Annotated in this window: 53 protein-coding genes, 1 tRNA gene and 1 other annotated feature (1 of these 55 running past the window's edge); of the genes, 19 read left to right on the forward strand and 35 right to left on the reverse strand. The window is 44.5% G+C overall.

Going from position 1 to position 57,671, the window contains the following annotated elements:
* Positions 1-150: 150 nt before the first annotated feature.
* A complete protein-coding gene (locus FFM74_RS08115) occupies positions 151-1,092 on the reverse strand; it encodes a C40 family peptidase (protein WP_223877197.1) in 942 nt (313 codons plus the stop codon).
* A 304-nt stretch (positions 1,093-1,396) separates the two neighbouring features.
* The gene (locus FFM74_RS08120; protein ID WP_137626131.1) at positions 1,397-1,729 is read right to left on the reverse strand and encodes a hypothetical protein; all 333 of its coding nucleotides are present in this window, start codon (positions 1,727-1,729) and stop codon (positions 1,397-1,399) included.
* 115 nt (positions 1,730-1,844) lie between these two features.
* Between FFM74_RS08120 and FFM74_RS08125 the strand changes: the two genes are divergently transcribed.
* The 5 genes from FFM74_RS08125 to FFM74_RS08145 all read left to right on the forward strand — a co-directional run bounded on the left by FFM74_RS08125 (position 1,845) and on the right by FFM74_RS08145 (position 4,368).
* Complete coding sequence (locus tag FFM74_RS08125) at positions 1,845-2,216, forward strand: hypothetical protein (protein ID WP_137626132.1); 372 nt, start codon at positions 1,845-1,847, stop codon at positions 2,214-2,216.
* A 49-nt stretch (positions 2,217-2,265) separates the two neighbouring features.
* A tRNA-Ala gene (locus FFM74_RS08130) sits at positions 2,266-2,338 on the forward strand.
* A 127-nt stretch (positions 2,339-2,465) separates the two neighbouring features.
* Positions 2,466-2,819 carry a bacteriocin immunity family protein gene (locus FFM74_RS08135; RefSeq protein ID WP_171000688.1) on the forward strand — a complete coding sequence of 118 codons (354 nt, stop codon included), beginning with the start codon at positions 2,466-2,468 and terminating at the stop codon, positions 2,817-2,819.
* Between the two features lie 135 nt (positions 2,820-2,954).
* Positions 2,955-3,677 carry a demethylmenaquinone methyltransferase gene (locus FFM74_RS08140; protein WP_137626134.1) on the forward strand — a complete coding sequence of 241 codons (723 nt, stop codon included), beginning with the start codon at positions 2,955-2,957 and terminating at the stop codon, positions 3,675-3,677.
* Positions 3,670-4,368: an ElyC/SanA/YdcF family protein gene (locus FFM74_RS08145; protein WP_137626135.1), complete on the forward strand. Its 699-nt coding sequence runs from the start codon at positions 3,670-3,672 to the stop codon at positions 4,366-4,368. Before FFM74_RS08140 ends, FFM74_RS08145 begins: the two co-directional genes overlap by 8 nt.
* A gap of 63 nt (positions 4,369-4,431) precedes the next feature.
* Here FFM74_RS08145 and FFM74_RS08150 read toward each other — a convergent pair whose 3' ends face one another.
* Positions 4,432-5,397, reverse strand: a complete 966-nt coding sequence (locus tag FFM74_RS08150; RefSeq protein WP_137626136.1) for an SGNH/GDSL hydrolase family protein — start codon at positions 5,395-5,397, stop codon at positions 4,432-4,434.
* 112 nt (positions 5,398-5,509) lie between these two features.
* Between FFM74_RS08150 and FFM74_RS08155 the strand changes: the two genes are divergently transcribed.
* Complete coding sequence (locus FFM74_RS08155) at positions 5,510-7,423, forward strand: heavy metal translocating P-type ATPase (protein WP_137626137.1); 1,914 nt, start codon at positions 5,510-5,512, stop codon at positions 7,421-7,423.
* Between the two features lie 53 nt (positions 7,424-7,476).
* Here the strand turns inward: FFM74_RS08155 and FFM74_RS08160 are convergent, their stop codons facing one another.
* The gene (locus FFM74_RS08160) at positions 7,477-7,785 is read right to left on the reverse strand and encodes a helix-turn-helix domain-containing protein (protein WP_137626138.1); all 309 of its coding nucleotides are present in this window, start codon (positions 7,783-7,785) and stop codon (positions 7,477-7,479) included.
* 265 nt (positions 7,786-8,050) lie between these two features.
* Here FFM74_RS08160 and FFM74_RS08165 point away from each other — a divergent pair, with 265 nt between their 5' ends.
* From FFM74_RS08165 to FFM74_RS08175, 3 genes are all read left to right on the forward strand, one after another.
* Positions 8,051-8,371 carry a thioredoxin family protein gene (locus FFM74_RS08165; RefSeq protein ID WP_137626139.1) on the forward strand — a complete coding sequence of 107 codons (321 nt, stop codon included), beginning with the start codon at positions 8,051-8,053 and terminating at the stop codon, positions 8,369-8,371.
* A 1-nt stretch (position 8,372) separates the two neighbouring features.
* The gene (locus FFM74_RS08170) at positions 8,373-8,645 is read left to right on the forward strand and encodes a metal-sensitive transcriptional regulator (protein ID WP_137626140.1); all 273 of its coding nucleotides are present in this window, start codon (positions 8,373-8,375) and stop codon (positions 8,643-8,645) included.
* A gap of 299 nt (positions 8,646-8,944) precedes the next feature.
* The gene (locus FFM74_RS08175) at positions 8,945-9,367 is read left to right on the forward strand and encodes a hypothetical protein (protein ID WP_137626141.1); all 423 of its coding nucleotides are present in this window, start codon (positions 8,945-8,947) and stop codon (positions 9,365-9,367) included.
* A 122-nt stretch (positions 9,368-9,489) separates the two neighbouring features.
* Here the strand turns inward: FFM74_RS08175 and FFM74_RS08180 are convergent, their stop codons facing one another.
* The 4 genes from FFM74_RS08180 to FFM74_RS08195 form a co-directional block, all read right to left on the reverse strand.
* On the reverse strand, positions 9,490-9,693 hold the full coding sequence (locus tag FFM74_RS08180) for a hypothetical protein (RefSeq protein ID WP_137626142.1): 204 nt from the start codon (positions 9,691-9,693) through the stop codon (positions 9,490-9,492).
* Between the two features lie 141 nt (positions 9,694-9,834).
* Complete coding sequence (locus FFM74_RS08185; RefSeq protein ID WP_137626143.1) at positions 9,835-10,389, reverse strand: Dps family protein; 555 nt, start codon at positions 10,387-10,389, stop codon at positions 9,835-9,837.
* Positions 10,390-10,401: 12 nt separating this feature from the next.
* On the reverse strand, positions 10,402-10,623 hold the full coding sequence (locus FFM74_RS08190; protein ID WP_171000689.1) for a heavy-metal-associated domain-containing protein: 222 nt from the start codon (positions 10,621-10,623) through the stop codon (positions 10,402-10,404).
* Positions 10,624-10,703: 80 nt separating this feature from the next.
* Positions 10,704-10,946, reverse strand: a complete 243-nt coding sequence (locus FFM74_RS08195) for a heavy-metal-associated domain-containing protein (RefSeq protein WP_137626145.1) — start codon at positions 10,944-10,946, stop codon at positions 10,704-10,706.
* A 515-nt stretch (positions 10,947-11,461) separates the two neighbouring features.
* Here FFM74_RS08195 and FFM74_RS08200 point away from each other — a divergent pair.
* From FFM74_RS08200 to FFM74_RS08215, 4 genes are all read left to right on the forward strand, one after another.
* On the forward strand, positions 11,462-12,136 hold the full coding sequence (locus tag FFM74_RS08200) for a Crp/Fnr family transcriptional regulator (protein ID WP_137626146.1): 675 nt from the start codon (positions 11,462-11,464) through the stop codon (positions 12,134-12,136).
* A 104-nt stretch (positions 12,137-12,240) separates the two neighbouring features.
* Positions 12,241-14,157: a M13 family metallopeptidase gene (locus FFM74_RS08205; protein WP_137626147.1), complete on the forward strand. Its 1,917-nt coding sequence runs from the start codon at positions 12,241-12,243 to the stop codon at positions 14,155-14,157.
* Between the two features lie 75 nt (positions 14,158-14,232).
* Positions 14,233-14,712 carry a GNAT family N-acetyltransferase gene (locus tag FFM74_RS08210; protein ID WP_137626148.1) on the forward strand — a complete coding sequence of 160 codons (480 nt, stop codon included), beginning with the start codon at positions 14,233-14,235 and terminating at the stop codon, positions 14,710-14,712.
* Positions 14,713-15,026: 314 nt separating this feature from the next.
* Entirely contained in the window at positions 15,027-16,379 is a 1,353-nt protein-coding gene (locus FFM74_RS08215) for an FAD-dependent oxidoreductase (RefSeq protein WP_137626149.1), read from the forward strand.
* A 376-nt stretch (positions 16,380-16,755) separates the two neighbouring features.
* Here FFM74_RS08215 and FFM74_RS08220 read toward each other — a convergent pair whose 3' ends face one another.
* The 5 genes from FFM74_RS08220 to FFM74_RS08240 form a co-directional block, all read right to left on the reverse strand.
* Entirely contained in the window at positions 16,756-18,903 is a 2,148-nt protein-coding gene (locus FFM74_RS08220) for a WxL domain-containing protein (protein WP_223877198.1), read from the reverse strand.
* A 19-nt stretch (positions 18,904-18,922) separates the two neighbouring features.
* Positions 18,923-19,948: a WxLIP family cell surface protein gene (locus FFM74_RS08225; protein WP_137626150.1), complete on the reverse strand. Its 1,026-nt coding sequence runs from the start codon at positions 19,946-19,948 to the stop codon at positions 18,923-18,925.
* A gap of 166 nt (positions 19,949-20,114) precedes the next feature.
* Positions 20,115-20,798 (reverse strand): WxL domain-containing protein, encoded by a 684-nt coding sequence (locus FFM74_RS08230; protein ID WP_137626151.1) that lies wholly within the window; start codon positions 20,796-20,798, stop codon positions 20,115-20,117.
* Positions 20,799-20,841: 43 nt separating this feature from the next.
* Positions 20,842-21,432: a WxL domain-containing protein gene (locus FFM74_RS08235; protein ID WP_137626152.1), complete on the reverse strand. Its 591-nt coding sequence runs from the start codon at positions 21,430-21,432 to the stop codon at positions 20,842-20,844.
* Entirely contained in the window at positions 21,432-21,713 is a 282-nt protein-coding gene (locus FFM74_RS08240) for a cell surface protein (protein ID WP_223877199.1), read from the reverse strand. The genes FFM74_RS08235 and FFM74_RS08240 overlap by 1 nt, the downstream gene beginning before the upstream one ends.
* Before the next feature lie 670 nt (positions 21,714-22,383).
* Between FFM74_RS08240 and FFM74_RS08245 the strand changes: the two genes are divergently transcribed.
* Positions 22,384-22,968 carry a TetR/AcrR family transcriptional regulator gene (locus tag FFM74_RS08245; RefSeq protein WP_137626153.1) on the forward strand — a complete coding sequence of 195 codons (585 nt, stop codon included), beginning with the start codon at positions 22,384-22,386 and terminating at the stop codon, positions 22,966-22,968.
* Between the two features lie 68 nt (positions 22,969-23,036).
* Here the strand turns inward: FFM74_RS08245 and FFM74_RS08250 are convergent, their stop codons facing one another.
* From FFM74_RS08250 to FFM74_RS08270, 5 genes are read right to left on the reverse strand one after another with little or no spacing between them, the layout of a single operon-like run.
* Positions 23,037-23,336: a hypothetical protein gene (locus FFM74_RS08250; protein ID WP_137626154.1), complete on the reverse strand. Its 300-nt coding sequence runs from the start codon at positions 23,334-23,336 to the stop codon at positions 23,037-23,039.
* The gene (locus FFM74_RS08255) at positions 23,329-24,672 is read right to left on the reverse strand and encodes a vWA domain-containing protein (protein WP_137626155.1); all 1,344 of its coding nucleotides are present in this window, start codon (positions 24,670-24,672) and stop codon (positions 23,329-23,331) included. Before FFM74_RS08255 ends, FFM74_RS08250 begins: the two co-directional genes overlap by 8 nt.
* Before the next feature lie 15 nt (positions 24,673-24,687).
* Positions 24,688-25,881, reverse strand: coding sequence for an ATP-binding protein (locus tag FFM74_RS08260; protein WP_137626156.1), 1,194 nt, complete (start codon positions 25,879-25,881; stop codon positions 24,688-24,690).
* 40 nt (positions 25,882-25,921) lie between these two features.
* Positions 25,922-29,056, reverse strand: a complete 3,135-nt coding sequence (locus FFM74_RS08265) for an AAA family ATPase (RefSeq protein ID WP_137626157.1) — start codon at positions 29,054-29,056, stop codon at positions 25,922-25,924.
* 5 nt (positions 29,057-29,061) lie between these two features.
* Positions 29,062-30,180, reverse strand: coding sequence for an exonuclease SbcCD subunit D (locus tag FFM74_RS08270; protein ID WP_137626158.1), 1,119 nt, complete (start codon positions 30,178-30,180; stop codon positions 29,062-29,064).
* Between the two features lie 395 nt (positions 30,181-30,575).
* Between FFM74_RS08270 and FFM74_RS08275 the strand changes: the two genes are divergently transcribed.
* Positions 30,576-31,226: an MIP/aquaporin family protein gene (locus FFM74_RS08275; RefSeq protein WP_137626159.1), complete on the forward strand. Its 651-nt coding sequence runs from the start codon at positions 30,576-30,578 to the stop codon at positions 31,224-31,226.
* A 69-nt stretch (positions 31,227-31,295) separates the two neighbouring features.
* Here the strand turns inward: FFM74_RS08275 and FFM74_RS08280 are convergent, their stop codons facing one another.
* A complete protein-coding gene (locus FFM74_RS08280) occupies positions 31,296-33,026 on the reverse strand; it encodes an ABC1 kinase family protein (protein ID WP_137626160.1) in 1,731 nt (576 codons plus the stop codon).
* Between the two features lie 143 nt (positions 33,027-33,169).
* Positions 33,170-33,427 (forward strand) — a binding site (T-box leader).
* 66 nt (positions 33,428-33,493) lie between these two features.
* Between FFM74_RS08280 and brnQ the strand changes: the two genes are divergently transcribed.
* Entirely contained in the window at positions 33,494-34,879 is a 1,386-nt protein-coding gene (gene brnQ / locus FFM74_RS08285; RefSeq protein WP_137626161.1) for a branched-chain amino acid transport system II carrier protein, read from the forward strand.
* A 93-nt stretch (positions 34,880-34,972) separates the two neighbouring features.
* Here brnQ and FFM74_RS08290 read toward each other — a convergent pair whose 3' ends face one another.
* The 5 genes from FFM74_RS08290 to FFM74_RS08310 form a co-directional block, all read right to left on the reverse strand.
* Positions 34,973-35,968: a LacI family DNA-binding transcriptional regulator gene (locus FFM74_RS08290; protein WP_137626162.1), complete on the reverse strand. Its 996-nt coding sequence runs from the start codon at positions 35,966-35,968 to the stop codon at positions 34,973-34,975.
* Between the two features lie 69 nt (positions 35,969-36,037).
* On the reverse strand, positions 36,038-37,504 hold the full coding sequence (locus FFM74_RS08295; protein WP_137626163.1) for a UDP-glucose--hexose-1-phosphate uridylyltransferase: 1,467 nt from the start codon (positions 37,502-37,504) through the stop codon (positions 36,038-36,040).
* Positions 37,504-38,508, reverse strand: coding sequence for a UDP-glucose 4-epimerase GalE (gene galE / locus FFM74_RS08300; protein ID WP_137626164.1), 1,005 nt, complete (start codon positions 38,506-38,508; stop codon positions 37,504-37,506). The genes FFM74_RS08295 and galE overlap by 1 nt, the downstream gene beginning before the upstream one ends.
* 25 nt (positions 38,509-38,533) lie before the next feature.
* On the reverse strand, positions 38,534-39,712 hold the full coding sequence (locus FFM74_RS08305; RefSeq protein WP_137626165.1) for a galactokinase: 1,179 nt from the start codon (positions 39,710-39,712) through the stop codon (positions 38,534-38,536).
* Between the two features lie 217 nt (positions 39,713-39,929).
* Positions 39,930-40,961 carry an aldose epimerase family protein gene (locus FFM74_RS08310; RefSeq protein WP_223877200.1) on the reverse strand — a complete coding sequence of 344 codons (1,032 nt, stop codon included), beginning with the start codon at positions 40,959-40,961 and terminating at the stop codon, positions 39,930-39,932.
* 201 nt (positions 40,962-41,162) lie between these two features.
* On the opposite strand from FFM74_RS08310, the gene FFM74_RS08315 reads away from it, so the two are divergent.
* On the forward strand, positions 41,163-41,384 hold the full coding sequence (locus FFM74_RS08315; protein WP_137626166.1) for a hypothetical protein: 222 nt from the start codon (positions 41,163-41,165) through the stop codon (positions 41,382-41,384).
* A 196-nt stretch (positions 41,385-41,580) separates the two neighbouring features.
* Here the strand turns inward: FFM74_RS08315 and FFM74_RS08320 are convergent, their stop codons facing one another.
* From FFM74_RS08320 to FFM74_RS08340, 5 genes are read right to left on the reverse strand one after another with little or no spacing between them, the layout of a single operon-like run.
* Positions 41,581-43,839: an FAD-dependent oxidoreductase gene (locus FFM74_RS08320; RefSeq protein ID WP_137626191.1), complete on the reverse strand. Its 2,259-nt coding sequence runs from the start codon at positions 43,837-43,839 to the stop codon at positions 41,581-41,583.
* A gap of 25 nt (positions 43,840-43,864) precedes the next feature.
* Positions 43,865-44,815: an FAD:protein FMN transferase gene (locus FFM74_RS08325; protein WP_137626167.1), complete on the reverse strand. Its 951-nt coding sequence runs from the start codon at positions 44,813-44,815 to the stop codon at positions 43,865-43,867.
* Between the two features lie 25 nt (positions 44,816-44,840).
* Positions 44,841-45,599 carry a type I 3-dehydroquinate dehydratase gene (gene aroD, locus FFM74_RS08330; protein ID WP_137626168.1) on the reverse strand — a complete coding sequence of 253 codons (759 nt, stop codon included), beginning with the start codon at positions 45,597-45,599 and terminating at the stop codon, positions 44,841-44,843.
* Positions 45,583-46,806 (reverse strand): MFS transporter, encoded by a 1,224-nt coding sequence (locus tag FFM74_RS08335; protein ID WP_137626169.1) that lies wholly within the window; start codon positions 46,804-46,806, stop codon positions 45,583-45,585. Before FFM74_RS08335 ends, aroD begins: the two co-directional genes overlap by 17 nt.
* Positions 46,807-46,832: 26 nt before the next feature.
* Positions 46,833-47,714 carry a shikimate dehydrogenase gene (locus tag FFM74_RS08340; RefSeq protein ID WP_137626170.1) on the reverse strand — a complete coding sequence of 294 codons (882 nt, stop codon included), beginning with the start codon at positions 47,712-47,714 and terminating at the stop codon, positions 46,833-46,835.
* A gap of 145 nt (positions 47,715-47,859) precedes the next feature.
* Here FFM74_RS08340 and FFM74_RS08345 point away from each other — a divergent pair, with 145 nt between their 5' ends.
* Positions 47,860-48,789 (forward strand): LysR family transcriptional regulator, encoded by a 930-nt coding sequence (locus FFM74_RS08345; protein ID WP_137626171.1) that lies wholly within the window; start codon positions 47,860-47,862, stop codon positions 48,787-48,789.
* Positions 48,790-48,863: 74 nt separating this feature from the next.
* On the opposite strand, the gene FFM74_RS08350 is transcribed toward FFM74_RS08345, so the two are convergent.
* The 6 genes from FFM74_RS08350 to FFM74_RS08375 all read right to left on the reverse strand — a co-directional run bounded on the left by FFM74_RS08350 (position 48,864) and on the right by FFM74_RS08375 (position 57,351).
* The gene (locus FFM74_RS08350; RefSeq protein ID WP_137626172.1) at positions 48,864-50,087 is read right to left on the reverse strand and encodes an MFS transporter; all 1,224 of its coding nucleotides are present in this window, start codon (positions 50,085-50,087) and stop codon (positions 48,864-48,866) included.
* 165 nt (positions 50,088-50,252) lie between these two features.
* Positions 50,253-51,740 carry a glycoside hydrolase family 1 protein gene (locus tag FFM74_RS08355; protein ID WP_137626173.1) on the reverse strand — a complete coding sequence of 496 codons (1,488 nt, stop codon included), beginning with the start codon at positions 51,738-51,740 and terminating at the stop codon, positions 50,253-50,255.
* Between the two features lie 152 nt (positions 51,741-51,892).
* Positions 51,893-52,696 carry a MurR/RpiR family transcriptional regulator gene (locus FFM74_RS08360; protein WP_137626174.1) on the reverse strand — a complete coding sequence of 268 codons (804 nt, stop codon included), beginning with the start codon at positions 52,694-52,696 and terminating at the stop codon, positions 51,893-51,895.
* A 3-nt stretch (positions 52,697-52,699) separates the two neighbouring features.
* A complete protein-coding gene (locus tag FFM74_RS08365) occupies positions 52,700-55,327 on the reverse strand; it encodes a glycoside hydrolase family 38 N-terminal domain-containing protein (RefSeq protein WP_137626175.1) in 2,628 nt (875 codons plus the stop codon).
* A 60-nt stretch (positions 55,328-55,387) separates the two neighbouring features.
* Positions 55,388-55,834, reverse strand: coding sequence for a PTS sugar transporter subunit IIA (locus FFM74_RS08370; RefSeq protein WP_137626176.1), 447 nt, complete (start codon positions 55,832-55,834; stop codon positions 55,388-55,390).
* 14 nt (positions 55,835-55,848) lie between these two features.
* Entirely contained in the window at positions 55,849-57,351 is a 1,503-nt protein-coding gene (locus tag FFM74_RS08375) for a PTS fructose transporter subunit IIC (RefSeq protein ID WP_137626177.1), read from the reverse strand.
* Positions 57,352-57,607: 256 nt separating this feature from the next.
* Between FFM74_RS08375 and FFM74_RS08380 the strand changes: the two genes are divergently transcribed.
* Positions 57,608-57,671 carry the beginning of an HAD family hydrolase gene (locus tag FFM74_RS08380; RefSeq protein WP_137626178.1) on the forward strand. 563 nt of this gene lie beyond the right edge of the window, so the window shows 64 of its 627 coding nt (coding positions 1-64); it begins with the start codon at positions 57,608-57,610; the stop codon falls past the right edge of the window.

Genomic DNA, 57,671 nt, shown 5'->3' on the forward strand with positions numbered 1-57,671 from the left:
ACAGAAAGCGCCCAGCCACGGGGCGGCTGGGCGCTAATGATAGCTGATTACCAACAACAGTTGACAAAGAGCCTTTTTTTATTTGACGAAAAAAAGCCGACCATCAAAAGATGGTCGACTTTGTCCAACGTCAATGACGTTAGTTTTTGATTACATATGGATAGCAAAGCTAGGAGTGTAGTATGCAGTACTCTTAACAGATGCTGGGTCACCATAGGTGTGGGCACCAATATATTGGCCACCGCCTAAGTAAATTGCAACGTGATAAGGTGCACTATCAGAACCCCAGAATACTAAATCGCCAGCTTGTGCTTGGCTAAATGAAACATGGGCGCCAAGCGTCGTTTGTGCGTATGTGGTCCGACCGATTTGACGACCAGCCATCGCAAAGGCTTTTTGTGTAAATGCTGAACAATCTAAGACTTCGTAAGGTGTCCCTACTAAAGTATAAGCAGCTGAGATTGCTGAGCTAGCACTAACGTTAGTTGTTGCAACCCGTGCACTACGAGTATAAGTCGTGTTTGTGGTTGAAGCTTGACTTGCTGAGCTAGTTGAAGCTGGTGAAGTCGAAGCAACAGAGCTTTGGCTAGCTTGGCTAACAACGTTTGAACCTTGTGAAACAGAAGCAGCGCTTGAAGCTACGCTACTGCTTGCACTAGCAGTTGACGTGCTTGATTGAACTGCGGCACTTGATGAGACGACACTGCTTGAAGCTGCTTCGCTCATGCTACTTGCACTAGTAACAGATGAGCTGGTAGCAACTGCACTGGTTGCTTGGCTACTTGTTGAAGTAGCAGCACTCGTTGACTTAACACTGCTTGCACTAGCAGGAGTTGTCGTCTTTGAGTTGTCAGAAGTCTTAACACCAGGGATGTTAATCTTTTGGCCAGCGACGATTAAATCGGCGCTACCTAATTTATTTTCTTTAACAATTTGATCGATTGAAACGTGATACTTTTGTGAATATGCCCAAACCGTGTCCCCAGATTTGATAGTCATTGAATCTGCGTTCGCAACTGCTTGGCTGGTTACCATTAAACCGGCTAATGCAGCAGTACCTAACATAACTTGCTTAATATTTACTTTTTTCATTTTAATGATGATCACTCCAAGAAGAATGTCACGCATATGTACTTCAAGCCAATACCTATGATACTCAATAAGTGTTACATGCAAGTACCAACAAAATAACAATATGTTACGAAAGTTACAGAACCTTAACAATATACCACAAACGTAACATTGATTTTTTTAAATCCCGGTTTGACGGCATTTTAAAGCCATCAATAATTCAGCACTTTCGCTATTCTTTCGAAACTTTTTTAAAAAAAGTTTAAAAATACGTATATAAAATAAAAGGAAGCGCTTGATTGAATCTTGCACCTCCCTAATTTGGTTATATTTCTCGATGACGATGATGGGTTCGGGGCAATCCTAGTAACCAGCGGATATCATTACCCGTAAAGTTTAATTTCAAAAATTCAGTCTGACTTGCTTGCGCATACATCGTTGCGAGCACTTCATTATCAAGTGCGACAACGCGTTTGGCAATCTCTTCATCAAATAAATACATTAGGGTCGCTTCCGAAATTTTACTAACCGTAAAAATCTCATTGGCATTTTCAAATAAGGCTTCTTTTGAACGCTGTAACTGAACTTGCTTAAAATTATCGTAGGCCCGATTGAGCACCTGTTCTGCTTCAGTCATCAATACAGTTGTTTCGGCCATAATGGCACCCCCTTGAATAACCTCATTCTAACGGGTAACGTGTCAGATAGCCACAGCTTACCGTCGATTTGTTCAAAAATTTGTTATACTGGTCACAGTTATGGAGGAAATTAACTTGACGAATTCTGATGAACGCTACTACCAACCAAATGATATTAAAGATGCCCTTCAAACCATCCAAAAATTGTTCAATTCATACACGAGTGCCCCACTGACACCTGAGCTGTTGGCTTACCACCAGAAATTAGTTCACCAATTAGAAACGAACCTGCTCCCGCTCGCGCAGCAAGCCCAAGACAAACTGCGTTGTGACCAAATCGACAGCATGATTGCTGTCATGCAAGATTGGACCAAGTTACGCCTAAGCGGTCAGATTTTTAATGGTAAGATGCAACACTTCAAGTTTGTCAGCAAAAATCAGCCGCAATTTAAACGCCGCGTCCATAAAATTCGTGGTGGGCAGAATCATCGTGCGAGTCGACATTAGGTTAAGGCTTGCAAGCGCTCAATTTTGCGGTATACTAATTATTGTACTTGGGCCTTTAGCTCAGTTGGGAGAGCGCCTGCTTCGCATGTAGGAGGTCGTCGGTTCAAATCCGGTAAGGTCCATTAATTATCCAAATGATTGTCAGCTGACGAACTCGTCAGCTTTTTTTGTATCTTCGCTACTTGTTGTCCCCAGACCTATATAGGCTTATAATTTGTGTATTCAAAAGGGTTAGACAGGGGAATTATGATGACTAAAGAAACTAACGACGAACTCGTTAAAACATTAACGGATCAGCTCAGTGCCGCTTATTCTGCCGCCAAAGCCGCAGATGACGTCGCCATGCAAAAGTTGCTATTAGCGAATGCGACGGATTTAAATAACGAGAAGCCTTACTTGGATGTTATTACCAATTTGACACACGACATCTCAACCTATTACGTCCACAATCACCAAGTACCAGAACCGGTCATGGCAATTTATCGGGAACTACAAGCCGATGTTAAAGCCGGTAAGATCGACGCCGACGAAATGCGCAAGCGTAATATAGCGGCCGGCTTGATCTTCGCACCAATTATGTTTGGTAACATTGGCGGTCATTAAATCGCTTTCATTTTCAACATAAAAGACACACTGGTCACGATGATTAAAGCCACCGTGACCATTTTAGATTGTCGCCAACTTTAGTGGTACTATTTTGATAAAGCAGCGTAATTAAACTGACGAGGAGACAAAATTATGGCAAACCGCTATTTACATAACGTCCAGGGATTATTTGACACGATTGCCCCCAACTATGATCGCATGAACAATATTATTAGTTTGGGTACCCATCGGCACTGGCGAAAACAAACGATGGCTCAGATTCAGCTCGCACCGAACGCCCAGGCGCTTGATCTATGTTGTGGCACTGGCGATTGGACAATTGCAATTGCACAAGAACTTGATCACACGGGGGAAGTCATTGGTTTCGATTTTTCTGCACCAATGCTAAAAATCGCACAACAGAAAGTTAGTCAGGCAAAACTGGCTGATCGCGTTTGGCTCAGACGGGGCAACGCCATGCACTTGCCTTTCAAAGATAACAGTTTTGATCTGGTCACGATTGGCTTCGGCTTACGTAATTTACCGGATAAGCCACGAGCTTTGGCTGAAATTTATCGCGTCTTAAAACCTGGTGCCCAACTGGTTTGTTTAGAGACGTCACAACCCGACCAACCACTAATTAAGCCAGTTTGGCAATGGTATTTCACTAAAGTGGTGCCACTATTCGGCCGACTTTTCGCTCATCAATATCAAGAGTATTCCTATTTGCAAGAAACCACGCGCCACTTTGTCAGCTATCGTCAACTAGTTGGGTTATTTGAACAAGCTGGCTTTAAAAGCGTTCACTATACACGCTTCAATTTTGGTGCAGCCGCGGCCCATTTTGGCACGAAACCGGATGCCGCCAATGACTAAACTAGCTGATCTGAATACTTGCTTAGCCTGGTTAACCCAACCAGCTGCACCGTTATCACCTGTCGATGGCCTAGTCTTATGTGGCAACAGCCTGCCGCTGACCGCACAACTGGCGGCGCGACTAGCTAACGAACAAGCACTTGCAACAATCATCATTGCTGGCGGCATTGGTCACGCAACCAAGTATTTGCGTGAAAATATGGGCATCATTAGCACGCTCAGTGAAGCAGAATTAATGACCGACTTAGTACGACAAGCTGGCTATCAAGGCGAAATTCTGCAAGACCAGACTTCCACCAACACTGGCGAAAATGCTGCCAATGCTTTAGCGTTAGCACCAACTAGCTGGCATCACGTGATGATTGTTCAAGACCCGCTATTGGCATTACGTAGCCAGCTAACCTTTGAAAAAGTATGGGGCGCCGCATATCAATTCACACGCATACTACCGCCTGCATTTCAATTGACGCAACTTGATCCGGTCGAATTCGGGTTGAACCGGGCTTTCCACAACGCTTGGTCAACCACCTATTTTACTGAATTATTACTCGGTGAAGTTCAACGATTACAAGATAACGTCCAAGGCTATGGTCCACATGGCACTGGCTTTATCCGTCATGTAACTATTCCTGCACCGGTACTGACTGCCTATCAACACTTATTGGCACAAGGCTTAACCCGTAAACGTTAACTTAAATAAAGAAGGAATCATAACAGCAATTTAGCCTGGTTATGATTCCTTCTTTATTAGTCCTTAAAATATTTCTGGATATAATTTTTCAAGCACTTCCGCCAATTGCCGCCCCGCTACTTGTGAGCCAGCCAAATCCAAATGAACGCCATCCGTCGTACTTGGTTCCCAATCGGCCGTCTCAATTAATTGAACGGTCATAAATTCTGGCACGACTGTCCGAATAACACGATCAAATCGTTGATTAAACGGCACCATCACTGCAATGCGACTGTTCGGGTACAAGCGCTGAACTTGATTAATGAACTGTTTTAACAACGCCGTGAAACTGGTTGCGGATTCCAAGCCATCATTCGTCCCAACATTAAGTACCACAACATCCGTGGCCGCTGGTTGCCAGGCAGTTTGGCGATCAATCGCCGTGAGCACATTGGGTAACGGTGGTACCCCACCTCGGCCCGGCTTATTAATGCCCACCGCACTGTAAGCGATGCGAACATTTCGGGCATTCAATAACTCACTGGCAATCGCCGCATAATTAGCTTCGCCACGATAATCTCTGGCGGGACTTTTACCAGCCACCCAGCAACCAGCTGTAATCGAGTCACCAATAAAAGTCAGGCTGTGTTTTCCTGGCTTAACGGCTTGTAAGCTGCCATCCGTTTGAAGCGCCTCGACTGCAAAACCACTGGTCCCATCCCAAACCGGATCTAAATCCGTGTTGCCACTCATGACCACTCGAATCACATGTGGTCGCCCATCTAAGGTTAACCGAAATGGCATTGTCTTGACTGGCACACGCTGATACGGTAAACCATCAATTTGAATCGCGACCCAGGCACTTGCCGTCGCGGCCAAATCTAACAAGCTGATCATGACATAGCTTGCCTGTTTAACTTGAAACCAAAATTCAGCGCCTAAATTGGTACTAAACATGACAGGGGTATTTTTAAGCGTTTTTTGCGCCCAACGCCCCTGAAAATAAGCCGGCATAATCGCATTATTTGCCGCTGTTACTTGATAGTTCATTCAATCACTCCATTAAATTTCAATCTAATGCCATAAACTTGATACCGATCAATTTCTAATCAAGGACTAGCCTATATACTAAACTCATCAAATCAAATAAGGAGTCCTTAAAATGAAATTGCAACAATTCTTAACAAAACATACGAACCAAATTACCTTAATCACTGGTATTCTCATTGCACTCGGTTTTCTCAGCAAATACGCGCTTGATTATACCCTCGGCTATCAAGTTATCCTAGCTGTGGCTTCCATCATCGCGGTCGTGCCAATTGCCGTCCGTGCTTGGAGCGCGCTGATCAACAAAGTTTTCAGTATTGAACTCTTAGTTAGCATCGCAGTCATCGGTGCTTTCATTATTGGTGAATTCAACGAATCTGCCATCGTCACTTTCCTATTCTTGTTCGGCTCATACCTCGAAAGCAAAACGTTACAAAAGACTCGGAATGCGATCAAAGGGTTAACGGACTTATCCCCAACCACTGCGACCTTGGTCACTGATAGTGGCACAGAAGAAGTCGACGTCGATGATGTTGACGAAGGCGATGTGGTCTTAGTCAAAACGGGTAGCCAAGTCCCTGTCGATGGGACGGTTGTTGAAGGTAATGGCTACATTAACGAAGCGTCCATCACTGGGGAATCCCGTCAAATCAACAAGAATCTCGATGACCAAGTTTTCTCAGGTACCATCGTTGAAAACGGCTATTTGAAAATTAAAGCGACTCAAGTTGGTGACGACACCACTTTTGCCAAAATTATCGAACTAGTTGAAGAAGCCCAAGACACGAAGTCGAAGGCTGAAAAATTCATTGATCGTTTCGCGCAATATTATACGCCTGCAGTCCTCGTTTTAGCAGCTTTAGTGTTCGTCTTCTCCCGTGACTTCCGATTAGCCATCACCGTCCTAGTGCTTGGTTGCCCTGGTGCTTTGGTAATCGGCGCGCCAGTATCAAACGTGGCCGGTATTGGGAATGGTGCCAAGCGCGGCATTCTCATCAAAGGTGGCGAAGTGATTGATACCTTTGCCAAAGTCGATACCTTAGTTTTCGATAAGACTGGGACTTTAACAGAAGGTAACACGGCCGTCTCCAGTTTCAAAGCCTACACTGACAATCAAGATCAACTATTGAATTTAGCTGCCACCGTGGAAGGTGTTTCAGACCATCCACTCGGTAAAGCCATCATCGACTACGCTGGTAGCCACGCTAAAGCCAGCGCAACGCTTAATTTGGACAATACCGAAACCGTTAAGGGCCAAGGCATCTGTGCTGAAGTCAACCAATCTCAGATCGTCATTGGTAACCAAAAAATGTTGACGGCTCATGATATTAGCCTCTCAACAGACCAAACGCATGATTTAAATGACATGCAACAAGCTGGTAAATCAACCGTTATCATGGCAATCGACGGCGTTGTTCAACTCATTTTCGGTATCTCTGACACGGTTCGTCCAAATGTCAAAGACTCACTTGCTGCGCTAAAAGCCCAAGGAATCAAGCGACTAGTCATGTTAACTGGTGATAACGAATTGACTGCGGACGCCGTTGCCCGTGAACTCAACATTGATGAAGTTCACGCCAACCTGTTGCCAGAAGAAAAGGTCGATTACGTTAAACAGCTCAAAGCTGACGGCAATACGGTTGCCTTCATCGGCGATGGTATCAACGATAGTCCCTCAATCGCCAACGCCGACATTGGGATTGCCATGGGCAGCGGCACTGACGTTGCCATCGACACCTCCGATGTGGTCTTGATGCAATCTAGTTTCCCAGCTCTAGTTCACGCCCACGGCTTGGCTAAGAAGACTGTTTTGAACACACGTGAAAACATCTTCATCGCCATTGCGACCGTTGCTTTCTTACTGATTGGCTTAATCTTCGGTTACATCTACATGGCCAGCGGTATGTTCGTCCATGAAGCTAGCATCTTAGTTGTCATCTTCAACGCGATGCGCTTAATCAACTTCCGGACTAAATTTGATAAGACCCGTCAAGAACCCGTTCAACATACTGCCACCACAACTGCTTAACTTAATCAGTCATACGAAATGGCCGCCCTCAAAATTGAGAGCGGTCATTTTGGTTATGCTTTTATCAATTCAATCACTCGTGGATCCTTTTCAATCATTTCCAACAACCGACTCGCACTACGATTGGGACTTGCCTTACCACTTTCCCAAGCCTCTACGGTTCGAAAAGAAATTGATAAGTAGCTTGCCAGAACCCGCTGCGTCATATGATTAGTCTCGCGAATTCTTTTAATATCGACGGCATTAAATCTGGGCGCAGGCTTAACAGTTACAGTATGTGAGGTAACCATTGACTCATCACCATCAAGGTACGCCTTAGCCTGCGCGATACTTTGTGCCAATTCATTTGTTTCTCTTTCCATGATGATCACTTTTCCTTTCAAATGCTAAGATCAAAGCCTTGATCAATCCTTTTTCCCGATTAGAAAGTGTTGCTCGCTTATTTTTGGGATAAACCTTTCACGGCCTAAATTTATACGATTAGACCGTAGTTGTCAATTAATAAAGTTTCAACTTATTGACGCTAATAAACTCACTCGCATTGTCGGCACGAACAAAATAGTTGCTTCTATATACCTAGGGGGGTATATTAATAACAGTTAATCAAGCTAACTTGGAGGGAATATTATGATTAAAGAAATTCATGATCAAGATTTTGCTAAGGAAACGGATACTGGAATTGCAGTTGTCGACTTTCGTGCCGACTGGTGTCCGCCATGTAAGATGATGGACCCTATTTTACAATCACTGTCAGAGGACCCTGCCTACAAGGATAAAGTTAACTTTGTTTCATTAAATGTCGACAATGACCAAGAAGTTGCGAGTCAGTTCCAAGTTCAAGGGATTCCAACCTTTTTGATCAAGAAGGACGGTCAAGTGATCAGTCATATGGTTGGTGCTCGGCCAAAGTCTAACTTCGAAATTGAACTTAAGAAAGCTGTGGACTAAGATGGCTGCCGGTGAACCGCACTACGTCACCAGTAAACAAATTACCACGCGTCTCAAGCGTTCGGCTGGTCAATTAGATGGGGTCTTACGGATGATGGACGAAGATCGTCCATGTAACGACGTCCTCGTTCAGTTATCCGCTGTCAAATCGAGTATCGACAAGGCCATGAAACTAGTTATCGCTCGCAATATTAGTAATTGTGTCGATAACATGGCGGACGTAGATGTCGAAAACTTAGAACAGTCGTTAGATTTATTGTTAAAAACGAAATAAATACAAAATCGACTGTAACATCAGTCGCTAAATTATCGCTGGCTATGGAAATTCGTTTCCATGGCCAGCTTTTGAGTTAACAATGACTAATTCTAACTATTTTTGCACGATAATATATCTACCTAACTTAGTCTGACCAAATTTCAACTAATTGACTGGCTGTCCACGCTTTAAAATTGAATCCGCTTTCTAAACTAGTTATAATTCGGCCAACAAGATTAGAGGTGAGTCTCATGTAAAAGGGCAGATTACTCGGAGATTATTTAACGTGCCTGCCATTTTATTTGATTGTCTTTTACATGACAACCGCAGCCCCGTCTGGCGTATTTCACTTAAAATGGCACTTTTTCAATATATTACTGACCGTTTCTTATTTAGTTTACCCATTAACCTTGCAACTATTACCAATACTACGAAAGCCTTTCCTCCTGATGACTTCTTTATCGACTCGTGCAACCCAAAAATCTCAGTTAAAAAGTTGGTCGTTTAATAATTGGCAAAACAATTGGGATCGGGACAGCTTTATTAAACAAAATGCTGAATTTCACGCTGCCCAACGAGATAATATTATGAATGTCTTTTTGCTCGGTATCGAAAGTGGACTCATCATGCTATTTTCCATTCCGATTATTCTCATCGCTAGTATTATTTTAAAATTAAGAAAACATAAAAGTGATGCTAATCAGCAGCGGTGGTCATCACTTCGATTGATAAGCATCTAATTTTTTACACTAAAATAGCCGACGTGTGACCATCAAAAAAATGGTCACACATCGGCTGTTTTGCATAAAACAACATTTTAAAAATTAAATAGTCTTACTCAGCACGATACGAAAAGCCAAGCTTATTTATCGTCCCAATTACCTTTTTTCCAATCATCATGGGCCCAACTGTCCTGATCCCAATCATCTTCTTTAGATTTGGTTTTAGGCGTCTCAGTCGGATGCTGCTTTGCTCGGCGTAGCAAAACTGCCGTTGAAATTATGGTAACAAACCCCGTTGCCAGGATGAAGACGACCGTCCAAATAATGATATCGCTAATTGACATTGTTGTTTTCCCCCAGTTTTGTTAGCGCTAGTATAGCGCAACTCGTTTGCAAAACCAACTTTTGTCCAGTAATCATCAAAAAGCGACCTGAGATTAGCTCACTGGCCGCTCTCAAGTCGCTGATTTTAAAACTAGTCATGATTAATCTTCATCGTCATCGTCTTCTTCATCCAAGCCAGTCCGAGCCTCATTGCCCAAGAAAGCTTGTAAGTGTCGAATATTACGATTATTGCTGCCCTGGTAGCCCACTAACCAGGCAGCCAATGCTGGGCGTTCTTCTTTTTCGGCCAACTTGATGGCGCGATCAACGAATAAGTTTTCCGTATCGAAATCCTTGATTGTCGCTGTAACCATTGTGTCGGCATCGTTGTACTTGAAAGCACCGTTCTCTTCCAACATTGAATACTTCGTTAATTCGGCCGTCGTCGAAGAGGGTTTCTGGGCCTCATCCAACAATAGGTCTGCTAAATCGGCAAAATTCCGCGTATTCAAAGTAATTAACCGATCGTATTCGGTCCGTAACCCAAACGAATTGGCACCTTTAACGTACCATTTAGCTTGATTCAATTTGACGTATTCAACCATCAAGTTTGATAAAATATGGTTCGTCATTGCCCCGGCAGTTGGGGTGTGATGGTCGATATCACTTTGCTTTAATTCTGCTGCATATTGATCTTCAATTGTTAATTCACTCATTAGGGTCCTCCTCTATTTGACCTTGACGCTTTGAACGTCGTAGCCCAAACCAGTCACAACAGCCGTTAATTTATCCGCGTCGGTGACGCCTTCGTCAAAATTCGTCTTAACTTTGCTAGCGTTAAATAAGACTTTGACGTTTTCCACGCCGCTCTGATTCTCCAACGCTTTTTCAATTTTCGTCATACATGATGGGCAGGTTAAGGTTCCTAATTGCATTGTTGCTTTTGCCATAATAATTACCTCCGCTTAATTTAAATCTGATTGATTGACACTAGTTTACTTGGAAAAACCTGACTTGAACTTGACCGCCATCAAGAAATGGCAACTTTTTCAGCTTTAACTTTAATTTGTTTAACTGCATAGCCTAATTCGGTTACGACCCCAGCTAACGTCTCGGCAGTGGTCGCCGCATCATCAAAATCAACTTTAACCTTGCTAGCATTGAACAAAACTTTAACCGTCTGCACACCAGGCTGCTTTTCCAATGCTTTTTGAATCTTAGTCATGCATGATGGGCAAGTCAACGTATCTAATTGCATAATCGCTTTAGTCATTTTAATTACCTCCGTTAGTCGATTACTTATTTGATGGGTCTATCATAACGGGAATTTATTGATAAGAACTTGATCGCCGTCAAGAAATAAAAGCTTTTTTCGTTATATGATAATGATGTTCAAAAGAGTTAGTGTATTGCCGCCTTCCGGGTGGGCCAGATGATGCTGGAACGCGGCGGGCACGTTTGTGAGCCAAAATGCGGTCTCACAAGCGGCCTTTGACTAGGTCGCCGAAAAACCACCGCCGACCAAGTCAAATTTCGCCACTGAGCATCATCTGGCCCGCCCTCACGGCTATATAGTGCATTTATTTTTCCTATATACGGTTTGATTGTCCAGTAATGTGTCACGAATCAGCACTCATGCTAACTTTGCTGAATTTAAGCTGATCACTGGCAGTCCGACTATCGTGTCAGTGACCACAATTAAAATAGCAGTCATATAGGTAAGCATTTAAACCCAACTAACTCAAAATTCTGATATAGTTATGTTGAAATATAAGGGAGGTTATTGCCATGGCAACACATGCGACTCATGAATGCGTTCAGCTAGTACCCATTTTTCAAGAACTCGCCGCTGATCAACTTGATACCATCGAATCCATTGTGCAACATCATCACTATCAACCGGGGGAAACGTTGTTTAACGCGGATGATCCACTGGATACGTTAATGATTGTTTCAGGCGGACAAGCAAAAGTTTATCAATTAGCAGCTAATGGTCGGGAGCAATTATTATATTTATTACAAACTGGGGATATTGATGGCGAAGCGGCTCTCTTTGAAAACAAGCGACGGACGTCCTATGGGGAAGCACTCGTACCGACGGATGTTTGCAGCATTCGTCGCGAAGATTTTCAAAAATTAATGCAAAAATATCCAAGTATTAGCATTAATGTGCTCAACGTCTTCGGGAAACGACTGACACAGTTGGAACGGCAGACAACTAGCACTGCAACCGAATCCGTTGAAGCCCGCTTAGCTAATTACCTCACCGAAACGGCGGCATCACTCAACGTTACCGCTTTTAAATTACCTTTAAAGAAAAAAGACCTCGCTACCTTTTTAGGCACGACGCCAGAAACGATTAGTCGCAAATTGACCCGTTTTGAACAGGCCGGGTTGATTACACAAAAAGCTGGTAAGGTTATTCAAATCAACGACGCTGATCAACTCTTACTCGTCGAATGATTTTCATGTTGGCCGGGCGAAACCTCGGCCTTTTTTTGCGCGCTCAATTTTAATCTACGTTATAATTAAGACTGTATTAGAAAATTAATCGAGGAGTGGATTTAATGGCAACAATCAATCAAGCAGCAGTTAAAAAAGATCTCTATGACGCCGTCAACGGTGACTGGCTCAAGACCGCCGAAATCCCTGACGATCATGCATCAACCGGTGGCTTTATGGACTTAGTTGATGCGATTGAAAAAACGTTAATGCACGATTTTGATGCCATGGCTGCGGGAGAAACCGAACCAAGCGACCCACAGCTAGCCGAATTCATTAAATTTTACCAACTAACCAAAGATTTTAAGCAACGCGATGCCGCCGGTGCCAAACCGATTTTGCCTTGTTTGAAACAAATTGACAGCCTGAGTGACTTTGCTGATTTGCAGCAACGGATGCCCGACTGGATCTACGATGGCTTACCACTGCCATTCAGCTTAGACGTTGACGCCGACATGAAGAATACTAAAGTCAACGCCCTTTTTGCTCAGGCACCCGGAACCATTTTGCCGGACAAAACGTACTATGACGAAGGCAACGAAGCTGGGCCAAAGCTCTTAGCGGTCTACGGTCAAATGATGACGCAATTGTTGCAAAAAACTGGTTATAGCGAAGCTGAGGCGCAACAAATTGTTGATGATACACTGAAATTTGACCGCTTGATTGTGCCTTGGGTCAAGAGTGCCGAAGAAGCGGCCGATTACAGTAAAATGTATAATCCACGCGACTTCAAGGACTTTGCCAATGACAGCAAGTACCTCGATTTAGCTGCCATTACTTACTCCGTTATCAATGGCAATCCAGAAATTGTTATTTTACCAGAACCAGCTTTCTTTGATCACTTCAATGAAGTCATTAATCCCGAAAACTTTGACATGATGAAAAATTGGATGAAGGCTAAACTCGTTCAACGGTTGAGTGGCTATTTGAGTGATGACATGCGCACCCTTGGCACCACCTATTCACGGACGTTATCTGGGCAAAAAGAACCGCGCAATCAAGCTAAAAGTGCTTACTATTTAGCCAGCGGCACCTTTGATCAAGTTGTTGGTCTTTATTACGGCCACAAGTATTTTGGTGAAGCAGCTAAGGCCGATGTTCATCAAATGGTCGAAAAGATGATTGGCGTTTATAAGCGTCGTCTGGAAGCTAACACTTGGCTTAGCGCGGATACTCGTGCCAAAGCGATCACCAAATTGAATAACCTTGGCATCCAAGTCGGTTACCCTGACAAGTTGGAAGCCGTTTACACGAAGTTCCATACCCTATCCGCTGCCGATGGCGGGAGTGTTTTGAGCAACGCACTGGCCTTTGGGCGCATTGCGCGTAAAGACATGTTTGCTAAGTGGGATCAGCCAACCGACCGGACCCGTTGGGAAATGAGCGCTGACACGGTCAATGCTTATTACCACCCATTTATGAATATCATCGTATTCCCGGCCGCCATTTTACAAGCACCATTTTATAGTTTGGAACAGTCTTCCAGCGCGAACTACGGTGGGATTGGCGCAGTTATTGCGCATGAAATCTCGCACGCGTTCGATAACAATGGGGCCTTGTTTGATGAATTTGGGAACTTGCATAACTGGTGGACCGAAGCCGATTCTGCCCACTTCAAGGAACTCGCCAAATCAATGATTACTGAATTTGACGGACTTGACTTTGCTGGCGCCAAAGTTAACGGGACCTTAACCGTCTCTGAAAACATTGCCGACGCTGGTGGCTTAAGCTGTGCTGAAGAAGCGGCCAAAAGTGAACCTGATGTTGATTTGAGTGCGTTCTTCACCAACTGGGCCATGGTTTGGCGGATGAAAGCCACGAAACAATACATGCAGTTGCTCCTCTCAATTGACGTTCATGCACCAGCCAAGTTACGTGCCAACGTTCAACCAAAGAATTTAGATGATTTCTATACTACCTTTGACATTACCGCGGCAGATCCAATGTATCTCGCACCGGATCAACGCGTTAAAATCTGGTAGTTAAAAACTGATTACCGAGGCGTCTGGTATTTGCCAGACGTTTTTTAGTTGAAACAGGAAAAAGGAAGGAGAAGCATGCCAAAACTAGAAAAGTATCATCCAATCCTGACACCACATTACACGTTTGACTGGCTAACAAAATCACGGGTTAAAGACGTTTTTACGTTGACGGAACAAACCCAGCCGACCGCGCAACCAACAATCTTAAGTACCGCCGACGAAATCAACCAAACCATGCGCGACATTTTCCACGATAAAAAATTGATCTGGGGTATCACTGACCGCAAAACCGATCAGTTGATTGGTCGCGCTGGCTTTGAACTGCTCGACTTTGTCAATCACACGGCAACCCTAACTGTGACGCTCCTGCCAGCACAGCTGCAACTTACCATCTTAACTGAAATCTATGAACGCTTAGTCGCTTTTGGGCGCCATGAATTGGCACTCACGACTTTAACGGTCGCTTTACCACAGGCTTATCCGCAACTGACCGACCTGTTAACAACGCTAAAGTTCACCAAAGTGACCACGACCACATTCACATTAAACGCCTGATTTCGTTTCAATTAGACTCACTTTCACAAGGAAGTGAGCCTTTTTTTGTTAATGATTGCGCTTTCAGCGAGCAACCTTTATAATGAATCTATGACATGCCATCAACTATTTTTATAAGAAAACATCAAAATAGTTAACCGTAGCTATTGCTGGTAAATCAGCGTTTAGTTATCAAATGATTAATGAATGAAATCACTTTTAATGTTTTTTTGGTTGCGTTTTCTTTTTAATTTAGTACAATTAAGTTGTTATCAAATTCATTTCAAACAATCTCATTTGTGAAAAACCGTACATTAATTAAGGAGTGTTTTAAGATGAAAGTTATCGTTATTGGATGTACCCATGCCGGCACCGCTGCGGTGAATCAAATTTTTGCGTCAAACCCTGACACTGAGGTCACAATCTACGAAAGAAATGACAATGTTTCCTTTCTTTCCTGTGGGATTGCACTCTATTTAGGCGGGCAAGTTGCCGATCCTCAAGGCCTTTTCTACTCAAGTCCAGAAAAATTGGCTGAACTAGGCGCCACGGTTCAGATGGAACATGATGTCACTAATATTGATACCGACCAACATACCGTTACCGTTAAAGATTTAGCTAGTGGCGAAGTTAAAACCGATCATTACGATAAATTAATTATGACGACCGGTTCATGGCCAGTGATTCCACCAATTGACGGTATCGACAATCCTAACGTTTACCTTTGCAAAAATTGGGGCCATGCTCAAAAATTATGGACCGACGCTAAGGATGCGAAACGAGTTATCGTCATCGGCGGTGGTTATATCGGGACTGAATTAGTGGAAGCCTACCAACGTCAAGGCAAGGAAGTCACTTTAATTGATGGCTTACCACGCATTTTAAACAAATATTTAGATCAAAATTACACCGATCGAATCGAAAAAGATTTTACTAGCCATGGCATTAAAATGGCCCTTGGTCAGATGGTCAAAGGCTTCAGCGGCGATGGTGATGAAGTCACTGTCACTACCGACAAAGGCAGCTATACTGCAGATATGGCGATTCTATGCGTTGGCTTCCGTCCTAACACTGGCTTGCTAAAAGGCAAAGTTGAGATGAATGCGAATGGGTCAATCAAGACCAACGACTACATGCAGACTTCTGACCCCGATATTTATGGTGCCGGTGATTCAGTTGCGGTTCACTATAACCCAACCCATAAAGATGCTTATATTCCGTTAGCAACTAATGCGGTTCGCCAAGGAACCTTGGTCGGCATGAATATTTTCAAGCCAACTCGGAAATACATGGGAACCCAATCGACATCCGGTTTAATGTTATTTGGTAAAACCATTGTTTCTTCTGGGATGACCTTGGAACATGCTAAAGCTGAAGGCGTTCCAGCAGCATCTGTAACCGTTGAAGACAATTATCGGCCAGAATTCATGCCAACAACGACCCCTGTCTTGATGCAATTAGTTTACAATCCAGAAACACGCGTCATTTTAGGTGCCCAATTCATGAGTGACTACGATGTTTCGCAATCAGCCAACACCATTTCTGTGCTGATTCAAAACAACAATACGATTGATGATTTAGGCTTCGTCGACATGTTCTTCCAACCAATCTATGATCGCCCATTCAACTACTTGAACATTCTCGGCCAAGCCGCAATTGCGCAAGAAGCTAACAAGGTCACTGAATAATTAGAAATCGTTTCAAAAAAATAAAGCCACCCATCAGTAAATGCTGAAGGGTGGCTTTTTGATGACGCTAACTTAAAAGGTTACAAGTACCAAAAGGAGCATGACAACTAATACGGTCGCAACTGTCTCCACGCAAAACTTAATCGCTGCAGGTTGGGGCTGATCACATCGGTCGTGATGGTGGCGTTACATCGGCTGGTTTTTGGCCGACGTTACCCCACGGACGGTCTGGGACACTTTCGCTTTTGAAAGGGTTCCGGGCGAGGGCCAAGACGTCCCTGGCTTGGACCGGTCCCACGACCGCATGTGATCAGCCCCAACCGGAAGTAAGAACTGTTATGAACATAAGTCATCGTTAATCCCAATATCAACGATGCTAACTTGGGGCATTCGAGAGCGTCCAAGTAATCTTCCCAGAATATGCCCCAGGTGTTGCAGCGGCATTTGTTTCAAATAACAAACCTGTGTCTTTGGTCCATTTTCCCATCACGTCGTACTCATCCGTATCACTGGTACTCTTGTGACTATCAATCACCGTACCAGACCCATTGATAACGGTCGCTTGGTCGCCGTTTTTGTAAACGACTTGGCCGGGTAACTTACGGCCATCTTCATTCGTAAAGGCGCCGGCACTCGCTTGTAACTGCCAACTGGAATCTTTGCCCCGTTCATCCGTAACGACTAAGGCCCAGTCATCTTCACGCGCAGCCGTCTGTGCTTGACCATCTAACGTAATGGCTGAAAACTTACTGGTGGCGGCAACCGTCTTGAAGCCTAGTGCGCCACTCGTGACATGAATCGTCACCGTCGTCGTTGTTGACGTATTTTCATCTTCATCCATCACATAAACTTCAAGCGTATTGTCGCCAACTTTTAGTTGATCAGCTTTCAGTTTTAAGCTCAGTACACCAGACTCATCGTCATCGCTCATTTTAAAAGGTTCAAGATCCGACCCGTTCAATTTAGAATAAACCGTGATCCAACTATTGGATAGTTGTTCAGAACCTTCGCCTAAAACGAGCCCGTTGATTTGAAGGTCTTGTCCCTTATCAATCGTGTAATTAGTTTTCGGAATGTATAACGTGATCTTTTGATCAACTGTCACGAGATAATCCGGCGCGGTGGTCTTCGCCTCGTATTTTTCATTGCCAAACACGGCCTCAGTTGCGGTTGTTTGCGTATTAATCTTGACCGCGTCTGCTTGACCCGTTAGTTTAATCGTTGCCGTTGGATTGCTAGCAAATAACGGATAAGCGAGTGAATACTCGACGCTTTCGGCGCCAGCTTCAGGCGCTTGCAGGATCTGTGTTTTACCGTCCGCGTAGGTGATGCTAGCCTCACTAAACGTGACTGCCTTTGGCAAATCAAGTTTCGCCGTAATGCGGTCCCAGTCAATATGACCATCAAGATAATTGACGTTATAAGTGTATTCCAACTCATCTTTCGCTTTGACCTTACTGCCAGTCGTCACGTCACGATTTTTGGTTTTATCGTAAACTTTCACGTCGGCAGCCACGTCGATATTCAGCTGCGAAATTTTCTCGAAAACAACTAAACTGTTCCCAGCGTTACTCCCATTGGTCCCGACAAAGCCCCAACGAACCAAGCCGTCAGCACTATGAAATTGAGACGTATCAATCACTTCGCTCCGGGTAATTGGATTAGCGTTGGCCGACCCATCAGGATTAACGTCATTCAACGTATAAGTCATCGTTTGGCTGGCAGCATCCCATTTCAACACTAAATGGTGCCAAGTCGCATCCGTTAAACTCAGACTTGGGACTGGATTCGTGTGGGCTTGCGTAAAAAGATAGCGATCAGCCCATAATAATTGGGTGACTTTTTTATTGATATACGTATCCGCTAAGCCCGGGTAACCGGTCGCCATATGTTGCCCCTTGATCCCAACGTCAAAGGCGCTCCCGCTGCCGGCATCACTATACGAGCTGGACGTATTTGAATACGTATCAAATTCTAAGGCCCAACTATTCTGAATCGCTGTTGCGGCAATCTCACCAGAATCCGTTCGTGATTTATCATCATCAACGCCCCAGACGCCCATCGTTTCACCAATAATGTTCTGATTAGTAAAACTAGACGCTGCCGCGGTGCCATTCGGATCATTTTGCATCACAAAGGCTAAGCCGTCCCCAGCCTTACTTTTGGAATCCCCGAAATATAACCACATTGATAACGTGGTATCTTTATTTAAATCAATACGGTTATCATCGCTCGACCAAACGCCACCCATTTGACGCTTGGCACTATTAATCTGAACTGCTTCCGTATTCGGCGACGACGGATTGGTCACCGTTTGAATCGAAGCGGCATTGGTCACACCGTCGGCAAATGTGCCGGGCAAGGTAAATAATTTGTCTAATTGATCGAGTCCACTCGGCGCAGTGGTAATTGGCGCCGCCGCTAACGGATCGGTATCTGCGGCTTGGACACGCATCACGGTAGCCGCTAAGCCCACCATAATCATTAATCCGGCTAATAATCCTGTTGTTAGTCGCTTGCGCATCGCAATCCGCTCCTCTCGGTTATTTATCGTTGTCGTGACGGCGATTCTTGAGTAATAGCCAGATAACTAGCCCTAGCAAGGCGACAATGATGACACCTAAGCCAACAAACCACCAGAAGTAATTTGTCTGTTTCTCTTGACCAACCGCGGTATTGTTCAATTGTTTAGCTTTTTGGGCGCTAATCGTAAAGTTACGCGTAAAGGCCCATTTGTACTTGCCTTTTTCGGCCGTCGCGGTCAAATGTAGGGTATATTTTCCCGCCTTTAACGGCTTCTTCCCATCGCCAATCGCAAAATTAAAGTTACTATTCGGCGCCATGGCTAAGTTTTCTTTATCAGTCGTGACAAGTTTTTTGTTTGACCCCACGTTGGTCACATAGCTTTTAATCTTGAGCCCATGCATAATTACCGGTTGCGTATTTTGCAAATTGGCGGTGACATAGTTCCGATAATTGAGTTGCTTCGCTTTCACGCCTAATAACTTCATCTTCGGTTTGGCCGTAACGTTGTCTTCTTCTTGTAATTGCAAGCCAATCACGTAAGCATATTGATTTTCAATCGTCATCCCGCTCGACTTTTCCTTGCTGGCGGTCGTTTCTTGAACCACATTAATGCCGCCTAAAGCCACCCCGCTAAAACTTTTTTGGGGGACTTTCAATTTAAAAGTCACGGCCTTTGTCGTTTTCGCCGGCACTTCGACCGTTTGTGATTTCGACAAGGCGGACTTAATATCAAATTTCAGCGACTGATCGGCCTTAGCTTTACTCTTGCTATAATCAATCACCCCATTGTCATTGGTCGTCGCACGATTGGGGGTAACCACATATTTATGCGCCGAACTATCACTATTCTTAATTTGAATCGTCAAGTCTTGGGTCTGCCCAGGCGTCACCTTCAAATCAAAATAGGAAACTTTCGAGTTGCGCTGATTTTCCGGTAAGTCGGCTGAAACGGTGTAATTTAAATTTTCCGCATGTGCCACGATCATCAAACCGCTGAATAGGACACTAATCATCATTGTTAACGCGAGCATTATTTTTTTCATCGTCATTACCCTTCCCTTTTTTCAATGGTAATTCTATGTAGCGCGCAACCCGTGACTGGCAGGATGGTCAATGAGCGGCGCCTAATTAACGGAACAATCTCAAGTCACGATTGCGGCGCTAATTAGACGTCCCTCACACCTGCTGGCACGGGTTACAGCATAAAACTTAACTTGGCGCGTTGGTAAGTGACCAAGTTAAGGTGCCGGTATACTTGCCGGCTGAAAATCTAGACTCATTCAGATGCAGTGTGGTTGGCTGTGAGCCACGATTCATCAGTAATAACCATGTTCCTAAACCAGCTTGCTGATCAGCCTTTAACACGTTATTTACCGAGCCAACCGTCAAATGCCCCGCATTAATGAGTTGCGGCGGCGCACTCACATTAGTTGTCGCCGGTTTAATTTCAACTGATCCTAAGTCAATTGTTGCTGCCAAGGTCTGCCGATTGTTGGCTGGCGCAGTTGGCAACACTTGTAAAGTCCAGCCACTACCAGTCGAGCGCCGATCCGAAATTTGAACCATGGCCTTTTGATTTTTGGCGGTTGTCGTTACCGGGCCACCAGTGGTTGTAATCTCGTTAAAAGCCAAGTTACTTAAATAATCAATCGTCAAGAACCCTCGAGAGCCGGTCCCAGTCACGTTACCAGGATCTGCTTCATCACCCGGATAAGGCTGCGATGGGTCGTCTGGATCAACCGGTTTGACCGCACTATCATCTTCATTGGGCGTAATCTTAACTTCAATCTGCGACTGAGTCGTTTGCGTGGCAGCTTGGCTAGCCACTGGTCTCACTACCCAGCTGCCAATTAAAATTCCACTTAAAACTAACCACCAAATCAACGGCCGCATTAGTGACACCTCACTTCTATCAGTGCAGCACTAACCGATTCGCCTATTCAATGCCAGATGGTGCGTTATTTAAGGTCCAAGTTAAGGTCGAGCTGTAAGCACCGGCTGAATTACCGGCTGGCACAAGTAGGCTCACCTGATCAGTCGTATGAGAAAGGTCGAATACCCCGATCCCTTCTTCTTCATCGGCAGATAAGATTGGTTGTGAATCCGTATTGAGGGTCACACCAGTCGTGGCCGGTGCCTTTGACGCATTGTTATTATCAACAGCTGCGACTGTCCCTTTTTCAAAGGTTAAGGCCGCGCCGCGTAAAGTGCTACTGTTTGTTCCCGTTTGGAAGGCAGTTGCACTAACGCCCACATGCCAACCAGAAGTATTCCCCGGGTTTTTAACTTCAACTAAATCTGTCACGGTTTCTGCCTTGTAGGTTGCTGAGGCAATGTCATTCGTGTGTTCCCCTAAATTAATGGTTGGGGCTTTTTCTAAGGTAATTTCCTTAGCGTTGTCATCTTGCAATAAATTAATCTCAGCAGTGGTGTCTTTTTGGGTACTTGTGTCAGCAGCTTGGGCAGCTAAGGGTAAAACGGCGAAAAGTGACACCCCTGCGATCAGTGTTCCAATTGTCTTCTTCATTACGATTGCTCCTTTATTTGTTGACGGCTTTGCCACCAGAGTTTGATCAGTAATCCTAATAAACTAATTATCAGTAGCCCGATGCCCAACAGCACCCATTGTTGGATTTCATTCATTTGCGGCAGCAAATCTGCCAATGGGCCTTGATTCGAGTCGGTTACCGGCGACTTAACGGGATTGATCGTGACATTGTATGTGCCTTGTTGGACATCCGCGCTCGCGATGAGTGGGCGGCCACTCATGAGAATTGTTAACCCTGTGAAGCCAATTTTCCAATGCACGTCATCACATCCTTTACTCGCTTTTACAATTAGTGAATTAACAAAACTAAACATAATCGCTAACAGTTATTTTTGTGATTTTCCCTATCAGCACGCAAAATATAGCATGCTGTTGTAATCGCTGTCAATTAATAAGGGGACTTAACCAATCCGCCAAAACGCCTTTCTAACGGAGCTATGAGGGCTTTCTCATTTTTATCGAAATACAATAATAATTATACAAACTGTTCAAATCAGTTTATTACCAAGGGGTTACAGAATTTATAACTTTCGTGTTTTCGACGAATAGATGACCCCTTTAACTAAATTAGCCGTTAACATTATTTTTTGATGATATCAGAATGAGAAGATTTATTAGTCTTTTGCACCGATAACCATAGCTAATAAATAATGATATAAAAAGAGAATAATTTGCCGATAACCGCGGTCCTAGTAGCATTAATCCCGATTGAGAATGATTAGCTTTTGTTAATTCAGTTGCCATTTTATAAATATATTTATTGTGACTAAGTTGGTACCGATTAAAACTTGCTGTATAAACAAAAAAAATTATATAGAAGAATCAAATTTTAGGTGACGAGCAACAACGACCGACTAACAGCTTAAAACCGGTGATTTTCCTATGGTATACTTAGAAAACAAGTTATTTTATCGAAGGGAATGAAAAAATTTGCCAGCTAAAAAGACCTTTAGTGATGAACAAGTGATTAACCAAATTATGTTGTTATTCTGGCAAAATGGCTACTACCATACCTCTATGGACGAAATCGTCGCAACTAGCGGCGTCAAAAAGCAAAGCCTATACAATGCTTTAGGCGATAAGCACACGCTCTATCTTAAAAGTTTGCAACACTACCATCAGCAAACACTCGCAGCTTGTGCCCAAGCGATGCAACAATTAGAGCAGGCCGGTGAGTCACCATTGGCCGTACTAATGATGCTATATCGTCGCGATTTGACGGACAGTCATCACCCAGCCGGCGACTTAATGGCTAATGCCATCGCAGAATTTGGGACGAGTGATTCAGAAGTCAAACAAGCAACTGATCATTTTTACGAAGATTATTTGACCTTGATGGGCGCGGCCATTTTAAAAGGACAAGCCAACCAACTGATCATCACGACTACCACAAGTATGGCCTTGGCCCAGAGCTTGTTGGAAGCACGCATCGGTTTACAAACTCGGCTCCGCCAAGGTATTCAACCTAATATCGACCAACGCGAACAGGCTTGGCGCAAATTTTTACAAGCCTAAAAAGAAGACCTGCAACCAGATCAATCGGTTGTGAGTCTTCTTTTAGACTATCGTGATAACTTAATTTGTTAAATGTAAGGTAGGACCAACCAGCGTTGTGCGGCTGTACTAAGCTGGCTACCAAAATAGCGTTGCACGGCCTGAACACCGGCATAATTATCAAACTTAAATCGCCCGGTGACAGTGCCAGTTGCTTGTAAGGCGATCGCAAACTGAAGATCCTCAGGTTGGATCATTCGGCGAAACGGCTGGGTTTCCTCACCAATTATCGGTAGCCATTGTCCTTTAAGAACTGCCAATGCACGTTGATATCGCCAGTCATGGGTCAACATCGATTGCATGTCGGTTGGATTTAATTGTTCAGTCACTGGCAGTATCTCCTTTTCGTAAGGTCACAACTTGACCAATCACCGGTTGTACCGATAATCGGTCTGTCGGCTGCGCCAACAACCAGATAACATTCGTGAAACCATGCGTTGCAACTTTCTGTTCACCGCGTCCATCCGTGAGAATTAAGGCTAATGTCGTCCGATTTGTTCGATGCCATTTGGCCAAATCATCAAAAACAGCTTGATACACAGTGCCACCACCACCGTGACGTACAAACTTAATTTGCTGCGGTAGGCTTACCTCGTAAACTTGACCAGGTTGCACAATCGCATCAAACGCTTTGACCGTAATCGTTGCGGTCACCGCTTGTGTTAATGTCGCGACTTGGCTCAACAAATATTGTAACGTCTCATCGCTGATAGAACCAGAATGATCTACATAGACTTGAATATCTAACCGGGTCTCACTAATTTGACCGGGCAGTTCTAGCCGCGTTGGTTGCCGGCGATTAAACCGGGCACGCGATGGCTTTTTACCACTAGGAAGTTGACCAATACCGCGAACAATTAGCCGTCGCCAGTCCAAAGCGGCCGGCTGATGTGTCAATTTCAAACTCGCAACAACTTTTCCGGCAACTAAACCTCGTCCCGCTTCCATGGTCTGTGTCCAAGCGTCATGTGTCAGCTGTTGAATTCTTGAAGCGGCAAGATTTGGATTACTCAGCTGACCAGCATTAGTTTGCCAGCTACTAGGATCGTCAATTAGTCGCGGTGCTGGCCGCTGACCAGTGCTTGGTTGATCGCGATTTTTCGCGTGGTCAGTCGGCGCTGGCGGCCCCGGCTTTGACGGGTTTGTCGCTGTGCTAGCTTGTTGCAGCAACTTCAAATAGATCGCGGAGTCTGCCTTGATTGGCAACGGTTCGGACACCATTGACTGAACCGTTGCTAATCCCGTCATCCCAGCTGGTAGGCCATCGACATACTGATTGACCGCTAAATCCGTGGCTAAGGTCACTAATTTCTTCTGCTGAACGATTTGTTGCCGATACCGTAATGGATGTTGCCAAATAACATGCAAGGCAACGTGTTTCAACCCAGCTTGCAAGCTGTCAAACCGTGGAAAAGTTTGGGCAATCGCCAGTGGCGAATAGTGTAAGACTAGCCGATTAGCTTGCCAGGTTAGGGCAAAAGCGCTTGTTAACGCAACGCTTTTTCGCGGCAGCCGGGTTAAGACTTCCCCATAAAATTGATCAGTCGCTAATAACTCAATTACCGCACGATCGACCATCGTCTGTCCGGCGGCAATCAATTGTGTTGTTGATTGCTGATTCAGTGCGCGTTGCCACTGCGCATATTCCACCGCATTATTTAACATGCGACCCACTCATTTCTATTGATTTGACCAACTTGCCACTTGCTGAAAATACTGATACAGCGCCGTCACATACGGTTTTGTTTGGGCCACATTCGCCGTATAGAGCTGTTTTAACAACTCACGATTTTGCCCAACTTGCTGAACCAACGAGAATTGACCATCTTGGCTGACCAGCTGTAAGAGTTGCAAAAAGCGGCCCGCATTTGACTCATCAACTAGTGGATACTGGCTTGTCACCCTTAAGCAACTCAATAAAATGGCAGCTTTTTGTGGCTCGCTCATCGCTTGAAACTGTGCTTGTTGTGCGGTTGGCACGCTTGGCCCAGCCGGCTGTGCGTCGTAGATCATTGCTGGGGTGAGATGAGTCGCGTGCTGTTCGAGATATTGTTCGAAAACACTGCCTAACGTTTGGCCAACATCACCTTGAAAGATGTCCAAGGCAACTTGTTCACGCGCCGCTAAAGACAGTTTTTCAAGTTCAAACAAATTTGCTGATACTCGTGCCCAGGCTCGAGGGGTGGCAACCAAGTCAGCTTGTTCATCTGTCTGATTCAATCGCGTGACATCTTCACCAATAAATTGTTGAACTAAGGGGTGAATATTCGGTCGCTGTGTGACCGAATTCAGCGTTGCCGCCCACTTTAGCCAATCCCCCGCATCCGCTCGCATCACGAGCCGAACCGTTCGATCTTTAATTGCCGCGTCACCCGCAACGACGCCATATGTGCTCATCTCAAACCCACTCATGCTTGCATCTGGATTCTCGGCCAAAATTAATTGCACTTGTGGCGGTAATTTTAAGGTATTAATCGTTCGCTGTAAAACCAAATTCATTAATTCGCTCTGTACCGCCTGCGTGCCACGATTAAATTCATCCAAAAGCCACAGAATTGGTTGCTCTGGATGAGCCTCGGCCGTCTGAATGATTTCGATCAAAGTATGCATATAGCCAAATTGAACGTCAGCTAATTGGCCATATGCTTTAGTTTGAATAAAAGACTCACTGGTCAGTGGCGGTACCGGGATGGCTAAATCACCCTTTTCCGACAAACTGACGACCGTTGTAAATAACTTGGCGTGCAACTTTTGCGCCACTTCACTCACCAACGCTGATTTGCCAATACCGGCTTCACCAACAATATTGGGAACATTACCTGCTTTTAAAATAACCGGCACTGCCGTCAATAAGCCTTGATATGATAATGCCATTGCTTAACCCCCATTTTCATCATTGTTTCACGTGAAACGGCTAACTAAAAGCCAACTGATAAGTCACGCGGCTTTCACCATTGCCCTCTGGAATCACTTGTAACTGGGCTGGCAGCTGACTCTCCAATTCTGTCACATGGCTAATAATCCCAATCATCCGCGATTGCCCTTCAACCTGTTGCAAGGTTTCCATCGCCATTTCCAAAGCTTCTTCATCTAAAGATCCGAAACCTTCATCAATAAATAACGCATCAATTTTGATACCACCAGCTTGTTCTTGAATGACCGATGCCAATGCCAACGCTAGAGACAAGGCCGCCACAAAGCTTTCACCACCGGATAACGTGTGAACACTGCGGACTTTACCCGCGTTATCATCATAAATATTAATTTCCAAACCAGTCCCATTTCGATAAGTGCCATAAGCAGTATCCAGTTTGAATTGATAACGACCACGCGTTAATTGTTGCAGTCGCTGGTTACCCCGCTGCAAGACCTTTTTCAAATAAGTCTGGAGGACAAAGCGCTCTAGGCTCAGTTTCTGTGACCCGTTCCCATTTGCGACTTGTGATAACTGCGATATTTCGGCCAGTTGCGTCTGCTGCGCTTGCACTGCCGCCAGGGTAGTTTGCATCTTTTTAACCAACGTTTGGTTGGCACGTAGTTGTCGATCCAATTCATAGTAACGTTGTTCCACAACTTGCTCTGCGGCTTGCGTTGTTTGCACCTGCTCAGCCAAGTCCGACAAATTAGGTGCCGGTTGGGTATTAATGGCCTGTTTTACCGTCGTTAATTGACCTTCTAATGTTGAACGCTGCTGGTCGTAGTCACTGATTGCCTGTCGTAACCTTGTCAGCTCCGGCAACTCAGCCAATAACTGGGCCAACCGGCCAAAGTCAGCTGCGCCCCAAACTGTCGTCATCGCTGCGGTTAACTTCGCCGTTGTTGCAGTCACGTTCGTTTGAGCAGCAGTCAAATGTTGGGCCGTAGTTGCGAGCTGGGCAGTCACCGCCGACAATTGATCATTTAACTGATCCATCACTTGGTCTGCCTGTTTAACCGCTGTTTCATAATCAACTTGGACTGCTTTTAACTGTTCAAGATACGCATCCAACGCCGCTAAAGTTGGGTAATCTGACGATAGTTGCTTTTGCCGATCCGCCAACTGTGTTTGGACCTGTAAAACCGCATTACTGGCGGTCGTAACCGCCTCAGCCTGCTGCTGTTGTTGACTATTAACTGTCACCAATTGTTCTTTAAGTTGTTGCAAGCGTTGCTGCGCTTGTTTAGCTTGGCTAGTTTGTGTTAGATTAGCTTGGACTTGCAAGGCAACTGCCTGTTGGGCTTGTTGCAACGCGGTTTCAATGACGACCAACGTCGGTTGTCCAGCGACCAATTCCTGGACTGCCGCTTGTAACGCCGTCAGCAAGGTTGCAAACTGTTCTTGTGCCACCGTCAGCGTCTTTTGCAAATTATCACATTGACTTTGGGCCGCGGCGAGTTGTTTGTTGGCTTTGACACTCAATGCTTGCGCGCTTTTTAGATCGGCTTCGGTGATCGTAATCGTATCCGTTGGCGCTGGGTTTGGATGAGTCCTTGCCCCACAAACTGGACAAGGTTGGTTTGGTAATAACCGTTGACTCAGCAACGCAATCTGTTCGCTGGCCCAAGCACTGTCCAGTCTTTGATAAGCTTGTTCCTTTTCAGTGACCACTGCTTGTTGCGTCGTCACGAGTTGTTTTTGTTGTGCTAGTGCTTGCTGTGCTTGGTCGACAACCCGTTGTTGTTGCTTAACCGCCAGCAATTGTTGTTGCTGGTCGGCTAAATCTCGTTGTTGTGTCGTCAGCGTTGCCGCTTGCGACATTAATTCCGTTAATTGTGCCCCAATTGGTTCTAATTTCGTTTGTTCCGTCGTTAACTTTTCAAGCGTTGCTGCTGTTGTTTGTTTTGCTTGCTGCGCCAACGTTTGTGTCTGTTCAGCCTGACTTAAGGCCTGCACCATTTGTGAGACCTGTTCATAAAGCACCCGTTGGCTAATCAGTGTTGTAATCTTGGCTTGTCGCTGTTTGGCCGCAGGTTGTTCAGTGGCCAGCTTGGCAACCAATGCTGTCGCGGCTGTTTGCTTTGTCTTTAATGCCAGCTGCCGCTGATTTAATTGGCCTTGCTCAGCGGTTTCGGTCTTGACCTGAGTTTCAGCGCTTTTCAGTTGCTGTGCGGCTGTCGCAAGACTTTGACCCCATTCTAGTGTTTTAACCTTTTCACGTTGTGCTTTCATGGTTGGGGCTTGTTTCGTCAGTTCGGCTTGTGCGACCAGTAATTTCGCCAACTGATCATGATTTTGCTGTAACACCTGACCAGCTTGTTGCGCGGCGCGGGCTTGCGCCAAATCAGCTTTGGCAGCATCTAGCGTCGTTTTCAAGGCTGTTCGCTGGACCTTTTGAGCCGCTTGTTCGATCAATTGTTGCTCGACGGCGGCTTGTGGGGCTAATTTTTCAACCTCTTCCGTAGCTTGCTCATCCCAGGTCAGCTGTTGTTGATACGTTTGCAGCGTTTGTGTAGCTTGCGCATTCGCTTGTTGTTGCTGTTTCAATTGGCGCCGCAACTCATCGGCCCAATTTCGGTATAGACTAGTGCCAAAAATATCACGAAGCACTTTTTCCTTATCATCACTATTCGCCATCAAAAATTGCCGAAATTGGCCTTGGGGTAACAGCACAATTTGCGAAAATTGTTCACGTGTTAATTGTAGCAACTCGTGAATATATGATTGAACGGCGTTTACTTTTGTCAGTTCGGAGACTTCTTGACCAGTTGAATCGAAGACCGTCAATGTCACTGCCGCGGTTTGAAGATGCGTCCCGCTACCACGCTTTTTAGCAACTTCTTGTTCTGGTGAGCGGACAATTCGCACAGTTTGACCTTGATGCTCAAACTTAAACGTCACCTCGGTCTCATCATCGACCGTCGCGAAGTCAGAGCGCATTTGCTTCACCTGGCGATCACCACCCGAGGTGCCACCAAATAGTGCAAAACACATCGCGTCAAAAATGGTTGTTTTACCCGCACCAGTTTTCCCACTAATCAGGAAGACCGGAAAGTCATTAAACTTTGTAAAATCAATCGTCTGATGACGAAATGGGCCAAAAAAATTAAGCGTTATCGTTAATGGTCGCATGTGGGCTACGCCTCCTTATTGGCCGTAGTGAGTGTCTGTTCCGCCCAGGCTTGTTGCTGGGGAGTCATCTCACTATCGGTGGTTTGTTCAAAGAATTTTGTCATCAACGTCATTGGGTCAAGGGTTGGATCAATCTGTGCCACCGCCCCATCAGTCTCGACAGGACCATCAGCCCGTTCCAGCTCGATAATATTCGGATAGATTTCTCGCAAGGCCTGCATCACATTCGGGATGACGCGCTTGTCGGTCAAACGAATCGCCAAATAATCATCTTGTTGTTGTTGACTGTAAAATTCTGGCGCCGTCAAAGTGGCAAAATCAGCCTTGAGCACCCGCACATCTCGTTGCGGTGTCAAGGGTTTAAACGTCAGCTTAAACGGCTCAGTGTCGACAATCCAAACGCCTTTTTGCTGGGTCGCCTCTGAAACTGAGAATTTAACCGGCGAGCCACTGTATCGGACACGGGCAGCATGTAACGCATCCTTCCCATGTAAATGCCCGAGTGCCACGTAATCAAAGGGCACCAGTAAATCAACCGGAATCGCATTCAATCCGCCAACTGTAACCTGTGTTTCTGAATCAACATGTTCACTACCCGCAGCAAAAAAGTGCGCCACTAAGACATGCTTCTTCGCAGGATCAAACTTTTCCTGCATCGCCGCGACCAATTTAATCATGCCCGCCTCGGCAGTTCGAATACTGTCATCCTCAAAATATTGACGGGCTTCAAATGGTTCAAAATAAGGTAGTAAGAAAAATTGTGTGTCATCGAATTCAATCGGCGTCAATGCCTGACTTAATTTTGTATTTAAATAGTAGTTGGTTGCTTGAAACCAGCGACTTCCCGTCCGTAACCGGGTGGCACTATCATGATTACCACTAATTGCCAAAATGGGAAAATGTTGCTTTAAATTCAAATCAATCAACATATCATCTAATTGGGTGACAGATTTTTCGGTCGGAATGGCGCGATCGTATAAATCCCCGGCGATCACGACTGCATCAACCTTTTCATCAATCGCTAACTGACGAATCTGTTCATAGGCGAAATCCTGTTCCGCAGTTAAATCAAAACCGTGTAATTTTTTACCAATATGCCAATCGGCAGTATGTAAAAAGCGCATCTTAGCCCTCCTAAAAGTCACTAATTATGACGTTAAATTATCCTTATCATGGCACGGATTAATGGCCATGTCTAATGATATCACAGCCACAAAAATAAGGGAACATATGTTCTAATTTTAATTGAGTAGTCTTTGTTAGTTCAACAAACACTAACTGCAACCAGCCGCTAGCATCCCGATATAAAATAATTTATTCTCAGATTTCGGAACACTTTTAAGATTACGACGTTTTCCCATTTCAGCGACAAAGTAACCGATTACAATCGTAATGATTATTTTGTATTCAGACTACCAAAAATCGTCATATTCCAAAGCTCACGCGAGCGACTCGCAAAGAAATATTGTAAAATAAGAGCAAGTTAGCAATTATTTTAAAAAAGGGAGCGTGACTTTTCATGCGCAAATATTTAGCCGAATTTTTCGGCACATTCATGTTGGTCTTTCTCGGGACTGGTGCAGTTGTGGTTGCGAAAGGCGACACTTTAACGATTGGTTTGGCTTTTGGGCTTGCCATTACCGTTTCAGCTTATGCTTTCGGGGGCATTTCTGGAGGACATTTTAACCCTGCAGTGACGACCGCCATGTTAATTAACCGTCGAATCGACGCGATGGACGCCTTATGGTACATCGTGAGTCAAATCTTGGGTGCTATCGTGGCTTCAGCGGCCATTCGGAGTTTTGTTAGTGCACTAGGCTTGTCCACTGGGGCATTAGGTCAAACTGACTTCACCAAAATCAATGCTGGGATGGCTTTCTTTGTTGAAGCCCTCATTACATTCTTATTCTTGATGGTTATCTTAAACGTCACCAGTGCCGAACATGGCAACGGCGACTTTGCAGGTATCACTATCGGGGTCACATTAGCTTTCTTGATTATTGTTGCCTTGAACTTAACCGGTGGGTCATTGAACCCAGCCCGTTCAATCGGACCAGCAATTTTTGCCGGTGGCACCGCCCTATCACACTTATGGGTCTACATTTTGGCCCCAGAAGTAGGCGCCATTTTAGCCGCCTACTGTGCCCGTGTTATGGGTAGTGAAGACTAGTTTAGACACTAAACTCAAATCGGATCATCAAGCCAGCTTGGCCTTGATGATCCGATTTTTTGCTTGTGGCTATTTTTGTCGCCAATGTCGATACCAAGAATGTAGCGTGCCAATCACCAAACCGATGATCACGACCACCGCGGTGACGTACCCGAATATCCCAATATAAGTAATCCAATTGTTATCTGAATGGCTTTGAACTAATAATGATGATCCCACAATTAACGCCGCCAAGATAACGGCCAAGACGACCTTATTAACCATGGTATCAATCCGATCAATAAACATCTTGCGGTGTGAAAAGACGATGTTGACCCGTGTCTGACCGTTTTCAAAAGTATCTAGCGCTGACAATAATCGCGAGGGTAACTTCGGCGCATCTCGTAAACTCTGAGCCGTAGCCAATAGCCCATCTTCAAGTTCATTACGCAAGTTTAAATGTTCACGCATATATTGCCGTGCGAACGGCCGCGCCACATCCATCATGGATAAATTTGGATCAAGGGTTTCTACGATTCCCTCAATCGTCCCAAAGGCTTTGCCAAGCAAAGTCACTTCTGGATTGACTTGAATATTATTGCTACGACAAACCTTGACCATTTCAAAGACGAGGCCCTGAAAGTCGATTTCACCTAATCCCGAATTATAATACTGGCCTAAGAATGGCGCCAGTTCACTAAAGAATGCCTCTTCGTCAACTTCACCCGTTCGATTCGAAATTGCTAAAATGGCCTTTCCGACTTGCCGCGTATTCTCAGTCGTGACCGCAATGACGACATTCGCAATCCCATCCATTAAGTTGGGACTAATTGATCCCATCATACCGAAGTCTAAATAGACCAAACGATATGGTGGTAATTGCCGTTTACCAATGATTCGGCCAGATTTCGCTACGGAATCGTTATACCCAATATCACCCTTTTTCAGTTCTCGTAACAAAATATTGCCCGGATGTGGATCAGCGTGGAAGAAGCCATCTTCAAAAACTTGTTTTAAGAAGTTGGTGACCAGCACGTGTGCCAAATACTGACGTTCTTCATCGTACTGATGATCATTCAGTTCGTCGGCCTTGGCGATTTTCGCCATAAAATGTTGAATACTCGTGCCGGCCATATACTGATTAACCAAAACTTTTTGCGTGCTGTATTTCGCATACACCCGCGGTACCCGGATAATATCAGCTTGATTATTCAGCTCATAAAACCGAGTCCCATTACGAACCTCAATACTCGTATCGAGTTCGTTAAATAGCGATTGCTTAATTTCCGCAACCATTTCCCGGAGATCAATGACGGATGAGTCCGGAATATACCGAAGGAGCGGTAAGGCGCGTTCAAATAATGAAATATCTAAAGCAACCTCCGCGTCAATGCCTGGATGCTGAACTTTAACCACGACTTTTTGCCCATTTAACAAGGTCGCATGATGCGTCTGCCCCATAGATGCTGACGCAAATGGCGTCTCATCAAAGCTCGCAAACATAGCACTCATTTGCTTACCAGTCTGCGTTTCGATCGTCTTCTTGACAATCGAAAAGTCATCCGAATGAACATTATCTTGCAGTTTCTTGAATTCATTGGCAAACTCGGGCTTAACAATATCCGTTCGTGAAGATAAGATCTGACCAACTTTAATAAAGGTCGGGCCCAGCTCTTCAAAGGCTGCTCGCACTTGTCCGGGATGCTTTTGACGTGTCAAGTTACTCAGCACATTATATTTACGTAAAACGGCAACAATCGTTCGAAAACGCGTATGGCGATTTTGATTGGCTTGCCACTTAGGAATTGGTTCCTCAGTCATTTGCACCCCTCCTTCACTAATCTAATTTAACTCTATTATCCATCTTTCGCGCCCAATTCGCACTAACTGAATGACCTTTTTCAGAAAAAGGTTGACAGTGACTCAAAACGGTTGTAAATTATAGGCACATTAAAAAACGGTTAACAAACGCGTTGAAAAACACAGTACGTGATTACCGCAGTTCTTAGAGAGTGCCGGTTTGGTGAAATGGCACAACCGCGTAATCACCGAAAATCAGTTTTGAGCGGCAGTGACGATGGGATATTACCTAGTTGCTGTTGGGTGCTCCCATTATCGAGCCTAGGTATCGCAGGTGACCGGTCACTTGCCGTACCTTTGAAGGTGATGGTAGTAATACTATCGCAAAACTAAGGTGGTAACGCGTTTTAAACGTCCTTGTTTCTGAGAGTTTTCTCAGACAGCAAGGACGTTTTTTGTTTAACCGACAAAAATTAAGGAGTCTTTTTATGCTAAATAAAATCCAAAAACGAAACTTAACCAAACGTGACTACCTGACCCTTAGTTCAATGATTTTTGCACTTTTCTTCGGCGCCGGCAACCTCATTTTCCCGTTACATCTCGGGCAACTAGCTGGTAGCCATTGGGGTGTGGCTGCTTTAGGATTCCTAGTAACTGCCGTTTTGCTGCCATTACTTTCTGTTTTAGCCGTCTGTGTCACTAAATCCAAAGGGGTCTACGATATTGGTAAGCCGCTGGGCGCAACATTTGCAATTGTTTTCATGGTCCTGATCCACTTTACTATCGGACCGTTCTTCGGCACCCCACGGACTGCGACGGTTTCATTTACCGTTGGGCTTGCGCCTTTCTTTTCCGCACGATATCAAACCTTAGCCTTATTAGTTTTTTCCGCGGCTTTCTTCGGCTTAGCCTATTATCTCTCGTTGGAACAACACAAGATCATGGCTCGCGTTGGGAAACTTTTAAACCCCTTATTTCTGCTACTATTGGTCGTGATTTTCTTTGTTGCGTTCAGTAGTCCCTTAGCTAGCGCCGGCAACACTGCTGCGACCGCGGCTTACCAAACTGCTGGCTTTACCAACGGCTTCCTACAAGGCTACAACACGATGGACGCCTTAGCTGGCCTGGCTTTAGGGGTCACCATCGTGACTGCCGTCAACTTTATGGGACAGACCGATCCTAACAAAGCTGCTTGGGTAACCGCCCGTGCCGGCCTATTTTCCATGAGCTTTGAAGGCGTCATCTATGTCCTACTCATCCTGCTAGGTTCCCAATCATTAGGCCTATTCAAGCTGTCTGACAACGGCGGGGTCGCCTTCAACCAAATTGTTAATCACTACATGGGCGCTTTCGGTCAGGCTGTCTTGGCTGTGTTAATCATTACGACTTGTTTGACGACTGCGATTGGCCTAGTTGCGGCTTTTGCGCAAGATTTCCATAAACATTTTAGCTTTTTAAGTTATAAAGGCTGGTTGCGGCTCACCTGTTTGGCGTCATTTTTGACGGCGAATGTTGGCTTAAACCAGATCATTGCTTGGTCAACCCCAGTTCTCATGTTTCTCTACCCATTAGCCATGGCGTTGATCTTCTTATCAATCTTGTCGCCGTTATTCCACAAAGCAGCCGTCGTTTACCGTTGGGTCGTTGTTTTCACGGTTGTCCCGGCGCTATTCGATATGATGGCAGCCTTCCCAGCAGCCGTCAGCCAAAGTGCCTTAGGCCGGGCAATGGCCCACGTGCAATCGTTTATGCCTTTGGCTGCAAGTGGCATGGATTGGCTCGTGCCAGCGCTAGTTGGTGCGGTGTTTGGGACGTTGCATTATCTCATGTTGCAACACAGCAAGCCGACCGTCAGCGCGAGTGAACATAACTAGGCTGTGAGCGACCTTAATTTCCGTATTCTGTTGCCTGATCAGCTTAAATTTAATGAGTCAAAAAAACTACCTTCAAACTCAAGGTAGTTTTTGTTATTTCGTACTATCACGTTCAATCAGGCTTGTCCCTAACTCCACGCGTTGTGGCGTTTGCCGGCCATCTAAGCGGCTAACGATCAGATCAACCGCCGTCGCGCCCATCAGTTCCGTATTCACATTAACAGAACTCAATTCCGGATAAACGAAAGTGGCGAGCGAGGTATTATTAAAGCTGAATAATTTGACTCGATCAGGCACCTTAATGTCGGCTGACTGCAACGCTTTTAACGCGCCGGCAGCCATGGGATCATTGGCAATGAAGAAAGCATGGGGTAACTGATCGCCCAAGTCCTCAATCGCTTTTTTCATCATCAAGAAACCAGATTGACTCGTATAGTCTCCTTTGAAGACAAATTTAGGATTAAAAGCGTGATGCCGTGCCATTGCTGTCCGAAAGCTCAGCATTCGCCGGTCAACCACTTCCAACTCGTGATCGGTCGTCATTTCACTCCCATGAATGAAGCCAATTTGTTGGATGCCACGATTCCAGAAATAATCAACCACCTTGGCTGTGGCTAAACTAAAATCGGTGACCACACTGTCAAAACCGGCGTCAAACTGGTCATCGTCAACAAAGACTAAATTATCAGTCACGGTTGCCATGCTAAAAACTTGTTTTGGACTAAATTTACCAATCGCGATAATCGCGTCAACGTCCGTCTCTAGCTTGTGCATATTACTCTGAAAAATCCGGGTAACTTCAAATTGATGTTGCTGACCACGTTGCTCAATTCCCATCCGAATCGACATGTAATACAAATCATCCTGTTCTTCAGATTCTGAGTACCACTGAACAATCGCCAATTTTTTGCGCGCAACCGGCGTCGGATGTCGTTTACTTTTCGAATACTGTAACTGATCCGCCACTTCAATAATCCGGCGTCGGGTGTCATCACCAACAGAAAGTGACCGATCATGGTTTAAAACCCGGGATACGGTTGCCAGCGAAACGCCGACCTCTTTTGCAATATCTTTTAATGTCGCCGCCATGCAATGGCCTCCTAATTTATATCATCACGCCCAATGACGCAACGTTTTAAACCAATTCACGATTCTCTCTTAAACCGCTTTAACTGCCGTGACAAAGCGATCAAACGCTGCCTCGCCAGCTGCATCCCATTTAAACACGCCAGCATCCGCGAGCACGCGAGCAAAGACTTGACCAACTTCACGGTCAATAATCTCGGTGACGTTACTTTCATTAAAGTCATACTTGGCCTTCAACGCGTCTGCCCATGGTTGATGCATGGCTACCATCTGATTATGACGACCTAAAACATAATTTGCAACCTCATGTAGCTCGGGTTTCAGCCGAGCTGGCAAAATTGCGCGGCCCATCACTTCAATCAACCCAATATTTTCTTTCTTAATATGTTGAACGTCCTGATGCGGATGAAAAATGCCGTCTGGATATTGCGCGGAAGTCTGATTATCTCGCAAGACTAAATCCATCACAAACTGATCGCCGACCTTGCGCACAATCGGAGTCGTCGTGTGATGCCGAACATCATCGGTATAGGCCCGAACGTCAACTTGTTCATCAGAATAATGCATCCAGCATTGATGAATTTTAGTTGCCGCCGCGATTAACGCGTCAGTGTCCGAACTCAGCAAGCGAATCGTGGACATCGGCCATTTAACGATCCCGGCTTCGACCCCAGCAATGCCTAAGTCAATCTGACGGTCAATCGGTGCTTTCATCATTGGAAAGACATGCCGACCACCTTGATAGTGTTCGTGGGTCAACATGGAGCCGCCAACAATCGGCAAATCAGCGTTACTCCCAACAAAATAATGTGGAAATTGGGTCACAATTTCAATCAAATTACTAAAAGTCTGGCGATTAATCACCATTGGCCGATGCACTTTGTCTAAGAAAATCGAGTGCTCATTAAAATACGCATATGGTGAATATTGAAAGCCCCAAGTTTCGCCGCCGACAGTCAACCGAATGACGCGATGATTGCTGCGCGCCGGATAACCTAAGCGACCTAAATAGCCTTCATTTTCAAGGCAAAGTTGACACAGCGGGTAGCCATTTTCTGGGGCATCCTTGGCTGCGGCAATGGCCTTAGGGTCTTTTTCCGGTTTCGATAAATTAATCGTAATTTCCAAATCGCCAAAATCAGTTTTGGCTGGGAAGACCACGTTTTTCGCAATCGCGCGCGTCTTAATGTAGTCATTCGCTTGACTCAACTGATAAAAATAAGCCGTTGCAGTTTGCGGACTCGTTTGATATTTGTTCCAAAAAGTTTGATTTACGGCTGACGGTAATGGTGTCACTAAATCCATTAATTGATCCGCTAAAATTTCCTCATCAGATTGCGTTCGGTCAATTTTGCCGCTCTGCGTCGCCGTTTTAACTAGCGCATCCGTCAGACTAGTCAATTGATCATCCGGCGCTTCAACCGGATCAGCCTCGCCAACGAGTGCCAAGATCCGATTGTGGACATAAATTTGATCTAATTCGGTATATGGTGATGGTGACGCAATGACAGCCGCCACAAATCGATCAACCGTTGTCATTAAGCTTGGCCTCCTCGATCATCATAGCCGGCGGGATGCTGCTGTTTCCAGTTCCAGGCCGTCTTAATAATTTCTTTGACATCGTCATATTGTGGCTGCCAGCCCAAAATGTGCCGCGCTTTATCGCTAGCGGCAATCAATGTGCTAGGATCACCCGCCCGGCGTGGTGCCATCACTGCTGGAATCGGCTTGCCAGTGACTACTCGGGCGGCATCCAACATTTGCTTATTTGAAAAACCCGTTGAAGAACCAAGATTAAAGGCATTGCTATCATGACCTTGCTGCAAATATTCTAGGGCCAAGATGTGGGCATCTGCCAAATCAACGACATGGACATAGTCGCGAACATTGGTACCATCAGGCGTTGGATAATCACCGCCAAAAATTTGTAATTGCTCACGTTCACCAGCAGCCACTTGTAAAATAATTGGGACCAAATGCGTCTCGGGATGGTGATCTTCACCAATACTCCCATCAGGTTTCGCGCCCGCCACGTTAAAGTAGCGTAGCGCCACAAACTTAATGCCGTATGCGACATCTGACCAGTGCATGATTTTTTCCATGGCTAATTTACTTTCACCATAAGGATTCGTCGGCACTTGTGGATCAGTTTCCTTAATCGGCACTTGTTTTGGCTCACCATAAGTTGCCGCTGTTGAAGAAAAAACAATCCGCTTAACATCATGTTTTTGCATGACTTCGAGTAATTTGACCATGCCAGTCGTATTATTATCAAAATATTTGAGTGGCTTTTCCATTGATTCTGGCACCACCGAAAAGGCCGCAAAATGCATGACGCCGTCGACGGTTTCTTGGTCAAAAACACCGTTCATAAAGTCGGTATCGCGCACATCACCTTCATAAAACCGTGCCCGTGAGTTAACCGCTGCACGATGTCCTGTAATCAAGTTATCAACCACCGCAACGTCAACCCCTTTGGCAATCAACCGATCAACCGCATGGGAACCAATATAACCAGCCCCACCTAAAACTAAAACTGCCATGTTCATAACCTCCTAGTGTTAATCCTTACGCCTCAACCAATGGTAATTCTTGGGGTCCATCGGCGATTTCAGCAATATAAAAGGCTGCATCATGGCCGATCTTTTCGCGATAAACTTTACCCACATTTTGCTTGAAATTCTCAACTTCATCTTTAGCAACAATCGCAATTGCACAACCGCCAAAGCCGGCCCCAGTCATCCGGGCACCCAAAACGCCAGGCTGTTGCCAAGCCGTTTCGGCTAACGTATCTAGTTCCTGACCCGTGACTTCATAATCAAAGTGTAGCGACACATGTGAGGCCGTCACTAATTGACCAAAAGTTGTTAAATCATCATCCGCTAACGCTTTCGTCGCCCGAATCGTCCGCTGATTTTCAAAGACCGCGTGACGTGCGCGTTTAATCAGCGTTTCATCATTGATGAGGTAGGCCGCTTCATCGAATTCGGCTTCGTTTAAGTCACCTAAGGACTTGATGTCTAACTTAGTTTGTAACCGCCGTAGTGCTTCTTCACATTCTGACCGCCGCTCATTATATTTGGAATCTGCTAATTCACGCCGTTTATTAGTATTCATAATCACAATGACATGCTCGCCCAACTTTACAGGGGCATAAGAATAAGCCATTGTGTTAGTATCTAGTAAAATTGCTTGATCTTTTTTACCCATGCCAACCGCAAACTGGTCCATAATTCCTGAATTGACGCCAATGTAGTCATTTTCAACCTGCTGTCCCAATTTTACTAATTCCAGTTCACTAACCGACAACTTGAAGGCAGCTTTTAGAATTGTCCCCATCAATAATTCAATTGACGCAGATGAAGATAGACCCGCCCCATCCGGCAAATTACCATGAACGAATAAGTCAAAACCATGATCAAAGGTGACACCCGTTTTGGCAAGCATCGCAAGCATGCCTTTTGGATAGTTAGTCCAACCAGCAGCCTTTTGATAGGCTAAGTCGTTAATATCAAAGCTCACGATTCCTTGATCAGGAATATTTGCAGAGTACATCCGCACGGTAGTGTCTGTGCGAGCAGCATACACGCCGTAGGTTCCAAGACTAATTGCACATGGAAAGACATGCCCACCATTATAATCGGTATGTTCACCAATCAAATTGATTCGACCAGGTGAGAAGAAAACGCGTTCTGGTTGACTGTTATACACAGCTTGGAATTCTTGTTGTAAGTTAGTGATTGCCATAATTGGAACCTCCGTAGTTTGCTTTACTAAAATTTTACTAAACTTAATGTAAGCCTTTTCAGATAGTTTGTCAATTGTCTTTAACTGTTTTCTGGTTATGCCGCGTTTCCGGTTCAAAATGGGCGAAAATCGGTCTATTAGTTCGATAATGTGCTATTATGAATATAATTATTAGGTACAGTAAGGGTCGCATCTTTCGGTGCGGCCCTTATTCTAACTATTTTGTTAATCGTTCATATTGGTAGCTAATGGTCGTCGTGACTGGTTTCCCAGGGCGAAGTATCGTGTCACCAAAATTAGGATGATTAATCGCATCTGGCAAAGTTTGTGCTTCAGTTGCCAATGCATTGTATTGGTGCGCGGTCTGTTGATCAGCATCAAACGGATTGGCCGTGAAAATAATTAGGCCATTCCGATCTGAATACAGTTTTATTTGTCGGTGGCCCTCAGTATCGCCCAATGCCGCAATTGGCTCAGTAGCACTTGGCGTGACTTCGTAGGCATCATCAAACTCCACCCCATCACTTTCAACTTTAAGCTGCTTTAATGATTCCGCCACGGGTTGTGGATAATTAAAATCATATGCAGTATTTTTAACGTCAAGCTTGCGACCAGTCGGGACTTTTTCCGCATCAAATTCTAGATGCTTAGCACTATGAATCTGTAACCAATGATGTGACAAACTAGTCCGGTCATCCGCAACATTCCAATAAACATGGTTGGTCGGATTGAACAAAGTTGCCGCATCCGTATCACCAGAAAAGGCAATTGAAACCCGATCCCGATTATCCAATGTAAACTTAATTTTCACGTCCAAATTGCCTGGATAGTGATCATCAGTCGCATTAATATGGTGCGTCAATGTCACACTGACACTGTCATCAGTTTGCGTAAACTCACCGGCAAAATTCAACGTATTAAAACCGTGGTAGCCACCATGCAAGGAATGTGTCTGCTCATTCATATCAACTTGATACGTTTTTCCATCTATCTTAAATTTGGCAGCACCAATTCGACCCGCAACTCGTCCAATTGATTGGCACAAACAAAAGCCAACACGCTGATAATCGGCCATACTGTCAAGGCCCCAAATTAATGGGCGCTCAACACCATTTTCATTAACAACGAATTCCTGCCAGGTACCACCATAACTCAAAACAGAAATCCGCGTTTGTTGATCATTAATTAGGGTATATCGCATCACATCTTGACCGGCTAATTGATCAAAAATCGATTTTTTTGTTTCCACTTGCTTTGCACCTCCATATTTTATAAACCGTTTTCATTAATCATTATAGCAGAATCGGCCTGACACTTTAGTAAATTTTTTAACTAGACCACTTTGTGTTCTAAACCCTTGCTATTGACAGCTTTTGTTAAAATTGCTAAGCTTTTAGAAAGCGCTTAATATTTAACGCTACCGCGCCAACACTCTAGGAGGATTTCAGTTATGATTTTTGTAAACTCACCATTAATGCAAGATAAGATTATTGACCTGTTAAACAACTATAACGAAGACAACGTAACTTTTGAATTCGTTGACAAACAAGGCATGAAGCTACGTTTTAAGACTAGTTCTGACGATCCTGAAGCTGCCGCTAAACTCGCCAAGTCCGCTATCAAAGCGCAAGACTGGGGCACTGTACTTTTCTTCCAGGCTGCTGCAGAATAGACTAAATGCCACTTTAAAGGGCTGTGATAATTCACGGCTCTTTTTGCGTCCCATCGTTATAATCAACACCAGCGATGAAGTTACATCAGACCAAAAAATCACCTAATACCCTTTGACACAGGATTAGGTGATTACTTGGCCATCAACTCATGGCGGTGGCGCTATTTAAACCTATCATTCGCAAAATCTTAGTCTCTTAAGCTAAAGCTTTACTTTTCAATTCCAAGCTATCTAAAAAATGACCAAAACATTGTTTCAAGAAATGTTCACTGCCATCATCATTCAATTGCCCGAATTCATCGAACTTTGCGCCGGCTTGTGGCAACATGAATTCATTTCCCGGCAACACTTGCGCATCAACACCTGGCGCATCCAAAATTTGCCGTAAATTCATTTGAGCCCTTACCGTCCCTTGGATGCCTAGCGAAGTTCCAACGATCATGACTGGTTTATCCTTGAAGGGATGTTCCGCACAGGATAACCATTCGATGGCACTCTTCAACGCGGCCGGCACCGCATGATCATATTCGGGTACCCCAATCACAACCCCATCGGCAGCCGCAATTTTGGCACCGAGTGCTTTAACATTGGCCGGTTCATTGTCCAAGTCATCTTCATTAAACAAAGGCAACTCGGAAATTTCACAAATATCAAAATTAACTTGGGCGTCAAACAATTCCTTCATCGCATAGAGTAACTTACGATTGTATGACTTTGACGCGTTGGTACCGACAATCGCCACAATGTTCGCCTCGTTATCGCCTGCAGTTGCTTGGCGTTGCGCATTTGCACTCGCCGCCGCACCAGCCACATAGCCGGACGAAATACCCCAAGTATTCATCATACTTGGCATCGAATCATGGCCGTTCGCGCCGCCGATGACTTCACCAGCACCAAAGTAATTCGCAACGGGCGTATTCTTTGAGGTTAATAATTGTAGATCATGACCATCTGCCGCATAACCACCTAAGGTTGTGGCAAAACGGTCCCGTTGCTCAATCACATAATACTTGTCACCAACAAATTGGTGCAGAAACTTTGGATCCCGACCGAATTCACGATCATGACCTTCTGTGACATAACCTTGGTAGTCAGCCACCGTTTTGGCCAATTGCTGCCCATCAATTCCGGCGGCCGCTGCGACCGTCTGTAAATCACCTTTCGCGAAGATTGGCCGTTTGTCAGGGTCAGCAAAGAAGCCTTGAATTTCTTGGGGCGTGAAATCATGGAGAATCAATAAATCGTAAACCTTTTTCCACGTCCGTTCATCCATCAATAAGTAAGCAACCTTGTCATCCTGTTTCAAGATGGCATTCCGAAATGCCGTATAAACGTTAGATTCGTTGACGATTCGTTGACCTTTAGAGTTAACATAAATTGACCCCATGTCCGTCGCTTGTTTCGACGCGTAAGTCGTTAGCTTAGCCACACCTGGTGCGACTTCAACCCCGTGTGGATAGATCTTATACCAGCCGAGATCATGGGTCTGTAAATCGAGCGCATCATTAAAGTTGTAAGCATCACCCGTGGAAGTCATTGGTCCATAATAATCGATACCATCACTTTCCGCACCACGCATTTTTTGATTAGCACCATGGCCCCCAGTTGCCAAAACCACTGAATGTGCCTTGATTTTGACGGTTTGATCATGTTGCTTACCAATAATCCCAATCACTTGTTGTTGGCGATTTAACATTAAGTTTTCAACTCGCGTGTCGAGCAGAATCTTCCCACCTGCAGCGGTAAAAGCCTTAGAGACTTTTTGAATAAACTCAAAACTAGACGCCGATGGCAATTCAATCTGTCGATTAATGGAATGTTCTGGCGTTTGGGTTTGCGCCTTTTGATAATGCAAATTAGCAAATTGACTAATAAAATCAATAGCTGGCCCAATGTGGTCGACCATTAAATCCGTTAAAGCTGGATAGTTCGACTCCAAGCTTTCACGGGCCACATCTTGCGCTAACATTTCTGGCGTATCATGGTTATTATCAAAGATTTGTGCTGCCACATCAGAACCGGTGCCAACCACGTTGGAACCGTTTAAAATAGTTGCACCACCTAAGTAACCATTCTTTTCAACCAAAATCACTTGCTGACCTTCAGCTAAAGCCCGACAGCCAGCAACCAATCCAGCCTCACCACCGCCGATGATTAAGACATCTGTTTGATAATGTTGAATCGCGCTAGCTTTAGCCTTTTTAGGTACTGGTGTGACAGTAATGCCTTCCTTAGCTACCGCTTGATCCGCTGATTTTAGTAAGGCCTGGGTCATTACCGTGGCACCACTGATGGTATCCACGTTAAATGATTGTTCCTCAATAATATTATGTTTTAATTTATCAATGACTTGATTAAAAATACCAGACGTTTCGGAATGCTTCAAAATTTTCAAATCTTCAATTTTGTTATCCTGAATATCTACTTCATAATTAATAATGCCATTGTGGCCCATTGCTTGGCCTTGAATTTGTTGGTTTTTAGTCAATTGAATACACTCCTTCGTGTCGCGGCTGCAAGCCACTGGTGACAAAAATCTGTTGTTGATGATCAATAAAGACGGCTTCCGTTTTTGGATACTGTTCAATTAAAGCAGCGCCAGCTTGGGGTCCTTTAAAGTAACAAACGGTGGCAAGCACTTCGGCCAATTCTGACTGTTCGGTAATAATCGTGACTTGATCCACTTGATTTTGTACTGGAAACCCAGTTTGCGGATCTAAAATATGATGATACATCTGAGTACCGACCTTAAAGTACCGTTCAAAAATACCCGAAGTGACTACCGTCCGTGCTGGCATTTGAACTTGTAAGACTGGAATACCGCGGATTGCTTGGGGTGCCTGTACACCAACTTCCCAGCGGCCATCGGTGGTCAATGGGTTTGGCCCCAGCAACTTGACGTTACCGCCCAAATTAACGATCGCACTAGTCACCCCAGCTTGTTGAAACTGTTGAATCAACTGATCGGCAAAATATCCTTTGGCAATGGCGCCTAAGTCTAGCTGCATCCCGACTTGTTTCAAGTAAACCGTTTGGGTCGGCGCATCTAAGACGACTTGTGAGTAATCCATCAAGCGTAAGCGGCGCTGAATTTCCGCCGACGATGGCACTTGATCACCACCAAAGCCAATCCGCCACAGTTTTACAAGCGGCCCAATGAGGACATTGAAACTGTCACGATGACGTTTGGAATAGTGAAGCGCATCTTGAATCAAGGAAAACGCGGTCGCACTCACTTGCACTGGTCGAATACCCGCCTGCTGATTGATCGCCATCAATTCCGAATCGGATCGATTCATAGAAAACACTTGATCCATCCGCTGCAAATAGTCATAACTCGCTTCAACGAGTGGCTGATTTGGTTCAAACAGGGTTATTGAAATGACGGTGCCCATCATTTGAAACTTAGACACATATTTTTTCTGTGACATCGATGGTCACCACCCTTTCATTAAATTAGTCGAGTTTTAAATCTTGTAATTCTGGTCGTAAGTGATCCAAGGCAATTTGGCCGGGTGCTGATGCCGCGCCAACTGTCGCGAAGGACAAGCAGGAACCAAATACTTCACCAGCAAGCCGGGAAACTTTTCCCAAATCACCCATCGACATCGTAATGACCGGTTGGGCTAATTGCTGACGCGCCGTGTTGGTCGCAGTCAGTAAAGTTAAAACATCGTCAACCGATTGCGGCATCACCGCCATCTTGGCAATGTCGGCGCCAAAGGCCGCCATACTCGTCAAACGGGCAACAATGTCAGCAGCGGCTGGCGTTTTATCGAAATCATGATTACTCATAATGACGACAGCTTTTGCTTGATGCGCCGCGGCAACCAGTTGTTTAACAGCAGTTTCATCGTGATAGCGTTCGACATCCAAGGCATCCGTAAAATGACCAGCTAAGACTGCGTCACAAACTTGGAAGTATGCCGGATCACTCAACACGAGTTCGCCACCCTCACCCTTAGTCCGGAAAGTTGTGAGCAAGGCGATTTCGCCTAGTGCCGCTCGCAATTGTTGGCCGGTAGCTTGCAACGCAGCTGCATCAGTGACGCCGTCAAAGAAATCAATCCGCCATTCAACTAAATCCGGTTGTGCGGCTTTAATTGGTGCCACGGCAGCTAAAATCTCAGCCGTTGTTTTCCCGGTAATTGGGACGGCAATTTTGGGCCGTCCGGTTCCTAAATTAAGATTGCGACATTTAACGACTGTTGGCATGTTCAACGGCCCCTTTCTGTTTGTTTTGACCAAATAATTGATAATACCGAATCGTAATTAAAACAGCTAATACAAAGCCGATTAAGGCAATAATGACATCGAATAAGAAGATATTGGCTAAATTACTAGCCATGGTCCCCGTGACCAATGGAATCGTGAACGACGCAATCGAGCCGGCTGTATAAAAGGCGCCGGTAATCGTCCCTTTACCTTGTGGGAAGAAGGTCGACATCACCGTTAAGCCGAGTTGCATCACGCCACCAGCTGCGGAAAATCCCACAACAAAGGCCATGATTGAACAAACCAAAGCGGTTGGGAACAAGTACATCAATAGTAACGATAAGAACGAAATCAACGTGTAGACACCTAAAAATTGAATTTCTTTAACCGCCCGTTTCGCTAATGCGGCTGTCACTAAGACACAGACAATGGAACCAACACTGTAATAACTAATCAATGCTCGTGAACTGGCATCACCCATGCCGGCCACTTTTGTCCCGTACTGGCTGAGCCATTGGCTAACCAAATAAAATGTGGCTTGGGAAACGTAGCCATAAAGAATAAACAAGGTCCCATCGAACCATAAATTACCTTTTGACTTTGGCGCAACTGCTTTTGGTTCATCTGCTTTAGGGGCTGCTTGGTTAGCAACTGGGAATTTGCCAGCAGCTAGCATGAAAATCAAGTTCGCAACTAAAACGACAATACATAAGATAAATGACCAACCATACCAATAGTTACCCGCAACTAGAAAACTAACTAACAACGGTAAGCCAAATTGGCCAACAGAAATGAATGCTTTAATAATGACATTGGCAGTCCCTTTAGATTGTGGAAACATTTCCATTAAAGCGGGATAAGTGCCAGAATCTAAGAATGAGTTGGCAATTCCCGCCAAAATTCCAAAAATGTAAGCAACCGCAATCGACGGACTTAAGATAATCCCGCCGAAGAAGAGTAGGTAAGTAATTGTCCCAAGTACGACGAACGGCTTACGGCCAAACTTGTCCGACAGCCAACCGGAAACCAATAAGACAATCAACCGGCCAATTCCCAATGACGAAATCACAACCGCCACACCACCAGTATTGGTGTGCCACTGATTTGCCAGTGCATCCATGTTTTGCGCCAAGATAATAACGCCCATCCCATGAATAAAGTAATTTAAATATAAACTAATGGCAGTTGGCATATATTTATTTTTCATTGCTGCCCTCCTATGGCTGTCGCTAATTATTTAGCATCTTCATCAAATAAAATGTGGCGAATATAGTCAACCGGCATGTCTTCACCAGTCCAAAGTTTGAAAGCGGCCGCACCTTGTTCTAGCATCATGCCAAGCCCGTTGAAAACATGTTCCACACCGGCTGCTTTAGCAACTGACATGAGTTTAGTCGTCCGTGGGGCATAAACCGTGTCAAACACAATCAAATCCTTGCGGAACCAAGTTGGATCATCTACCAAGGTTTCATTTTCCAATGGTTTCATCCCAACACCGGTTGAATCCGTATAGATGTATGAATCTTGAATTTCAGCTTTGAAATCGTCACGATCTTCTAAGGCATGGAGTGTTGCATGGCAATTAGTCCGTTCATTAATGAGTTTGACGTTACGTTCAGCATTTTCCCATTCAGCATCGTGTAAGTTAAAGATTGATAAGTCGCTAACACCATCTAAAGCTGCCTGAACCGCAATCGCTGTGCCAGCACCACCGGCACCTGCCAAAGTCATCTTGTGGCCGCGAATATCTAGTCCTTCGTCAGCTAAAGATTTCATGAAGCCAATCCCATCGGTGGTATAACCCGTTAAGACGCCGTCATCATTGACGATCGTGTTCACCGCACCGACCATCTCAGCGGCAGGATCTAATTTATCTAATAGTGGGATGACCTTTTGCTTGTTAGGCATCGAAATATTTGAGCCCCGCATGTCCAAGGTGCGAATCGATTGAATCGCGGCTGGTAATTTATCGTTACCGACTTCAAACGCTAAGTAAGCGTAATTCAACCCTAATTTAGCAAACGCATTGTTATGCATTGTTGGCGACATGGAATGCCGAATCGGATAAGCCATCAAGCCAATTAGTAAAGTATGTCCATCAATTCGTTCTGTCATCATAATCCACTCCTAAAAAGTTATTTTATTTTTGATTTTGTTACTCAATTCACTTGTCATGTTAGCAAATTGGTTTAATATAATAAATAAAGAGTTTTCAATTAATTGATTTAATTATTCTATCAATGGAAGGGGTTACATTAAGATGAACCTACGACACCTAGAATTTTTTAAAGAATTAGCCCGAACGCAGCACATGGCTAAAGCCGCTGAAAACCTTGGTATCTCGCAACCAACACTCAGCTATGCCATTAAAAAGTTAGAAACTGAACTCGGCGTGCCATTGTTCGAAGCGGATGGCCGAAATATCAAATTAACTGAGATTGGCGCGGTCTATTTAAAGTATATTACGGCTAGTTTAAATGATTTATCACAAGGTAACGAACTGGTTCAAGAACTTATGAATCCTGACACTGGTCATGTCAAATTAGGGTTCACTTACACTTTAGGCCAACAATTGGTTCCTGAGCTGATTGCCAACTTCCAAGCAAACGCGACTAACCGGGCCATCACTTTTCAACTGGGTCAGGGCAACTCTGCGGATTTAATCCAAGGTTTAGCCGATGATCGGTATGACCTTGTCATGGCCTCTAATATTGATAAGCTTGGTGACTATGCGACTGAAAACTTGTTTGATTTCATTCCACTAGTGCAACAATCAATTATGGCAGCGGTCTCTAGCCAACATCCGTTAGCCGCTAAACCCAAGCTACATGTCGCAGACTTAGCACCCTATCCCATGATCATGTTCTCACACAATAGTGGGCTACGACCATTGATTGATCAAATTTTAGCACGGGCCAAGGTCACCCCTCAGATTGCCTACGAAGTCGAGGAAGACTACACGATGGCCGGATTTGTGAGCTACAATTTTGGCGTCGCCCTGATGCCCTATTTACCATTGTTAAAACAAAGTAATATCTTATTAAAACCGCTAATTGACCAACCTTTACAGCATCAACTCTACCTGATCGTGAAAAGCAATCATTTCACCACACCGTCCGTCCAGCGGTTTCAAGAATTTAGTCGTAGTTACTGTTGGCAGCATTACACCACTCAGGATCGGTTGATCTAAAATCATAACTATTTGACATGCTTAAAAGGGGCGATGACCTAGGTCATCGCCCCTTTAGTACGCCTAAAACTCGTTCAAACGTGATCGAGTTTACTCGACCGCTTCGCTGTGTGTGCGGGAACACGTGATAAATTTAGCACAATCAAACTGCATAAGACGCCAACCGCCGCAATGCCGACGTCGAACCACATAATATTTTGAATACTCTCAATGGAGATCCAAGCCGTCACAATTGGAATGGTAAACGACGCTAAGCCACTGGCCGTATAATAAATCCCAGTAATTCGACCTTTTGCATGTGGAAAAACGTCACTCATCACAGTCAGCCCAAGCTGCATCACGCCACCTGCAGCGGTACAACCAATGACAAATGAACTAATCAAAGCCGCTGACCAAGTTGGGAGTAACACTAAAACTAACAGTGCCACTAATGATAAAACGGTATCAACTAACATAAACCAGACCGGCTTTAAGACGCGTTCAACTAACAAAGCAGTCACAATGACTCCTAAAATTGACCCCACGCTATATACGCTTACTAATAGCCGCGCATGAACTAAATCTAATTTAATCACGTCACTCCCATATTTGGTCAGCCATTGACTCACTAGGTAAAAAGTCGCCATTGAAATATAGCCAAAAAGTGTTAAAACAACGCCCATGATTAACTGTTTAGACGTTAATTTTACCTTTGAAGTCGCCTGTATCGTTGTCGTTTTAGCTGCCGTTTGCGTGGACAAAGCAGGAAATTGACGCGCTCGCAACAAAATAAAGTTCAAAACCAATAAGACCACGCAACCGATAAAGGACCAGCCGTACCACCAGTTTAGGTGATCTAGGCCAGCGACTAGTAGTGGCAATAATAGCTCACCAATCGAGGCAAATGCCTTAATCATAATATTGGCAGTGGCTTGTCGTTGTGGATAGAGTTCCATCAATGCCGGATAAGTCCCGGAATCTAGGAAAGAATTCGCCATTCCTGCTAAAATTCCGGCACCATAAGCAACCACCATATTTGGTGATAAGACAATCCCCACAAAAAACAAGGTATAGGTCAAAATACCCAATTGCACAAATACTTTACGCCCCAACCGATCCGAAAGTGATCCCGCCAAATACAACACTAATAGGCGGCCAATGCCTAGTGAAGAAATCACCAAAGCAACGCCCGCATCGCTAACTCGCCATTGACGGCTCAAGACCGTCATGTTCTGTGCTAAAATCACGATTGCCATCCCATGCACTAAATAGTTGAGATAAAGGCAAATCGTCGTCTTAATCCGTTCAGTCTGTGTCATTTGAGGATACCTGTGCCTTGTTAGATTTGAATTGAGTAACAAAACACTTTGCTCACCTATTAACTAACTATTTAAACGGAAACGGTTTCATTTGTCAAGCATCACTAAATTTTCCTTTAAAGAAAAATAGCGCCCAGCAATATGCTGGACACTACTTATAATCTGCTAGCTCAAGTCAATATCAAGTGGATTAGTTTTCGGCGCTGCCACTTTTTTCTTTTCTAAACCGTTATTTTTGATCACATCTTGATACCAATAGAATGACTTCTTCCGATAACGGTCAAGCGTGCCATGGCCTTCATCGTCCAAATCAACATAAATGAAGCCATAGCGTTTGCTCATTTCACCAGTTGAAGCACTGACCAAATCAATGCAGCCCCATGGTGTATAACCCATTAAATCAACGCCGTCAGCAATTGCACCCGCCATTGCTTGAATATGTTGCTTTAAGTAATCAATCCGATAATCATCTTCGACATAATAATCTTTATCAGGCTTATCAATCGCGCCTAGACCATTTTCAACGACAAACAATGGTTTCTGATAACGATCATAGAGTTCATTCAAGGCAATTCGTAACCCTGTTGGGTCAATTTGCCAACCCCAGTCGCTAGCTTTCAAGAATGGATTCTTAACGCCACCCATTAAGTTGCCGGCAACCGTGTCGGGATCGGTATCAGTGGTTTCAACCGCCATCGACATGTAGTAACTGAAACCAATATAATCAACCGGATATTGCTTCAATAAGGCTAATTCGCCATCGGTAATTTGCAAGTCTTCAAATTTCAAGTCATATTGTGCCAATAGCCGCTTAGTGTAAGCCGGATATTCCCCACGTACTTGAACATCACCACAGAAATAGTTGAAATCTTGGTTTTGTTGTAAATTAGCTAATTGGTTAACAGGATTCGAATCATAGCTATAGCTCGTTGCGTATAGAATCATGCAACCAACTTGTAAATTCTTCCGTAACTCGTGCGCAATTTTGACTGCTTTAGCACTGGCCACGAATTGATTATGCCAAGCCTGAAAAACATTCTTTTTATCATTAGCGCCAGTTGAAGGCACCATACCTTGGCCCATCACTGGAAAATGAGCCGCACTATTGATTTCGTTAAAAGTCATCCAATACTTAACTTTATCCGCATAACGGGTCAAAACGGTCCGCGCAAAGCGTTCGTAAAATTCGATCAAATAGTGGTTCTTCCAGCCGCCGTACTTTTTGGCTAAGTTAAGTGGCAATTCATAATGTGAAATCGTGATAACAGGTTGAATATCATGTGCTAAACATTCGTCAATCACGTCATCGTAAAATTTCAATCCAGCTTCATTCGGTTCAGTTTCGTCACCATTGGGAAAGACTCGTGACCACGCAATTGAAAAACGGTAACACTTAAAACCCATTTCAGCAAATAACGCAATGTCTTCCTTGTACCGGTGATAAAAATCAATGCCTAAATGATTGGGATACGTATATTTAGCTTCATCAATCGTCCAATCAAAATCTGGTTGTGAAACGATGGCAAAGCGCTCTTTGCCCCCAGGTAACGCATCGGCGATGGAAAGCCCCCGACCACCTTCTTGATAGCCACCTTCGAGTTGGTTAGCGGCAGTCGCGCCGCCCCATAAAAATCCTTCTGGAAATGCTGACATTCTATGACACCCTTTCTTTCTGGCCTATTTCATGGGCATGTTAGCCCTTACATTATCAGTATAAGCAATCTTAGTCGGTAAATTCAACCTTAAATGTAAGCGAATTACTAAACGTTAACTAAAAATCGCAGCTGTAGCAGCCGCGATTATGTTTACCGCTTTAAAACATCTTCAGAACGCAACCATTTACTAATATCATCACGGTGTTGGCGCATATATTTTGAATAAACAATATCCAACTGAATTAAAATTGGAATTTGTGGCGAAACATTTCCCAATTCTTCATCCGCAGAAAAATTGGCAGCAAAAATCGTTTCTTCACAATAATCAATCAGTGGTGAGTCTTCATTCGCCGTAATCAACAAAAATTTCGCACCATTGGCTTTACCTGCTTGAACGGCGGCCAACATATCTGGATCTAGCCCGCGAACCGATGCCACCACGACTAAATCACCCGGTTGCAATGAAATCGCAGACAATCGAAGTGAGTGTTGATCACTAAAAACTTGGATGATTTTCCCAAAGCGAGCAAATTTGAAATCAAAATCATGACCAGCAAAAGAATTAAACCCTAATCCCCAAAACATGATCAACCGCGTCTCAGCAATCAAATCACAAAAATTTTGAACGGCCTGACTACGATAAGCCGCATCACTACGGGTCGCTAATGCATGGTAACTCGCAGTCACTCGGGTTGAAATCAGGCTAGCATCTGTCGTCTGATCACTCAACGACATGCTATATAAAAAATTTAATTCCTTAAAATTATTTAGTCCCAACTTTTTACAAAATCGCGTAATTGAAGGTGGTGATACACAAATTGTTTGTGCTAATTGACTGATACTCCGTGCTGGTTGCTTACTAATAAAATAGTCCGCAATACTTTGCTCAACGGCAGTAAAGGTATTACGCCGCGACTCAATTAACAAAAACAGATCATCTAAATTACGCCCCATAACTTATTCCCTCTTATTGATCTTAAAAGTTTTTATTTCTCCTGGTCGAAATGTTTCACATGAAACTTGGGTCACGGTCCCTAACTCATGTTGCAGATGACCAACTAAATCAGTTTCACTTACAAAAGCCGGCTGGGCTAAATCGAAAAGCGCTTCGCCTGTACAAGCCTGCTTACTAGGATTATAAACCCTAAGTAGCCAGCCCGACGCGTCTCGACTCTCCGTTAAACTGCTGAACACTAAACTTTCAGTTGTGAGCGCAATTAGTGGTTGACTGCTTACTGGTTTAGGCAATGGCTGCATCACAAAATACTTTAACGTCGTCGTAAATAGATTGATCTGCTGATTCTGATAATACGGCTGACTAATCGCATAATGTTGGAAAGCGCGCATCGTGTCCGCTGGATTAAATGTCGTTCCTAGTAACAAAGCAAATTTGAAATGTAGCTTTTGCTGTAACTGGCTGTCTGGCGTGGGAATATATCTAAATTGATTTCCAGAGGCCACCCCTGGCCGTCTAATTAAATCCGGTCGTCCTAAAAAACCGACTGACCGAAAAAGCGTTAATGCAATCTGCTGATAATTTGGGCCGATTAACTGATATTCTTTGATTCCTTTAGCCATCACGGTCCAGCTGGACGTTTGATCGTGACTGTTCACATAATGTAGCATCGGATAGATGGCCGTTGGTTCTTCTTTCCAACCAAGCTGCTGCCAATCATGCAGATGCGGATCTTCGACACCACGACTCAGATAGCCAAAACTCGTATCAGCATACGACTGCTGGGCCTTAATCTTTGAATTTAAGACTGCTCGTAACCGATGATCCCGTGCTTGATTATCAATTACTAGATGAATCTGTAAAGGGTCGTCAGCCGTCAAACGTAATTCCAATTCATACGTTTCCGTAACAGTGGCTTGTTGGCGGGCACGTTCAGCCAAATCTGCAGGTAACTGCCAGTGACCAATCAACCGCATGGCTTGTCCCGTCTGACCAATCTGACACTGTACTCGTGCATCTTCAAATGCTAACTTCAATAACTGATCCTGATACGCAGGCGAATAATCATAAGTATCTCCTTCATCGCCACCATCTTCAAACCACAAAAAATCAGAATACGTCTGTTGCTGTTGCTTGTCGGTTAAGACTAACCGGCCATCGGTAAAGGTCACTTTTAACTGCTGATTTTCGATTTGACCAGCGGTAGTATAAGCGATTGGTGCAACCTCGGTCGAGACTGGTTTAACGTCTAATCGACACCATTGCAACGCTGGTAAACTTAGTCTAGCCTGACACTTAAACTTGTAATAGTAGTCTTCAGCAGCATATTGTGAGTCATCTCGCTGAATCTGACCATCATACTGCCGTTCGACAGCTAAAACATCAACTGGCACCGCCTGCCCCTGTGACTTAATCTCAAAATTAGGTGACTTTAAAGACAAATTAAACGTCACCGTTTTCTCAATCGGAAATGGCAGGGTATTAAAGAAAGTTAACTCGTTACGCTGCAATTCTGGCTGTGACTCAGCTAACTTACGCGTTAAATAATCGACGGTCGAATAGGATAACTGATCTGCTTCACGTAGTCGTTCTAAAATAATCTGATTCGTCGCATCACTGTTACAACCGCCGGCACTATCATGGGCCTGATTACGCACAACGAGCTTCCAGATCTTATTTAACAGGGACTTTTTGTATGGCACACCTGCTTGGTCAGCCATCACCATCAATGGTTCCAGTTGATAGATTAAGCGTCGTTCTAATTTGTCATTTAAATATTTTTGATCATAACGAGAAGAATAAATAGAACGGTGAATCTTAGAAACTGATGGACTAATAAACTCCCCCGTCACATGATCCAATTCGTCCTGGTGCGCGTTAAGTGCCTTAAATAACGCTGGGTAGTTACTTTCAACCAACTGTTGATCCGTTTGTTTTAACGCTTGATTATAAAAGGCAATCCGAGCCTTCAAGTTATGATCGACATAACGCTGATCACCACCGACTGGCAAGGCAATCGCTGTCAGACTCGTCCCGGCGACAATTGTTTTCATTAAATGCTCCGGCTGATCGTCATCAATTAGACCAACCCCAACAAAATAGCCGTCCTTAATATTTAAAGCCGTCACCTGAGACCCATCCTCTGAGTCCCAAACGAACTCTCGATTTTTAGTCTTATCGGCAGACAGTCCCCGCCAAAAAACCGCATCTTTAATCCCCATGCCATTATAAATTTTTGGCATATCAGCGCCCTGACCGAAAGAATCTGGCAAATAGCCAATCGACTGAGTACCGCCTAATTCAGCAGCCATCGTCATCCCTAAATCCAAGTTACGGATAATCGATTCACCCGTGATAATGAGTTCATCCGTTTGCGTATACCAAGGACCAATAAATAAGCGGCCATTGAGCACCCATTTAGTTAATTCCTGACGTTTTTCGGGGTAGGCATCCAGATAATCATCTAAAATACTCATCTGTCCATCTAATAAGTAGTAATCAACTGTTTGTGCTTGTAACGCCTGAAAGACTTCATCCATATGATACACAAACTGAATCAACGCTTCATTGCGCGTAAAGTACCACTCAAAATCCCAATGAGTATGTTGAATGACGTGTACTTGCTTCATTTTTTTAGTCCTCCTTAAGACAAAACGGGGAAGCCGCTGCTTCCCCGTTTGCTGCTGACCTTAAATTTCTTCAATTGCTTTCGCTAACACGTCGCGATCATCGTTTTCGATCACCGTGCGGCTAAAATCTTCATCCATCAGTTTCCGCGCAATCTTGCTGAGTAATTTCAAATGTTTGGTCGCGCCATCCTTAGGAATTGTTAGGAAAAAGCCTAATTTGATCGGCTGTTTATCCAATGCTTGCCACTCAATGCCATGGTTAAATTTCACTAGAAAGAGCCCGGGTTTAATGACACTAGCATCATTACTGTGAGGAATCGCAATCCCGTTTTTAAAACCGGTGGTCGCCTCAATTTCACGATCTTTGAGCCCTTGGCAATACTGATCCGCACTTGTCACATAGCCACATTCGGCGACAAACTTAGCCACATTGGCAAAAGCTTCCACTTGCGTCTGACTATCATGATCATAATAAATATGGGTGTTATCGAAAATAGCTTTTTCCATCTTAAAATTCTCCTTTAATCATTTCCCAGCTCTGCTTGTTCGGCTGCTTCGATCACGCGATCTGTTCGTGTGAACCCGATGATTAGTGCAGTAACCGCAATCCCCGCACTGACACAGGCAATCCAAGTGACAAATGGAATTGGTTGCTCGATATACCCAATAAAGGTCCCTAGTGGTGAGCCAATCCCGCCATAGAATTTACAACCCGTTGCGGCAACTAAACCACCAGCGGTTGCAGAACCAACCACGTTCGCAATAATCATCCGAATTGGATCTGCTGCTACGAATGGGATGGCTCCTTCAGTGACACCAACTAATCCCATCCCTAGCGCGGCACTGGCAGCGGTTTTTTCATCCTTCGAGAATTTCCGTTTCCAAATAACTGAAGCCAGCCAAACACCTAATGGCGCAACTGAGATTGCTGCTTGTGCAGCCGTCCCAGGTACAAAGTTCGCGTGCGTGGGTCCGTATTTTCTCATCGTGTCAGTAAAGACTGCTGTCCCGAAGATCAAGGCCGTCTTGTTGACTGGGCCACCCAGGTCAAACCCAATCATGGCACCGATTACAGCGCCTAAAATGATTGGGGCACTGGCTGAGTTTGCATTAATCCAATTCAGACCAGAATATAAGCCATCCATTCCGGCCGCAATCGGCTGACCAATGACATAGAAAACGACCAGCGATATAAATAGAGTGGCGATGAATGGGATAATCATAATTGGCACAATTGGTTGTAAGATTTTTGGCCATTTGATTTTTTTAAGTAATTTAACAAAGTAACCAACAATGAAAGCCACTAAAATTGCTGAAATAAAGCCACCGCCAGCCTTAGCGTGTAATAACTCTTGATCGTTAGCAATGTATGCCCCAATCATGGCCGGTGCAATCGCTGGTTTATCGGCAATTGAATTAGCCACAAACCCGGCAAATAATGGAATCATTAACTTGAAACCCACTTGACCAACTTGGAATAAGTTGGACATCAACATTCCCATCGGCGTTTTAGTATCAAAGCCCCATTTAACGATCCGACCTAAATCATCTTTTTGAAAAGCATATAAGTTTGCGATGGTTAAAATCAATCCAGCCGCGATGACCATTGGAATCATGTATGAAATCCCGCTCATCACATGTGTGAAGAAGTTGACCTTCTCTTTGTTGCTACCAATTTGAATCTTGCCGACCTTACCACCTTTTTTACCGAAGACCGTGGCCTCGGCTTCAGCTTTTTCTAACACCGCCGTACCATCATTAATCGCTGCATTGGAGTCGGTCGTATATAGTCGCTTACCCGTGAAGCGAATCGGATCAATCTTGATATCCGCCGCAATCACCACTAAGTCAGCGTTTTCAATATCTTCCGCTGTTAAGATATTTTCTGCCCCAATCGCCCCATCAGTTTCAACTTTAACTTCATACCCTTTCGCTTTGGCAGCCTTTTCAATTGCTTCCGCAGCCATGTAAGTATGGGCAATACCAGCCGCACACGCCGTCACCGCGATAATTTTTTTTGTCATTTATTACGCCTCCTCATATCTTTTTTACAATTTTGAGTTTATAGCATAACGGCAACATGGTAAACGGTTTCAGTAAGAACTGATTCAGTTTTCAGACCCTTTCAGATTATTGAAATAATTTACAGTCAACTCCCGATAATCGTTGGTTGCCAAGTAGTATATACTAAACGATACGCTGAAAACAGGCACTTATGTTCCATCGAACAAGACGTGTTAAACTTGATTAATACTATTATTTTTCGAAGGGATTATTAACATGACTTATAAAACACTACTATTTGACGTCGATAATACGTTAATCGATTCAGCGACGATTGCTT

It is taken from the genome of Lactiplantibacillus pingfangensis, assembly GCF_005404945.1.
GTDB lineage: Bacteria > Bacillota > Bacilli > Lactobacillales > Lactobacillaceae > Lactiplantibacillus > Lactiplantibacillus pingfangensis.

What these genes read in the sequence shown, in the direction of transcription:
- brnQ (WP_137626161.1), top strand. Translation starts at nt 33,494, where the DNA reads ATGCTAAATAAAATCCAAAAACGAAACTTAACCAAACGTGACTACCTG.
- FFM74_RS08135 (WP_171000688.1), top strand. Translation starts at nt 2,466, where the DNA reads ATGACTAAAGAAACTAACGACGAACTCGTTAAAACATTAACGGATCAG.
- FFM74_RS08315 (WP_137626166.1), top strand. Translation starts at nt 41,163, where the DNA reads ATGATTTTTGTAAACTCACCATTAATGCAAGATAAGATTATTGACCTG.
- FFM74_RS08155 (WP_137626137.1), top strand. Translation starts at nt 5,510, where the DNA reads ATGAAATTGCAACAATTCTTAACAAAACATACGAACCAAATTACCTTA.
- FFM74_RS08320 (WP_137626191.1), bottom strand. Translation starts at nt 43,839, where the DNA reads ATGGGCCACAATGGCATTATTAATTATGAAGTAGATATTCAGGATAAC.
- FFM74_RS08180 (WP_137626142.1), bottom strand. Translation starts at nt 9,693, where the DNA reads ATGTCAATTAGCGATATCATTATTTGGACGGTCGTCTTCATCCTGGCA.
- FFM74_RS08335 (WP_137626169.1), bottom strand. Translation starts at nt 46,806, where the DNA reads ATGAAAAATAAATATATGCCAACTGCCATTAGTTTATATTTAAATTAC.
- FFM74_RS08295 (WP_137626163.1), bottom strand. Translation starts at nt 37,504, where the DNA reads ATGACAACGGTTGATCGATTTGTGGCGGCTGTCATTGCGTCACCATCA.
- galE (WP_137626164.1), bottom strand. Translation starts at nt 38,508, where the DNA reads ATGGCAGTTTTAGTTTTAGGTGGGGCTGGTTATATTGGTTCCCATGCG.
- FFM74_RS08290 (WP_137626162.1), bottom strand. Translation starts at nt 35,968, where the DNA reads ATGGCGGCGACATTAAAAGATATTGCAAAAGAGGTCGGCGTTTCGCTG.
- FFM74_RS08235 (WP_137626152.1), bottom strand. Translation starts at nt 21,432, where the DNA reads ATGAAGAAGACAATTGGAACACTGATCGCAGGGGTGTCACTTTTCGCC.
- FFM74_RS08150 (WP_137626136.1), bottom strand. Translation starts at nt 5,397, where the DNA reads ATGAACTATCAAGTAACAGCGGCAAATAATGCGATTATGCCGGCTTAT.
- FFM74_RS08355 (WP_137626173.1), bottom strand. Translation starts at nt 51,740, where the DNA reads ATGTCAGCATTTCCAGAAGGATTTTTATGGGGCGGCGCGACTGCCGCT.
- FFM74_RS08185 (WP_137626143.1), bottom strand. Translation starts at nt 10,389, where the DNA reads ATGAGTGAATTAACAATTGAAGATCAATATGCAGCAGAATTAAAGCAA.
- FFM74_RS08305 (WP_137626165.1), bottom strand. Translation starts at nt 39,712, where the DNA reads ATGGCAATCACTAACTTACAACAAGAATTCCAAGCTGTGTATAACAGT.
- FFM74_RS08210 (WP_137626148.1), top strand. Translation starts at nt 14,233, where the DNA reads ATGCCAAAACTAGAAAAGTATCATCCAATCCTGACACCACATTACACG.
- FFM74_RS08360 (WP_137626174.1), bottom strand. Translation starts at nt 52,696, where the DNA reads ATGGGGCGTAATTTAGATGATCTGTTTTTGTTAATTGAGTCGCGGCGT.
- FFM74_RS08270 (WP_137626158.1), bottom strand. Translation starts at nt 30,180, where the DNA reads ATGCGCTTTTTACATACTGCCGATTGGCATATTGGTAAAAAATTACAC.
- FFM74_RS08375 (WP_137626177.1), bottom strand. Translation starts at nt 57,351, where the DNA reads ATGACAAAAAAAATTATCGCGGTGACGGCGTGTGCGGCTGGTATTGCC.
- FFM74_RS08205 (WP_137626147.1), top strand. Translation starts at nt 12,241, where the DNA reads ATGGCAACAATCAATCAAGCAGCAGTTAAAAAAGATCTCTATGACGCC.
- FFM74_RS08175 (WP_137626141.1), top strand. Translation starts at nt 8,945, where the DNA reads ATGACAACCGCAGCCCCGTCTGGCGTATTTCACTTAAAATGGCACTTT.
- FFM74_RS08160 (WP_137626138.1), bottom strand. Translation starts at nt 7,785, where the DNA reads ATGGAAAGAGAAACAAATGAATTGGCACAAAGTATCGCGCAGGCTAAG.
- FFM74_RS08145 (WP_137626135.1), top strand. Translation starts at nt 3,670, where the DNA reads ATGACTAAACTAGCTGATCTGAATACTTGCTTAGCCTGGTTAACCCAA.
- FFM74_RS08370 (WP_137626176.1), bottom strand. Translation starts at nt 55,834, where the DNA reads ATGGAAAAAGCTATTTTCGATAACACCCATATTTATTATGATCATGAT.
- aroD (WP_137626168.1), bottom strand. Translation starts at nt 45,599, where the DNA reads ATGCCAACAGTCGTTAAATGTCGCAATCTTAATTTAGGAACCGGACGG.
- FFM74_RS08350 (WP_137626172.1), bottom strand. Translation starts at nt 50,087, where the DNA reads ATGACACAGACTGAACGGATTAAGACGACGATTTGCCTTTATCTCAAC.
- FFM74_RS08225 (WP_137626150.1), bottom strand. Translation starts at nt 19,948, where the DNA reads ATGAAAAAAATAATGCTCGCGTTAACAATGATGATTAGTGTCCTATTC.
- FFM74_RS08340 (WP_137626170.1), bottom strand. Translation starts at nt 47,714, where the DNA reads ATGACAGAACGAATTGATGGACATACTTTACTAATTGGCTTGATGGCT.
- FFM74_RS08230 (WP_137626151.1), bottom strand. Translation starts at nt 20,798, where the DNA reads ATGCGGCCGTTGATTTGGTGGTTAGTTTTAAGTGGAATTTTAATTGGC.
- FFM74_RS08280 (WP_137626160.1), bottom strand. Translation starts at nt 33,026, where the DNA reads ATGACTGAGGAACCAATTCCTAAGTGGCAAGCCAATCAAAATCGCCAT.
- FFM74_RS08120 (WP_137626131.1), bottom strand. Translation starts at nt 1,729, where the DNA reads ATGGCCGAAACAACTGTATTGATGACTGAAGCAGAACAGGTGCTCAAT.
- FFM74_RS08260 (WP_137626156.1), bottom strand. Translation starts at nt 25,881, where the DNA reads ATGGCATTATCATATCAAGGCTTATTGACGGCAGTGCCGGTTATTTTA.
- FFM74_RS08265 (WP_137626157.1), bottom strand. Translation starts at nt 29,056, where the DNA reads ATGCGACCATTAACGATAACGCTTAATTTTTTTGGCCCATTTCGTCAT.
- FFM74_RS08325 (WP_137626167.1), bottom strand. Translation starts at nt 44,815, where the DNA reads ATGTCACAGAAAAAATATGTGTCTAAGTTTCAAATGATGGGCACCGTC.
- FFM74_RS08215 (WP_137626149.1), top strand. Translation starts at nt 15,027, where the DNA reads ATGAAAGTTATCGTTATTGGATGTACCCATGCCGGCACCGCTGCGGTG.
- FFM74_RS08200 (WP_137626146.1), top strand. Translation starts at nt 11,462, where the DNA reads ATGGCAACACATGCGACTCATGAATGCGTTCAGCTAGTACCCATTTTT.
- FFM74_RS08170 (WP_137626140.1), top strand. Translation starts at nt 8,373, where the DNA reads ATGGCTGCCGGTGAACCGCACTACGTCACCAGTAAACAAATTACCACG.
- FFM74_RS08190 (WP_171000689.1), bottom strand. Translation starts at nt 10,623, where the DNA reads ATGGCAAAAGCAACAATGCAATTAGGAACCTTAACCTGCCCATCATGT.
- FFM74_RS08345 (WP_137626171.1), top strand. Translation starts at nt 47,860, where the DNA reads ATGAACCTACGACACCTAGAATTTTTTAAAGAATTAGCCCGAACGCAG.
- FFM74_RS08220 (WP_223877198.1), bottom strand. Translation starts at nt 18,903, where the DNA reads ATGCGCAAGCGACTAACAACAGGATTATTAGCCGGATTAATGATTATG.
- FFM74_RS08140 (WP_137626134.1), top strand. Translation starts at nt 2,955, where the DNA reads ATGGCAAACCGCTATTTACATAACGTCCAGGGATTATTTGACACGATT.
- FFM74_RS08365 (WP_137626175.1), bottom strand. Translation starts at nt 55,327, where the DNA reads ATGAAGCAAGTACACGTCATTCAACATACTCATTGGGATTTTGAGTGG.
- FFM74_RS08195 (WP_137626145.1), bottom strand. Translation starts at nt 10,946, where the DNA reads ATGACTAAAGCGATTATGCAATTAGATACGTTGACTTGCCCATCATGC.
- FFM74_RS08165 (WP_137626139.1), top strand. Translation starts at nt 8,051, where the DNA reads ATGATTAAAGAAATTCATGATCAAGATTTTGCTAAGGAAACGGATACT.
- FFM74_RS08275 (WP_137626159.1), top strand. Translation starts at nt 30,576, where the DNA reads ATGCGCAAATATTTAGCCGAATTTTTCGGCACATTCATGTTGGTCTTT.
- FFM74_RS08115 (WP_223877197.1), bottom strand. Translation starts at nt 1,092, where the DNA reads ATGAAAAAAGTAAATATTAAGCAAGTTATGTTAGGTACTGCTGCATTA.
- FFM74_RS08255 (WP_137626155.1), bottom strand. Translation starts at nt 24,672, where the DNA reads ATGTTAAATAATGCGGTGGAATATGCGCAGTGGCAACGCGCACTGAAT.